The organism is Pedobacter sp. (assembly GCF_031119335.1).
In the GTDB taxonomy this organism is placed as follows: domain Bacteria; phylum Bacteroidota; class Bacteroidia; order Sphingobacteriales; family Sphingobacteriaceae; genus Pedobacter.
This window is the reverse complement of the sequence record NZ_JAVHXT010000001.1, coordinates 230685-284447: the sequence shown is the minus strand read 5'-3', so window position 1 is coordinate 284447 and position 53763 is coordinate 230685. Positions and strand designations below refer to the sequence as shown.

The following is a 53763-nucleotide window of genomic DNA, read 5'->3' as shown; positions in this document are numbered from 1 at the left end:
CAAGTAGCCTCTTTTATATCAAAAAATACAAAACAACTCCTTATGCGAACAAATTACGTTCAGTTACAGGTTCAGATTAACCAAACTTAGTGAGTATCAGCGATCTCACCCTGCGGCTATGCAAGTAGCCTCTTTTATATCAAAAAATACAAAACAACTCCTTATGCGAACAAATTTTGTTCTGTTGCATGCCAGCTAGATCACGCTAAGCTTAGTGAGTACCAATGATCTCACCCTAGGGTTGTGCAAGCAACCTCCTTAAATTTATTCTACAATTAATTGTATGCCTGCTTTTACAGCTTTGTAGCTTATCTTCTCTTTCAAACTATAGTAACTCCAGTTCTGCAATAAGAAATGATCTTCTTTGGCTAGCTCTTCCTTGGCCTGCTGATTAACCAATAGCAGCGTAGCCGCATTATGTTTAATGCAAAAATTAATCAGCATTCGGCTATACACATGCAGTTTATAATCTACATAGCGCTTTTCTTGTTGTTTATAGTCGTCCAAGCTTTTCATCTTCCTTTTTCTGCCGTGCCCACCCCTATTAAAGCTCGCCCCCTTCTTTACCCGATAGATAGCAGCTTGTATGGCCAAACGCCTATGCAAAAACTCTTCCTTACTGCCAATGGTATAGCTATATTTCCCAATCTTAACCACCACCGGATGTTCTATGGACAGCGAAGCTTCCGCAATAACCGTGGGATCTAACTCATGTTGCGCTTTCTCCATTTGAATGGTGGCCAATAGGAATACTTTGCCCTGTGTGATTTGCAAGTGACTGGCACGAAGCTGCAGTGCTCCAGTTCTTAATCGATCCATCACTATCTTTTTGTCAGAGCGGTCTCTGCCCAAGTAAGTTCTAAAAGGAATTTTAAAGAGCTTAAAACGATAATTCCTACCATCGGGCGTAAGCGTAAATTTAGTAATAGACCGTCCGCTAAATGGTATTGGAATATTCTTCTTATAGTTTCTAAGCGACTTCTCCCCCTTCCAATAAGCCGCTTTTTCCTTACTGAAGTACGATAGCAAACTATGGTTAAGGTTAGCCATCATGTTCATAGGTACCCGACCTTTGAAATGGCTAGCCAATACATGGTAGGTGGTACCCTCTTTTGATAACGTTAATATGCCATCTTCATCCTTCTTCTTGTCGCTTAACTTTAGCTTGATGTCTTCGGTGAGGTAGAAAAAATCTTTTACCTGCTCCTGTATAAACTGATGGCTTATGATCATATTAGCTGCCTTAAAGCAGATGTTTTGCCATTGATAGAGTTGAGCTTTGGCCTCTTTAACTACTTCAGCATCCTCGCTATCTATAAGGAGTTGAATTTTGCGGGTAATGATGATGGTTTTAGTTTCCATAAGTTTAGCTTGAATTTCATTTATAATAGATAATAACTCATTTTGCCATGCACACTGTCTTTCCTGCCCTCATGCCGGGCATTGGCACTCCATTTTTTGGTTCTGTTTATTTTTCCTTCTTAACCTTTGTCATCGCATTTACAAAAGTCCTTTGGATATCGCCTTGGGGTAAGTTCAGCTCCTTGGCGATTTCGGCAAAGCTGTAGCCCAAAGTATAGCGCATGCGCAAAATTTCGGACTGTTCTTCGCTTACATCGCCTTGGAACGTGAACTGGCTGTTCTTAACGGTACCCAGCTTCTTCGTATCGGAAAGGATGGCTTTCAGCTCCTTCAATATTTTTTCAACCTTTCGGGCTACCTGATGATCGGAGACCCCACCAACATGCCAGGCAATACGACCATAGTCGAAACCATATTTCATGCACAAACGCACAAACAATTGCTGGTCTAAATTAAGGCTGGGGATCACCCTTTCTACCTGCGCCCATTGCTCTTTAAGCTGTTCATCTGGTGCCTGCTCGTAAAGCGCTTGCTCTTCACTTTCCAATCTCGGATCAAAGCCTGCCATCCAATCTTGGTAATCATCTATCTCGTCTAAACGCAACATACTACGCTGAAATTGATGGTTAGCCGTCTTATAAAAAGCCCTGCAACCATCTGCAATCAACTTCCTCACAAATAGCTCCAACTGTTCTACCACTTCCATCTGCTTCCTCGCTAACCACAACCTTAAAAAAGCTTCATTTACTATGCAGTCGGCATTTATATCGTCTTTGATATATCTAAAGCACCAGTAATATAATTTAGGATACCATAATTGATAAAAGAACGTCAAACCCTTTTCGTTTCCTTCCCTAAACTGATCAAAATTGAGTGCATAATTTCTTTTCATAATAGGTTCATTTTTTTGCTGGTTAATTTTGATTAATTGTGTGCATTAAAATGCTCAACGAGTGCTTTCGCCTCATCTTACGGCGCCACAATGAGCCTAAATTTATTGTTGATTATCTATTTTGTTGGTTGGTTTGAGCATACTTCTCCCTTGAGGCTTTTAGCCTTATTTTTCCCGAAGCCTCCCCCCTGCCGTCATTGCTCTTCAAACCTAATGTCATCCTGCCTGTCCCGATATCATCGGGGAGCGTGTCGAAGGATCCAAGTTAATTAGCACTATCCTTCTGCATCATGCGTCATCCCGTGCTTGATACGGGATCTTAATGCAATAGGCAGACATTCCCCTTTAGGGGAGTTAGAGGAATTACACCGGATTCTTCGGCTTCAAAGCATAAAGCCGATCAAAAAGATAAAACGATACAGGTTTGGATGTACGTAAAGAAAGGCCAAAACATTGGCTGCACTGCCTACTGCGACGATAGGCTTTTGAAAATTGCGTTAATTGTTTTCTTTCCATGCTCGTATTTGATTATACGAGTCTTGGTGGCGAATAGCCCAAACAATATATGTGGGACTACATACCGTAACTACATTAAAGTTTCTGAGGCCTTACGTTGAAATGGATTTACAGCAGTCCCACATCTATTTCGATGTACAAATATATACATCTACATATAGATATGGGCATTAATCTGCTGTCTTGCTTCAACGGCCTCAGATTTTGTAGTTGCAAGACTCTTATTAATACCTAATTATTAAACGAATATAAAAATTAAAGTTTAGATATTATAAATTATTCTTTATATAATATAATTAAAAACATCAAAAATATAAAGTACAATCATCAATAACTAAGTTTATTGAAATGATTACTGTGAAAAAGAAATCGGAAATAACAAACTTGGGAAAATTTCTATTTAATAAATCAGCAAATAAAGCTGCGATTTATAGAAAAACAGGAATAAGTGAAACAAGATTAAGTTTGCTTTCTAATGACCCCTCAACTATACTTACCGCCCAAGAAAGCTATCTCATAGCTTTAGCAATGGAAGTAGAGCCTGGAGAACTTCAAAAGCAGATTTTTAAAGACGTTAAGCTAAACACTATTGCGGAACAAGAAGCATTAGCAGCTAAAAGTAAGAAATCAAAAATATAGTCCTTATAAAAAGAAGAGTGTATAAGCCGATAAGCTTTTTGGCTAAAACCCTAATTTATTTCTTGAGCACCTAAATGTTAGAAGACGCCATATAAACGTATTTGGATGGCGTCTTCGATTGGCAACATATTAAACTAATGCTTTGTTCCAATTTTGCGCTACAAAATCATTTAGCTCATTACGCATAATAATACCCCTAGCTTGAGGGAGCCTAATTAGTTTTTCAACTTTCTGAAAACTTTCTTTTGTTTTGGGCACGTTATAGTCATTTATAAATGCGTTGCAAAAATATACAACTTCATAACGTTCTTTTTTACTTACTCTCTCACGATCACGAATGGCCGTATAATTCGGATTGTCACCTTTAGTAGTGGTATTCTCATAATCATTGTTAATCAGATCATTTTCATCGAATTCATTCATAAAATATTAGTTTAAGTTTATAAAAAATGTTTCTCTTTGTAAGCTATGGAGATCTGGATAACTACTAAGAGCACATATATAGTTCTGAGAAATTTATTTAGGATTAAAATAATTATAATTATCTAAATTCAAATCATGAAACAGCATCATAACTTCTAAGGAAGATCAACATATGTAAGCCTGCACTCGTGCCCCATCAGTTCTAAAACATTTTCTGCTATATCTCTAAATGATACTTTGCTAAAAAATGGTATGTTCTTCTTCTGCTTCTTTCCAAGTACCACGGCGAATAATATCCTAAACTCTGAAGGTACATATGGCTCATTAATCACAACAGTCTTACACCCTTGAGTAGTAAAATGCTTCCGAAATTCATCACGGCTTTTCAAATCCTGTTTGAGAAGTTGTGCACTAAACGCTCCCTGTCTAAACAGGTGACTCAGAGAAGGCGAAGATTTACCCATTTTTACGTGGATAAATGTTTTTTCTTTTACATCGAATACATCACAAGCTTCGTTTCTGTCTTTTCCTAAACTGAAAGAGCTAGATTTCGGGCTCCCTAAATCAAATAAATAACTGTCTTTTATTGCTTTACTGATTTCTTCATTATAAATACTTTCCTTGATTTTGCTTTTTGATGGTCTAGGCAAACTATGTGCACTTAAAATCCTTTTCCCATAAAAATCTTCTACTTCATCGAAAAAAGAAGATTCTACAGCATACCAACTTCCTTCCGAAAGTATGTACTTTTTACCTTCGAGATCAGTTTCCCAAGACAGACACCTTTGAAGTGGCCAATCCTGTTCCTTCTTTTGTGTATCGCTTACTAGATTGACTTTGAACTTATCAAGATTTTCTAAAGAGATCTCTTTGATCGATGTCCCTACACTGTTCTTCCAATCCAGCATATCTGGCATTTCGAAAGTCTCTTTTTTATCGATTCGCTTACCATCGCCTGTGGAAAAAATAAAACCATTGAAATCGAAAATCATTTCATAATAAACTGGTGGTGAAAAAAACATGTCTTCGAATTTTCCGTATTTTAACGCTTTAACTAGCGTTTTTGTAAGCTTTTCAATTAGCGATTTATCCCTGACCATAGCAATATTATCAATCCATGGATAATCAGTTTTGTAGTGTGTTGAAGCAAAATGCTCTAATACCTTTTTTGCCAAGGATTTAAGCTTCATAAACCCTTCGACATTTTTTGACAATCTCAAACTATCCTTTCCTTCCAATGCATCCCCCAGCTCATGATTTTTCGGCAGCTTCCCAACTATCCCCCGCAGGATATCCTTCTGCTTATTAATGCCAAAATCCTCTGGAGTTGATCCTGTCACTGCTTGTTTCTTTGTTTTTTGCGAATTAGTTTCCGGAGTAGTGGTGTCTATCTGTCTAATTTCAGCCTTCGGAATGCAGTTGATGGCAGTCTTCAGACCGAAATTATATTCAATTTTAGTTAAATCGAGTAAATGTAAGCCCATTCCCAAAGGTATTGCGAGCAATCGGTTATCAATCTTTAGTACAATTACGGCATAAGAAGAGGAATTCTTAAAAGGCTTTGTACTAACTTCAAAATTTTCAGAAAGATAATTTGCCCAATCTGGAGTGCTATTTTGACTTGCTCGATAAAATAGGACGGCTTCGTCCTTTTCAACCATAATTAACCTATAGCTCTTCTTGAAGATCTGTTTAGGTTCTTTTATATTATCCTTGATAAGATAAATAGTAGGCTTTATTGATGTCATAAGATAATTAAAGAATATCTGGATTTTTTGAATTAGGATTGCACAACATTTACTTCTGGAACATATTCCAATTTCAACAAACTAATTTGATACTCTAAAAACTCTTTATTAAAATTTGCAGTATTGGCGTTGCTACTAAAGAGGTAACGTTCGTTCAAGCCTGTATTTGTTCTCAGCTCTATGTTACCATAACCCGCAATTGGTATTTGGTAATTGTTCTTGAAGCGTCTATCCGGCTGCCCATTCTTGTTTACCTTAGCCCAAGTTTTATCTACCACCACCGCATCTTTCGGCACGCATTCGTCTTCAATAAAGCGTGTAGTGCTATAGCGCAAGTCTAGTTCATTGTAGCCAACTATAGCAAAATGGTTTTTATTATTCCATACCACCACAAAGTTTGGGTAGAAATACAAATCGGCACCATTAGCATTCTGCCATAGCATAGCTGGCGTTGTAGACTTGATTTCTGGCAGGGATGCTAGCTTAAACTTTACTGGGCGGCGCACGATGTTATAAGCTGCCGAAGAACGGGTAGCAAACTGATCGTTGGCATGAGAAGAAGTAATATCCCAAACTTTTTCCATACGGCATAGTTTCCCAAACCCATTAACAACCTTTTCGTACTGTAGGCGCATTTCTTCATCAAAGTTAAAATCCAGCTCAACTGTACTAGCTCCTAATTGATGATCTATGGCTTGGATGGTTCTTTTTTGTTCAGCAATATCTACCTTCAACGCCAAAGTCCTTTCCTTCATAAAGAAACCGTACAATAAGAAATAGCTCAGTACCAAACTGGATTGTGATTTCTTCCACTGTAACAATACAGACAATCGATCTTTCGCAAGTTCTTTCCGTTGTTGATGGGCCATCAGAATAGTATCCTTGATACCCTGCATGTCGCTAGAGGTAATCTGATTGGCATCTAAGCTGAATATATTATCGAACACAGTTGGTGTATTGATCAAGTGATCTTCCTTCGGATAGCTATTGGGAACAGTATTTACAGCAGGAGTTACCGTTGCGTTTACTCTTGGATTGCCCGATATTCGCTGCCTATCGTAGATACCCGTGCCGGGAATACCGGTGTTAAGGTATGTTCCATTCGGCCCAATGTTTACACTTGCACCCCTTACGCCAATAGTGGTGCTTATTCCTTTTCTGCTAATATTTAGATGAATACCAGGGATGATCTTAATGCGTTTTCTAAATTTCCAAGCCATAAGATTTAGTTATTAAAGATTTTGAGATTTCATTAATAATTGAATTTTTTTATTGTGAACAGCCATTTGATGCTGTATTGCCATATCGTAATCCGAATCGCTATCGCTTCGTTTACTGATTAGAATTAGCAATTCCAAAAAGAGCAGGAACAAAAACCAAATGGCGTATACCACAATTGCAATTGAAGATTCTGAAAGCAACTGCATCATCATATTCAACTCATCTAAAAAACCTATTTTACTTCCGACTTCTACTTCCAATTCGTTACGTAGATCGAGCAGCACTGCCTCTTTCTTAGTTTTTTGCACAAGCAGTGCAGCCATTTGCGTATCTAGTGGTGCCAATTGTGCATACTTTGGATTTTGAATCGATTTTAGGTTGGTGGTCTGTACATTTTTCATCACCACTTTAGAAATAGTACCCTGAAGCGTATCCCTTGAAACAGTTGTAGTTGGAACTTGGCTCTTGCTAATTTCCACAATCTTAATTGTTGGATTGGCATTGATATCTGCCAATAAATTAGCTCGCTCTATTTCCTTTATATGTAAGGTAGTATCTAACTCTTTTAATTGCCTTATCAATTCGGCAGACCTTAGCGGCATAAGTTGATTAACCTTTTCTTGATTGCTTTGCATTTTTGCTTTCTCAATATCATCCTTAAAAATGATCTGATCGATTACCAAGGCACCAATAAAAGCCATGAGCACCGCAATGGTTCCCCTCACCCACGCCATACCGTTACTAGACTTTTGTACCATAAGTATTTGTCTTTCAATTTGCAACACAATAATGGTAGCTATTAGAGCTCCGAATAAACTTTCATAGGGACCTAACTTAATGTATCGATTACAAAAGGTGTAACCTACAAAAGCCCAAATAATACTAATAATGATTAACGCAGCGGTATATTTTTTCACCTTACGTACCGCAACCTCACTACAATTACTTAATAGATTAAAATCATAACCTGTGAGAAAGCAACCAAACTTAACCCACCACCTTTGAAATTTATTCATGGCTAAAAACGTTTAAGAATGGAGTGATGTGATATGGCCGATAGCCCATTTTTAAACCCTCGGGTATAACTAATGATCATGCCTTGGCTATCGCCTTTGTTATTGGCAGCATCGCTTTCAATTTCTAGCACTTTTACCATGTGGCTTTCGGCAATGGAGCGTTTCATTTTCAGTTCGTCCACAATATCTACCAGACCACTTCTCGAACGACTGTCTATATGAAAGTCTATTTCCCTAGTAAAATCCTCGTAAAATGTTTTTACTCTCCGAATTGTTCTTTCTAAATCATTTTTCAGCGCCAGTATATTTTGGTCCAAATGACTTATATCTGGGTTCATGAGCGCATCTTCATACCCCTTAGTTTCGTGGTTTCGATCGAGGAAATTGAAAAGCTGCTCGATATTACTTTCTATTTTAAAGGAGTTAGCATTAACATTTTTTTCTTCCACCTGCTCTTTTTCTATAAAAAGACGTTCGGGGATTTCTGTAGTAGTTTCTATTTTTGGGGCGGCTGCGCCCTCAAAATTTGGCTCATTCCCTGCTGAATTAAGCTTACTTTCATTTCTAAAAAATTTCCACATTTTGTTATAAATAAATGATTGGTACTTTGTATTTGTTATGGCCTTTTTGGTGGCATTTCTCGCATAGAGTGATCAACAGTTGATCTGGATAGTCCCAAGGAAATTTAAACTTCTTTTCTGCTTTCAAGTAGTGATATTGCCTATGGTGCACCTGAAGTTCTTCGCTAGATTTACATATTCGACAAATGCAATTGTCTTTTTGCAGTATTTCTTCGCGTTTGTTACGCCATCTTTTGTCAAAAAGCAGTCCGCCATAGCTACCATGAGTAGGCTCTTTTCGGTTTTCATCGGGTTCGCTCCGTATATCTTTTGAATTTGTGGGCTTAAATCGGCGATACATATTAATAATTTGCTAAATCTCTCGTCAACAAATATTAATTTTCTCTACAAGCTACTTTTACGGTTTTCCGTAAAAGCCAAAAATCAATCACATTTACACTCGCTTCTTTCTACATAGATTTTATTACCATTACTGTTGTTATAAAAACAACCGCCTTTGGGACCAATATAAAGTTGCTGTCCTGAAGAATTTTTGCCACATGCCCTATCGCCCTCGATTTCGGGTGCAGTACTACTTTTGGTACAAGCCAACAGAGCCAATCCCAAGCTTATGATATAGATGTATTTTTTCATAAAGCCAAAATAAGTACAGCAAAGATTGGAACCTTACGGAATACCGTAACATGACAGGTTGGGCTTAGATTAACTTCGCAATTCACAAAAATAAAAGACAATGAAATACCTTTTATCGCTCATGGGCATTTGCCTTTTGCCAATTTGCAGCTACGCACAAAGCGTAGCTGGCACCAAACTAAAAGAAGAAGCATTGGGCAGATGTACCGGATCAGCCTATTGTTCTGCTTGTCGCAATTGTTCACGCTGTGCACATTGTAGTAGTGGCGGTACTTGTGGCGTATGTGCACCATCTACAGCTTCATCTACTGATTATTATCCTAGCAGAAGCACTAGCAGTAAAAAGAAAACAAAATCTAGCAACTACAGCAATAAAAGAACTTCGAATCTTTCAGGAGTTGTAACTTCCAAAGTTATGGGACGAGATTATCTAGAAGTGAATGCAGGTGAGCTTAGCCTACGCAAAGGGCCTGGCGGTTCTTACGCTGTGGTAGAAAAATTGAAGCGTAAGCAACGTTTGTTATTCATTAGCAAACACGACCAATGGACAAAGGTTAAGGTAGTTAGTTCGGGAAATATAGGTTATTGTAGTACCGCCTACATTCGCTAAACTATATAATCTAGATCAAAAAAAGGCAGCATTACGAAATGCTGCCTTTTTAATTACTTCGAATCTCCAGGTCTGTGCTTGTGTGGCTTCAAATCCGGATGCTTAGGTTTTACTTCAGGAGTTACCCTCCTTCTCTTGTCTGGTGTGCCATCATCCTTTTTAGGTTTTGGACCTGGTTTAATTGCTTCAATTTTTTCCATGATGTTATCTTTTAGCATCAAATTTACTAGCAAGTAATTTGGCTCCTATACGTTTTTCCGTAAGAGTACAACATATTATAGTGAGCTAGCTTTTCCGTTTCTTTTTGCATCGATCTCATTCTTATAGATCAGATCACTCAAACGGCTTAATCTTCGTCCGTGGATTGGATGGGTTCCCTCTACTGTAAAGTAATCGAAATTCTTTTGGTGCTTCAGGTACCATAATTTACCAATGGAGCGCTCGGTAATGGTGTCGGGTTCGGTAATCAGCCTAAAATTATCCAACAAAAAGGTATCAAGTCCCAGCTTTTTGCTTTCCTTTGGCAGCTTCTCATTGCAGGCAATAGCAATATAACGATCGTTCTTCCAGTACATACATTGTTTTCCATTTGGAACGCCTACCACTAATTCTTTTACCACAAAGCCTAAAATTGTTGCCGAGAGCACCAGTAATGGCATCCTTACTTTATTGCCAACGCCATTCTTCAACCAGAAAAATCTGCCCTTTTTTCTATTATGATCATCTGCACCAAGTTCTCCTATAGACGCTTCACTATTTGGCTGCTTTTCTTCAAGGCTTGGTTTTTCCGTATCAGCTGTTTCTTCATCCTCAACAGGCGCCAACAACGTCGACATCACAGTCCCCCCCTCTTCATTAACCTGCTTTTCAATTTCCTCTACTAATTCATTTTCATTAACCAAATCTTCCAGCTCTTCAGTTTCTGCAGCATCTTTCTCTTCTGTTTCTTCTAAACTGTAATCCTTGCCAAATATATAAGGCCGTTCAAAATCAATCAATAGTGCTGCAAGGTGAACTTGCTTATCCTCTGGGTTGGGCGTTTTGCCTTCTAAGAATTTAATCACAGGCTTAAACTTGCCTATATCAATTCTATTAACCGCTTTGGCATAAGCTGCCACTTCATCTTGATGATTAAAGAACATCTCTAAAATCTGCTCATCTTTTCTGGCATCGTAATACTTACCTAGATATTGGATCAGATGGTCCCTAATGCCCGCCGGCGTAGGCTTCCGCAACCTGATCGGCAGTTCGCTAGCATTCTTTTTCGATAGGTAGTGATGTAGTACGGCTTGCTTATAAGTCGAGAACATAGCGTCGGATTTTGCACGAAATTATCTCGGAATATACGGAATTAATTACGGTTTTCCGGAATATTAGCGGAAAGAATGGAAAGACCGGAACCGTCTTGCCTACAAGTCTTTAGCACACCACAACTTTGTATTCGAAATCGCCAGCCAAAGTGTACACATACTTGGCAAACGAAATCTCTAGAGCCGCGAAAGGCGGAAATAGGAACTGAAGGGAAGCAGCCCTTTTTTCCGCCCAAGTAGCTCAAACCACCTTCCCAATAAGCGGCGCCGCTTAAACATGCAGCAAGCTATCGAATGGTTCGATAAGCCCTGCCATTGAGCAAAATTTAAAAATTAAAAAAATGTTTTTACCTCTTTTTATTGCCATATTATTGGGCTTGGCATCCCCTGCGCAACAAACTTGCGGAAACGGAAATACTACAGTACATGTTAACAACACCGACCCTGAAGGTACTCCAGGTGACCCAGAAAACGGTGGAGAAGACGGTGATGGCGGAGGCCATAATGGTGACAACGGTACGATCAGGCCTACAAAACCTTAATCAAATTCCGTTCAGGCATACATGCGAACGGTTTCTAAACCGTACATTTTTACAAGACCGTGCAAATATGCACGGTTTTGTTTATTTTGGTCGAAAACAGGAAAAATTGAAACGCCAACTCGACTACTATTTACTACTGGTCATCCTCGTCCTTAATTCCTGCGGGAGACCCCAGGAAAAAATTAGCGAAACAACAACCGACTTGACATCCGATTCGCTCATTGTCATTGCCGACCGCCTTTGGGACAAAGGAAAACTGGACAGCGCCTTTCTAGTCTTCGGACAGGCTCGAGAATTGGCTATCAAGTATAGAGACAGCTTTAACCTCGCCAATGCTCTGGCCAATATGGGCATTTTAGCTAATGATCAGGGAGATAGTTTCAATGGACAAGAATATTCCATAGAGGCACTACGCTACCTAAACCCTAATAACAAAAAACATCATCGTTGTATCCTGGCCAACCTAAACAACCTTGGTATCACTGCCTATGACCTTAAAAAATATGAAGATGCCATTGATTTCTATGGCCAGGCCATCCCATTCGTCAAAGACAGTTCACATCTCCATATAACCAAAAACAATCTGGCCAATGCCTATCGGCAAAAAGGTAATTATGCCATGGCCATCAAACTATACCAAGAGGTACTAGGTAAAACCTCCTCTGCACAACACAGGGCCAGAACGCTCACCAATCTTGCCAAGGCACAGTTGATGCAAAATCCTAGTTTCAACCCCGCAACCGACTACCTGCATGCGTTACAGCTACGAAAGAAAGTCGGCGACCAATGGGGCCAGAACTCCAGCTACTCTCATCTTACCGACTATTATCTTTTCCGTAGACCGGATTCGGCATTATATTACAGCCAGCTCATGTATCAGCTTGCGCTAGAACTGAAAAACCCGGACAACGAACTTGAAGCGATTGGAAAACTGGCAGAATTAGATCCTACTAAAAGACTGAGCTATTTTAAACGTTACCGTAAACTTGATGACAGTCTTTCTTCTGTTAGAAGTGCAGCCAAAAACCAATTTGCACTAATCCGCTACCAAACTGAAAAACATAAATCCGACAAACTGAAGCTCGAACAAGAAAACGAACACAAAAAAGTGCAGATCGAAAGAAGGAATGCGCTGTTAGCACTAGCAGTGGTGACCATTTTGGCCATAGGTGCCATCTCAGCCACCATCTACCGACATCGCAAACGCAGAATGGCCGAACAGGCGGAAAAGCAGATTAAGGAAAGTAAACTGAAAACCTCAAAAGAAATACATGACGTGGTAGCCAATGGTCTTTACCGTATGATGTCTGAAGTAGAATATAGCGAATCTATAGATAAGCCAAAACTCATTGGCCAGATTGAAAAGCTATACAATCAATCTAGACAAATATCACATGCCGTTTCTGCAAATCCAATGGATTTTATAGAACGGGTGGAGGAACTGATCCTTTCATTTTCGAACCACGACACTAAAATCCTAACGGTAGGTCTCGACGAAAAACTAAATACCGAACTAAACGTAACTGTTAAAGATGAAATAATATTGGCCATTCAAGAGCTATTAGTCAATATGCGCAAACACAGTAATGCCAACCAAGTGGTACTACGTTTTGCACTACAAGAAAAACAATTGGAAATACAATACCGCGACAACGGCATTGGTCTATTGGATGAAAAGAAAGATGGTACCGGTATCCGTAATACGGAAAGCCGTATTGCCGCACTAAAAGGACTTTTTATATTTGGCAACCATGGGAATGGAGGTGTGCAAGCCACAATCCGAATTCCATTAACCTAAGAAATAATATGCTCGAAAAAGTACTAGTGGCAGAAGACCACCAAAACAGCAGCAAAGCTGTAACAAAAATAATTGAAGAACTGGCTATACCATTGTGCCACTATGTGTATTACTGTGATGACGCCTTTACTCGTTTAAAGAATGAACTTAACTCTGGACGGCCGTATGACTTATTAGTTACTGATATTTCCTTTATCGAAGACCATAGAACACAGCAGCTGAAAAGTGGAGTAGAACTGATTATTGCAGCTAGAGAAATCCAGCCACAGCTCAAGGTCATTATCTTTTCGGGAGAAGATCGTACGGCAAAGATCCAGTCCTATTTCAAAGACCTAAAGGTAGACGGCTATGTGCAAAAAGGCCGTACAGACGCTATTGAACTTGAAAAAGCGGTAGAAGCTGTAGCCAAGGGACAAGTTTATATGCCACCAGGAATCAGGGAAAAGATTAATCCATCACATAGTCATCAGTTTACAAACTACGATGTTACCGTACTTTCTTTACTAGCAGAAGGAAAAAAATTACAGGAAATACCTGATCTCCTTGTTAAGCTTAATATTTCCCCTAGTGGAAAGAGTTCAATGGAAAAACGTCTCAATCACATTAAGACTGTACTCGACTTTAACAAGAACGAACAGTTAATTGCATTCTGCAAGGATATGGGCATTATTTAGCCCAATCCTTTTACCACAACACAGTTATTTAGCTGTTACGGTTTTCCGTATAATTTTAAGGTTTACTCCTTTTAGTTTTGGATTTATAAACAAACAGAGTGGCTTACCGCCATTATAACCCAACAGACGAAAAATGGAAAACCAAATTACCGCCACGCTGCAGAGCCGTTTTCTGAGGCTCTATCAAATGGCTTGTGCCGATGAGAACTTTGATACCCCTGAGATGAAACAGCTTTATCTGTTTGCAGAACAGCGTGGTGTAGAAACCAATCAACTTGAAAAAATTCTCACCGATCCATTGGCCAGAATTTCAATCCCCAGCACTAGAGAAGAAAGAATAGAATATCTATATGACCTTTCAGTAATGATTTGGGCTGACAAAGAAGTTACCGAGGACGAGTACAGCACGCTTCAAAAATTTTGTCGACGCTTTCAGTTTGAAGACTCCAATGTAGATGGTATCTGCGCTTTTCTGTTAGAATGTGCCCAACAAGAAATGTCTCTTCCCCAAGTGTTAACTAAAATCAAAGATTAAGCCATGGAAGCAATCAACAAGTTATTCTCCCTAAAGAAACAGCTACCTTCAACGCAACAAGATGCCGAAAATGAAAACGACGAAGTTCAAGTTCGTATCAGTTATTATCAGAGTGGTTATGGTGCCTCGCAAAAAGCTGCTGGAAAAGCGGTGACCTTAAAAGCTTGCCTGCAAAATGTATACAGCAGTTTCGAGGAACAATGTCGTAGGCTAAAGGAAGAGCAGCATAAGCTTAAACAACCCTATATCCAAGATAAAGCTAAACAAGAAGGAGAACTTAGAAATGCAGAGACGGCTCTTTCCATATACCAAGACAAACTGCAACAGCAAGATCTAAAAATAGAAGCTATAAAGCAAGATATTGAAACGGTACGTAGCAATCCAGAAAAACATGGTGTAACTGATACCAAGCAACCACATGCATTATTCTATATTGGTTTACTGTTATTGATCCCTATTACGATCTATTTGTTTGTTTTTTATATTTCTGCTACCTACTCGGCCCTATTTAAGGTCTTTTCAGACGATAGTCTCAGTACAGCAATTTTTGACTCACAAGCCCTCAATAATGCGTTTAGCGACAGTTGGCTAGAAGGTGTTTTAGTGGTTACCATTCCAACTGTTTTCCTTGGCCTTGGATACATCATTCATATGATGCAAAAAGGCAAGGGAATTAAAAACATCATGAGGTTAGCCGCCCTATTCCTCATCACCTTTTTATTTGATGGGTTATTGGCGTACCAAATCGAGAAAAAAATCTATGATTTCAACAAAACACCGACTACCCCGCCTTATAATCTTAAGGTAGCCATTGGAGAGGCAGAGTTTTGGATGATCATCTTCGCTGGATTTGTAGTATATATCATCTGGGGATTAGTTTTCGATTTTGTAATGAAAGAATATGAGAATATTGACAAAATCAAAGCTTTCATTAGGAACAAACAACAGGAACTACAACGTGTGGGAGAAACTCGTTTACAAATTTCAGGAGACATAGAAAACACCAAGCAACTGATTAGTACTATTAAAGGCAAAATCGAAGAACTACAGAATAAAATTGATGGATTCATTCTCAATGTAAAACAGTATCTACATTACCACAACCAATATGTTGAAGGCTGGTTTCAAGCTATTAATGGAGAATTAGCACTTCCTGACCCTAGAAAGAATGAAATGCTTACCGAATGCGCTATCGCCGCAGAGGAGCACCTTAAAGAACTCGACTTGTTAAAGCCTCAGCATCAACATTTAATTTATTCCAAAGTATCTTAATATGAAAAAATATTTTCACTTAGTTCTGCTTGCAGCTGCCCTCATCATCTTAACTCTCGCAAATAGCTGTAATTCAGAACCTCAAAAAGCTGCAAAACAAACGGCCATTTCAAATCAGAAGCATGCAAAAAATCTTAACTTAAGTATTTTTCTTGACCTTTCTGACAGGATAGACCCAAAGAAGTATCCGAGTGAAACAATGGAAATCTATCAGCGTGACTTAGGCTATATCAAAAGTCTGGCGGAAGCTTTTCAAAACCATGTGAACAAAACAAAGATCAGTAGTATGAATGAAACCATGCAGCTCTTCTTTGAACCTGAGCCCAAATCGAAAGAGATCAATGACCTCGCCAAAGAAATGAGATTTGTGTTTGACAAGTCTACAGCTACACCGGATAAAATAACTAGTATTACGCCCATTTACGCATCATCTGCTGAACAGATTTATCAAGTAGCTCTAAAAGAAAACAAGTTCATTGGAGCTGATATTTGGTCGTTCTTTAAAAACAAGGTGAAAGATCAATGTATATTGCCAGAGCATCACAATGTATTAGTTATCATAACCGACGGCTACATGTACCATCAAGAAAACAAATTGAAGGTAGATAATAAAACATCTTACCTCAATCCCGAACTAATCAGAACCGCCCAACTAAATCATTCCGACTTTGCCCAACGCATGGATGATGCAAAAATCGGTTTCATTCCAGCCACCAGTGGCCTTCAAGACTTAAAGGTTTTAGTGATCGGCATCAATCCGCAAAAGGGGAAGGATTTTGAAGAGGACATAATCAAAAAGTATTGGGCAGATTGGTTTATGCAAATGGGGATAACAGACTTCCAAATTAAGGGAATAGACCTACCCACCTACATGGATACCATCATCAAAAAAACACTCTCGAATAAATAAACAGTGGCACGTTCTTACTGAGCGTGCCTTTAAATCCTTTTAAAAAAATGCTTAAAACATATAATCGACAATCATTTTTTAATTTTCCTAAATTGTATGTCGCTATGCTCGCCGTTATTTTGGTCTCTTCTTGTAAGAAAAAAGAAGATCAACCTAATGAAGAGGTCTTTCCTAAATATAGCTATGAAGTAAATTGCAATTATTGCGACATTACATACACCGATGCTTCCAATAACACTAAAACATTGAAATCAAATATAGGAAACTGGAGCTACGAATTCCCTGCGAAAGTTAGCTTCGAACTGAAACTGAACGTTAAGACTACGCTTTCAGCCTATCAATCTATCTCGGCTTACATTCTAAAGGACGAAGAGGTAATTTATGGCAACCTAGGATACAATTCCGCTAGTATTTCATACCATACTATAAACGGTAACGGTAGTTCAAGTTTTGGTCAATATATAGGATCAGGTTCCAGTGGAGGAAATAGTGGTGGCGGTTCTTCCACTCCTACCTCTACTGTGTGCGGCGCTAAAAACAAATCAGGTGGATACTGTAAACGAGTGGTTGCCGGAGGAGGTAAATGTTGGCAGCATAAATAACCTAATTCAGGATATTTAACGTTAAAATGTGACTTTTTCGCCCATTTATTATTGATAAACCTTCGGTACAATGTCACTACCAACCATATGCCCACCTTATTGGTGTCAATTTTCTGATCAGATTGTTGCCCAAGTCGGAAAACAGGATAGAGCCATCTGATGCCGCGTAAATTGCAAAGGGATTGGTTAATCTCGCCCAATTCGCATTCTTCCAATCCCCATTTTCTTCACCCCATTTATATCCTGCTATAGTATTAATTTTCTCATCTGCCATGGTAATTTTAACCCTTTGGTTGCCAAAATCTGCGATATAGATATTCCCTTGGCTGCCTACACAAACACACTTACTCCTTGTCTTTTTTATCCGAAACTGGTCGGTTTTTCCTACCCTTGTTCGGTTTGTGTTCGGTACTTGTTCGGGAAGCCTTCGGTAAAATGGCCTTTTTACCGAAGAAGCACCGAAGCAGGTACGAAGCTGAACCCTAGAAATTATCTTTTTGTATTTGTCCTTTATTCCAAACCTCTGGTTCTTAACTCCTTTTCTACTTCCGCCATTAAAATCTTATCATTTTTTGAGTTTTTGATAATCAGATAGGCAATTAATAAAGGAAAGAACGTAAATAGACCAAAACCATTATTTAAGGCGCTGTAACAGAAAATACCGATAGTAAAGCCAACAATTGCCGCATTGATTATTTTACCATTTTTGAGTTCTTTATGCTTCTTTAAAAGCTCTTCATTGTTTAATTCTGTCAGTTCTTTTTTCATTAGTGTTTTTCATTAGGGAACGAAAAATTTTCGTCTTTATATCAGCTTAAAGCGAAAGATGTTTCGCCTGTACCGTAATTTAAGCTTTATAAATTGCCGTTTCTGCTTCTTTAATCAATTCGTTAATGCCATGAGTTGTATGGTCTAATTCCTTCGCCTTTTTGAACAGATCTATAGCTTCGACATGCTCACCTCTATCTAAATGATAGATACCCAAGTTACGATAGCCGTAGGCATTATTTTCATCGAGTGTAAAAGAGTGCTTGATATCTTCCAGCCCTTCTTCTTGTAGACCGGTTTTGATCTTCGATAGGCCTCGATTATTATAGGCATAGGCAAAGTCGTTATCTATTTCAATAGCTTTATCAAATAAGGGGATGGCTTCTTCAAATTTGTTGAGCAGGTTTAAGGTATAACCCTTGTTATTTAAAGCATATTTATGTTCGGGGTTTAGCAATAAAGCTTTCGTATTATATTCAATTGCGTTTTGATGCTCATTGATGTGAGCATATGCCAGTGCGACGTTAGAAAAATCATCAGCGTCCAAGGTGTCGGCTTTTGTAAATTCGTCGAGCCAAATACTTGCTAATTGGAACTTTCCTGTCTGCAGGAACGAGATAATGGCTAATCTATAAATATCAGTTTCTTTGATACCTTTTTCTAACATTTCATGAAATAAAGCCCCTGCTTCCTCATATTTTTCTTGGTTGTATAATTTAGCAGCTGTTTCGTAAGTAGCAGGTAACTTTTTAAAATAGTAGAGCTGCTTTAACCTATACCCATCATTGTGCGCAAAACTACCGTCGTAAAGCGCTATTGGCTTAGCAGAAGGCTTTAAGTTGACAAATAGATCGAAGATAGCTGAGCCGAGAAAGATGATGAGTATAATTTTGATACTACCATGTAAGTCAAACGCGAAAGTAAAGTAACATGCAATTGACGCTATAATTAAAGACGCAAGTGGGCCTGCTAAAATGAAGATGATACGTTGGCTATAGGACATATCCGCAGAAGAAGGGACACAAAGTCCGGCACGCCAAGTAAAGGGATTGTATTTAGACCAAAACTCTAACCGTCCAATATTAAAATGTAAACTCTTATTTGGATCGCCGTATGAACCTAGATAGATCGCTACCTTTCCTTTGGTCATTAGTAAAGCAGGTACAGCGTGCCCCAGCTCATGAAATAAAACGGTGAATGGCCTAATGATAGCTAAAATTAGCAAAAATGAGAGTAAAATGAGCGGAAAATATTCCATGATAATTGTGAGCGTTTTAGATTGTTGTTTGGCTTATGCTAATTTAAAGGAAAGATTGGGATTATGGAAATGGTTTTTTTGGGTTTATTGGTTCATTTGCTCATTAGTTCATTTGACAGCGTGGTTTAAACACTAACGCATTAAGATCCCCAATCGAGTTGAGGATGACGAACTAGGAATGGTTAATGGCTTATACGACGATGCAAGGTTTTACGTGTTTTGCACAAGCTTTTCTTAATTAAACCCGATTGCAACGGCAACTCCCGATTTTATCGGGACTATAGTGTAAAGCGGGACTAAAGTTGCTACAGGGTAGGGATATTGATTTCTTACTTAATATCACCGCTTTAAGATCCCCGCATACACGAGGATAAGGGAACTTAGGAACAGACTTTACAAATAACCTCACTACAACCACTGCCCTATCTCAACCAAAAAAAGCCCACCATTAACGCAGGTGGGCTTCAATTATCGGTTAGCACCGATTTATTATGGCGGGCTTAAAGCTTTATAAACTTCCGCGTTTTTTGACCGGTTTGCTGATAAAGCTTAATGAAATATAATACTACCGCATTAAGATCTCAGACTATACCAGATTTTGTTAGGCACAAGTCTAGCATGACGTTAATTAGTAAAGAATGCCAAAATATCGCCGGTGATTGCGCAGAGCGAAAAATATAACACCTAAAGCTTTTTGTGTGCGGTTTTTTACGTGATTTGCAATACAAAACCGCATTAACTTGCATTTTAAATTTATTATTCTTAGACTTACACTATCAATCAGTTATCTATGGAATAAAGTGTGCTCTTTTTTGCATGAATTTTTAATAAACCTAACACTAAAATATATTCAGTATGAGAAGAAAATTACCTTTTATTCTAAAAGCTATTGCTGTAGTTTTGGCAATATCAAGTAGCGCCATTGCACAAGTCAAAAGAACCAATGAAGACTTGATTAAATTGGCAGATAAACATTTAAGCTCGCCAATAAAAAAAAATGTCTATGGAAACGGTGATGTGTTTTTGCAAAGAGACATGAACGACTTTCTTTCAAATACCGACCGCAACCGGAAAGCCGCGATAGAAAAACAAAATCAATCAGCTAAAACCCAAGGTGTAGTTATTGAATATGATCATGGTGGAGAAGACCATGAACACCTTGCCGAAATTTTAAATCGTCCGCATCCGTCTGTAGCAACCACAGAAAAATATATCAATGACGCAGCAGCTGAATTTCGAGTACCGGCAATCATATTAAAAGCTGCCGCTCAAGTGCAAAGCAATTGGGCACAAACAGGACCATCTTTTTATGGCTCTTATGGAATGATGGGTCTGATAGAAACGGATCGTATCAAACAAATTACACTTGCTGCAAGTTTGACGAAGTCAAGTGTTGAAGATATAAAAAATGAAGCCAAAGCAAATATTAGAGCCGCAGCTGCGTTGTTAGCCCATTATCAAAAAGGCAAACCTAAATCGGATGATTTAGCGGATTGGTTTGAGGCAACGAGAGATTTGACGGGTTTAAGCAACGAAGAAATGAAGACTTCGCTAGCAACAAGTTTTTACAATGTGATCAAAAACGGAAGTAAAACGGTATCGCTTTGGAGAGAAATTATTCAAATTGACGCTAAACCAATAACTATTCCTGAATATAAAAACGCACCTGAAAAAACAAATAGAAGTGTTCAAGGTGTTCCTAGTACAACCACCGATTATCCAACTGCAATAAACAGACTTACAACTTGTAACTATGGTACAGGGCGAAACGGTTATAACATCGAATACTATTTTGTTCATTATATGGCAACCGGAACTTATGCTGGTGCAATAGCTTGGTTTAGTGATTGCACACGTACTTCACCATCGAGCGCTCATTATGCTATTCGAAATATTGATGGTGAAATATCGCAGGTAGTGAGAGAAAGCGACCGAGCTTATTCACAAGGTGTAACCGGTTATCCACAATGGAATGGTGCAGGTGTAAGTACAGAACATGAAGTTTTAGCTACCAACTTGGACATGTGGGATAGCGAACCGATGTTAGTCGCCGCAGCAAACCTAGCTATAGATGTTTGTAATAGAAATAACATTCCAAGAGTAAGGAGAGGAGTTAATGGGGATCGTGGCATATATGGTCATAATGATGTTGGCAATACCAATTGTCCTAATTTAACTGCTGCACGTTGGACAAATTTATTGAGCAGAATTGCCGGTGGCGTTGTAATTCCGTCAGTTTCATTACCAACGCTGTATTACGTAACAGGTGCGGGAGCTTCTGACGTAGTAAATGCAGCGTGGAAAGCCAACACCGAGCCTACATTAAAAGGATATCGCTTATATTATGCCTTAGACGACAATTTTAGCGGTTGGGCCTTAGCTGCTGATGAAACTACCTTAACAGCCGCCACAACAAGTGTCAGTTTAAACCCAAGTCAATTTTTAGTGGTGCCTACTACGCCTGCGGTTCATTTCAAACTTACTGCGGTGGTTCCCAATGGTGTTAATCCCGATGTTGAAAGTGTACCAAGTGATGTTTATAGTAGAACTATAAATACTACAACAGGGCCAAGGGTGCTTATTGTTGATGCATTTGATCGAGTTAATGACTATAAATCGAGATCGCATAATTTTTCTGCCATTTATTTTAATACGTTAAAAGACAACGCTACCATGCGAATTAATTCTGCTGCCGACGAGATGATAGACGCAGGAACTATTTCATTAAACGACTACGATATTGTGCTATGGTTTACCGGGGACGATTCTAGCGCTGACAAGGTTTTTAACGGAACAAATAAAGATAAAGTCAAATCTTTCTTAGATAATGGCGGAAAACTGCTCATTACCGGATCAGAAATTGCATACAATTTAGGGCGAACTACTACTGTAGCTGAGTACGATTTAAGTTTTATGAACAACTATTTGAAGGCATCGTATGTTAGTGACGGCGCTGTAGCCATAGACAATCCTGTGACGGGAATAACAGGTACTCCGTTTGAGGGCGTAACGCTAAACCTTGGTGAGAGTTATGTAGCAAGATTTCCGGATAATATTAACAGTGCTGGCGGTGGAACGCGAATTTTAAGTTATAATAACTCAACACGTTATGCTGGAGTTGCCTATAAAGGTACATTTGGATCTGGAACTACCCCTGGTGCACTTATTTATCTTGGATTTACATTAGAAACTGCACCTCAAGCACAGATTACGGCTTTTATGGCAAAAGCATTGGCTTATTTTGATGTGACTTTGCCAGTTACACTACATAACTATAATGTAACACTGCAAAACACAGGAGTTGTTAAGTTACAGTGGCAAACCACTTCTGAAACTGATAACAAAGAATTTATCATCTCCCGATCAGTGGATGGGCAGCAGTTTAATGTTGTTGATAAAGTTGTAAGTTTTGGAAATACAACAACCGGTTATAATTATGTTTCTTATGATAAAAAACCAGTTAATGGTATTAATTATTATCGATTAGAACAACAAGATTTGAACGGTAAAATAACAGATTTAGGGGTACGAGTGGTTAATGTGTCTTTAGCTGATAACAAAGTAGAGATTTATCCAAACCCAACGCAAGATATCGTTAACGTTGCGTTTGTGGCAGGTATCTATCATCAAATACAGTTGATAGATAGCAACGGCAAAATACTAAAACAGATCTCTTTAGATGGCTCAACAACCAAAACAGCTATCAGTTTAAACAATGTAGCTTCGGGCATCTACTTCCTAAAATTTAACGGTAATATACCTCTAGTGAAAAAGATTATAAAAAACTAGCCTTAATGATTTTTAAAAATACCGTAGGTGGTGTCCTACGGTATTTTGTTTAATTATGGCATTAAACATTTAGTAATACTCACTGACATAAAATTTTAAAATAACGTGAGTTCGGGATAAGAAAAATATGTTTTTGGCTAGCGATAGCCCCTCAAATCTTCGTTCAGCTAATTTTCGGTCTCTTATTTTATCACCATTTATCTATTATTGATTTTCAACGGTGTTCAAGAACGCTAATGCGGTTTTCGGGCTGCAGTAATAAGCCAAAGCACTTTCTTTGAAAGAAACCTGCGGAGCAAGCATGAAAACAATTAAAAACAAAGACTAAAGTGAATAAATAAGCAACCGAGAGTTTATCAGAAAAGCTGATGAGCTCCGTAAACTCCGGTTTTGTTACTTTTTGCGGTCAACCTGCGAAGCAAGCTTGAAGACAATTAAAAACAACAAAAAAATCTGAGAAAAAGTAAGAGCCCAGCGGCGGCGAGCAAAAAATCCTGCTCTTCGAGATTTGCAATCTCGAAGCATTATCCTAGGATTTGTAATCCGAATCTATGACGAAATTTTTAAGGAAAGTACAAAAGGATGTGTCCACACAATAGGATCATATCTTGGCAGCGAAGTATGACGATTAATTAAAGGCACGTTTGAAGTATATCAAAGGTAGGGTTCAAGTAGGGATAGAGTACTACGAGTGTACCATGTTATGCTTGCATAATAGTTTTTAAAATGTAGAAATAATTTACGTTTAAAGTAAGAGTTATGGACTAAGCAATCATCTCAACATACACAAGGATGATGTAGCACACCTATTTATTTGCCGATGCAAAACTTCGTAAAGATGTTTTCTAGCAGGTCATCCGTCGTAACGGTACCTGTGATCTCGCCTAGATAATGAAGTGCCTGCTTGATATCCATAGCTAAAAAATCTGAAGTAACTGGATTATAGATATTCTCTAGTACGCTATTTAAGGAGTTCTGCGTTTGTTTTAATGCTTCCACGTGGCGAATATTGGTCACTAAAGTTTCGCTAGTGTTAATGTTGCTTAAATTTACTTTCTCTAGCAGTGCGTGTTCTAAAAGATCCATCCCTACTTTTTCCTTCGCAGAAATAAGTAAAGCCTCGTGTCCATGATAGAAATCTTTTTGACTAGCATTTAACAGCTCTGTCTTATTAACGATAAATAAATACGGGATAGACTGCTTTTTTAAGCCTTCCAACTGCACTAAAACCTCGGCAGCATCTTCCTGCGCATCTACCATATAAATGATCAGCTTTGCCTGCTTCATTTTATCTAGCGTACGCTCCACCCCTTTTGCTTCAATTACGTCAGCAGTTTCACGGATACCTGCGGTATCAATAAACCTAAACACTACGCCATTGATATTGATTTCATCTTCTATGGTATCTCTAGTAGTACCTGCAATTTCACTAACAATGGCACGCTCTTCATTCAACAAGGCATTTAACAGGGTTGATTTACCAACATTGGGTTTACCCGCAATAACTACAGGCACACCATTTTTAATCACATTACCTACTTCGAACGAGTGGATTAACCTTTGTAGCACTTTGTTGATACGTTGCACCAAATCTCGCAACTGGTCACGATTCGCAAATTCTACATCTTCTTCGGCAAAATCGAGCTCTAACTCTATCATACTGGCAAAATGGATCAATTGCTCACGTAGATCCTTTAACTCATTAGAAAAACCACCACGCATTTGCTGCATCGCTACTTCGTGAGAGGCCTTACTATCCGAAGCAATTAAATCTGCCACTGCTTCTGCCTGACTTAAATCTAAACCGCCATTTAAAAAAGCACGCAAGGTAAATTCTCCAGGTTTGGCGGCCCTTGCGCCTTTGTTGATTAGCAAACTAATGATTTGCTGGATGATGTAATTGGAACCATGACAAGAAATCTCAACCACATTTTCTTTGGTGTAGGATTTTGGTCCAACAAATAACGATGCTACTACTTCATCTATCACCACTGGCCCATCTTTAATTAAACCAAAATGTAAAGTATGGGTAGCTTGCTTTTCTAAATCTTTTCCCGCAAAAACCTGATTGGTTAAGCTAATGGCTGCTGGCCCAGAAAGACGGATCACCCCAATGGCACCACTGCCAGGCGGCGTAGATAAAGCAATAATGGTATCGTTGTTTAACATGGTGCAAAAGTACGGTTTTCAGTTCACAGTTTTCATTTGCCAGTGTACAGTCTTCAGTTGGCATTTTTCAGTTAACCGATTAAACAATTCCACAGTTAACCAAATAAACTAAATAGCATCCAAACAATTTCCCTACTTTAGTGTTAGGGATTAAATTTTGCACCCATCTTCATATGAGAGAACTGCCTTTAACCGTAAAACGTTCCGTAGAATTATTAGGTTTAGTTTTATGTATTGCCATTTTTGCTATCGCGAGCGACATTATCATGCCAGTAATCATGGCATTTTTTATCAGTATTTTGTTGTTACCTGTTTATCGCTTTTTAAGGAGATTTAAATTCCCTGAAGCCTTAGCTATCATTCTTCCAATTTTATTGGTATTTATTTTTATAGCTGGGATTATTTGGTTTTTTTCTGCTCAAATTGGCGTGTTGGTTAACGATTTCCCTCAAATTAAGGAGAATGTTGCCAAGCATCTCCAATCGTTACAGGAATGGATTAGCAGCTTTACCGATTTTTCTATTAGCAAGCAGAAGAAATTTATCACCGAAAAAAGTGATGACCTATTGAATATGGCTGGAAAAGCGGCAAGCGGTGCAGCGGTTACGTTGAGTAGTATTTTTGTCTTTTTGGGCCTAATCCCAATCTATATCTATCTTATTCTTTTTTATAAAGATATTTTACTACGCTTCCTGTTCATGTGGTTTAAAACCGAACATCACCCTAAAGTAAAGGAAGCTGCTTACGAAGCAGAAGCGATTATTAAAAATTACTTGGTAGGTTTACTGATCCAGATTACCTACATGACAATTTTGCTAGGCTGTGCATTGATGTTATTCGGAATTAAACATGCCCTGTTGATCGGTGTTATCTTCGCCATATTAAACTTGATTCCGTATGTTGGTGCACTTATTGGAAATATTTTAGGTGTACTGATTACTTTAACCTCTTCGCCAGAATTAGGTCCTGTAATTACTGTTTTATTGGTGATTGCTGTAGTCCAGTTTTTCGACAATAATATTTTGATGCCTCGTATAGTAGGCTCTAAAGTCAAGATCAATGCACTTGTTTCTATTCTCGGGGTGGTAATCGGCGGAACCATTGCCGGTATATCTGGTATGTTCCTATCTATGCCAATTATTGCCGTGCTAAAAGTAATTTTCGATAGAAGTGATGGTTTTAAACACTGGGGAGTACTATTTGGCGACGAAAGACCTGCTAAAAGCCCCATGACGTTTGCCATCTATAGAAGAAAGGGCGATGTAAAAACTAAATCGGGTGTGATCAAGAAGAAGTAAGGGCAAACTTTAGTGTATAATTTAGGCTATCTGATTAAAGTTAAAGTGCCGGTAAGCAATTCACATGCGGCACTTAATTTTATTATGTAGTAATAAACACCAACAGGAAGAATTTTGCCGTTGCTTGTCCCATCAAAAGGAACTTTATATCCAAAATTTTCGAAGACTTTGCTACCTGATCTATTAAAGATTTGTATATGTGCCATCGGATAATTTTCTACTCCCTTTAAATTCCATACATCATTAATGCCATCATTATTTGGTGTAATGGTATTAGATATTGTCAAACCAGATAAGCCTACAGTTATTTTCACCTCTACTCTCTCACTTTCACAATCGCCAATGCGTTGTGCCACGAAATAACTTTTATCTCCATCGGCATTTATTTTAAAAATACCATTAGTAGAAATTTCTATAGCCGACATTGATTGCTTACTAGCGTAAAGCGCATAATTGGTGGCTGTAGAAGAGCCATTAACCCGTAAGGTAGCTTCGCTTGGGGCACATAGTTGTAACGGTGTTACCGTCGGTTCTGCTACCTGCCCAACCTGATTATCTACTGTAAAATTTGATACTAGTGGCGAGCAGTTTAGCGCATCAATAACTTGTAGGGTATAATTGCCTTTAGATAAATTACTGATATCTAAGGTATTACCTATTTGAGCACCAGCTTGATTAGTCCATCTATAAGTATACGGGGCTACACCACCATTAATTTGTAAGCCAGAGATACTTCCTAGCTTTTGATTACAATTATCATTTACTATGCGGTAATTACTGGCTGTTAATGTAAGTTCCGATTGTCTGTTAATAGTATAAGTAGCTAAGAATATTTCACAACCATTATCGTCTATTCCATATATACGATATGTTCCCGCATCTACATTTTCGAGTATATTGGTATTTCCTCCTACTGTTCTTCCTGTTGCGTCTTCCCAGCGATAGTTCTTTGGTAAACGTATAACATTTTGTAGTGTTACAGTTAACTTTCCATTATTTAATCCACAAGAGGCATCGGTGATGGTCTTCGTTGTACCTTGAAAATTGATCAGGTTTGGCTCGGCTGTTAGCGTAAGATCATAATTTTTGCTACAAAAAGGATTTGAAGCGGTAAGCTGGTAATTTCCTGGAGGCATTCCCTCTAAATTGGCTTGCCTACCTACTGTTTCACCTCTGCTATTTTTCCAAATGTAGGATGTAGCGCCTGTAATTTGTAGGTTCTTGATACTTCCGTTATTGCCTACACAAGTGGGGTTAAAGACTTGTTTTTGGGTGTCGCTGATGGTGATGCCGTTAGACTCTGTTATAGCGAAATCATAAACCTTACTTTCACACCCACTTTGATCTTTTACCGTTAAATAGTACTTACCTGCTATCACATTTCGCAATACACTTGAGGTATTAATAATCTGCCCATTATCATTTTTCCAGGAATAAGTGTAATTACCCGGATTAGACATCACTACGTTTTCTATAGCCCCATCATTTAAATTACAGGTAGAGTTTCTTACAATAACTGCTGCTTCATTAATCTTCGGCAAACCCTGAGACGGCACATCAAAAGGGCCGAAAATCTTTACACAGCCATCCATTGTTGTTACTTTTAAATGATAACTACCTTCTCCAACACCAATTAGATTAAGACTATTGCCAACTTCAACTTGATTTTCATTTAACCATAGTATTGAACTAAGTGTGAAATTAGAGCTATTACTAAATGAAAGATTTCTTATTGCACCATTTTGTTGACCACATGTTTGAGGTGCTATTGTCACAAATCTTGAATTTAGTATCGGAGTAGCTTCTTTAACTTCAAAATACGCTACAGGAGTTTTACAAGCATCCCCCATAAATGCAGTAAAACCATATATTCCGGGGATAACATTTTTAAGGTCTAATTCGGTTGAAACAATTTCATTTTGAGCATTCCTCCACTCCAATCTTGTAAAATTACTTACTTTTATTCCTGTAACACCACCATTTGCCTCGCCACATGAAGCATTTTTAATTCTAACATCGCTTTGCACAACAGACAAACCTACAAATGTAGAAGTTCTATTGTTAAGCGATGCCGATGCAGTAAACCCACTATTAATCGGTACTGTTGTAGACCAAAATCCATCTGCCCCCACTTGAACTGAAGCAAAAAAAGTTTTGGCCTCACATCTTGCACATTCTCCATCTAAAAAAACTTCTACCAAACTATTAGGAGTTGCAGAACCACTTACCAATCCATTTGCGTAAGACAAAATCTCTACTTTTGGAATAACAACTTTAGAATTTTGAGATGTGTAAATGAGACCATAAGAATTGCAATAAATTGAATTTTGGGTCAATAAAACATCCCCACATCCATCAGCATAAATACCACCTCCATTAGAAAAAATATTAGTCTGATTGGGAAGATCTCCTCCAATTTTCATGTTATAACAGTTTTCAAAAATCATGGAAACCCCTCCCTGGTTTTGCAAGTTTGGATTAACTAAACTTATTCCAAATTTGTTACCTTGAACAATTCCACCTTCTGATATGTTCCTAAAATTAAAGGCCGTTCTTAAAACGTAATAATTATCTACTAGTTCTATACGTTTAAAATCTCGAATTATATTTGTTCCAATTGAAACAACAGGGGTAATGATATCCTCTTTAAATTTATTGTTTTTTATCACACAAACATTCCCTATATGTGCCACTGTTTGCGTTGTAGGATCTACACCACTTATTGACATTCCATTAAAACAGTATCCTCCGTATTCATTCCCTTCTTCTCTGGTATCACCTCCAATGGTAACATCATCACACATTAAAATTCTATGAGACATCCCAAACGCAGTACCCCCAACCGTATTTCTCTCTGGATTAAAACCAAACCAATTTGAAGAAATTTTAACCTTTTTTACTCTCGAAAAATACATCTGAACGTCTGCATTCAAAAAAACGTTACCTTTTCCTGGTGCGCCGACAATTATATTTTCAGAAGATATAATAGAAATTGGCGATGCATATCGAGCATAATTCACAAACTGCTGAAAATAAAAACCATAAATCTCCACATCCTTTATTGAAGTCCCTTGAAAACCAATTACAGAAGCATTATCCGTATAAGGCACTGTAGTCAGTAAAGTTACTTTCGTAGTTGATGAACCAAGATAATTACTAGTTTGTGTTGTTGCATCAATAACTAGATTAGACGAAAGAATTAAACTAGAACCAATTGCTATTTTTGGTTCATTTTGAGAAATATTAAAGTGAATGTAATCTTTATCAACCACTCCATTTGCAGCAGCTTTAGCTAAGGCTTCCCTCAAAGTTCCCGCTCCAGCATCGGCATTTGAAGTTACTACGAAGATTTCTGCCTTAGTATCTAAACAGAAGAAGAGCAATAGTGTAACGAGAGCAAATTGAAAGGATAATCTAGACATAGATAAGCAAATCTACTAAGATTATCCTACTTCCAAAACACATCGTAGGCAAATCTTAATATCGTACCGAAAACTACGATTAAGAAAAAGATTCGGATGAACTTATTACCTTTTAGCAAAGCTAATTTAGCCCCTAAGAAAGAACCTAATATATTGAATATGGCCATTGGAATAGCATATTGAAACAGCACATGACCTGTAGAGCTGAAATAGACTAACGCGGCTAAATTTGTCCCTACGTTTACGATTTTAGCATGGGCACTTGCTCCGATAAAATCGAAACCTAAAATACCAACAAAGGCCAAAATTAAAAATGAGCCTGTACCTGGGCCAATCAAACCATCGTAAAAACCGATAATTAAACCAAACAGACAGGCCAATAGCAGTTGTCTTTTTGCTGTATGGTTCTTCTCTTGCTGTACGCCGAAGCTTTTATTGAAATACGTATATAGAGCAACTGCCACCAGTACAACTAAGATTACTGGCTTAATATGGTGGTTATCTATGGTGCTTACCAAATAAGCCCCAGAAAGTGATGCAATAAAAGCAGCAATGGTACAACCTGCTAAAATCAGTCCGTTAAATTTTACCTGTTTGGCATATTTAACTGCTGCTACCGCGGTACCAGCTAACGATGGTATTTTAACCGTACCCAATAAAGTAGCTACTGGATATTGAGGTAATATGAGCAAAGTTGCCGGTGTTTGCAACAAGCCTCCACCACCTACAATGGCATCGATAAAACCTGCGCCAAAAGCAGCTAGGCAAAGTAAAATAAGTTCTGTAGTCAATGTTTGGGATTTAAGAAAGGCAAATATAGGTTAATTGGTTAACTGTGCACAGTTCATTGGTTAATTGTTGACTACAAAATGTCTACTGAAAATCGCCAACTGAAACTGAAAACTACTTTTTAATGATTTCCCCAGATAAACTTCCAGTCTTTGCACCTTTGTCTATTGCCTTAACGCCATTTACAAATACATATTCCATTCCTTCTGATAATTGCTCTGGTTGAGCGAAAGTTGAATTCATTTTTACTTTTGCAGGATCGAAAAGAATGAGGTCTGCGTAATAACCTTCTTTAATTAATCCCCTATCTTTAATGCCAAATGTTTCGGCAGTTAATCCTGTAGCTCTATGTATGGCCCACGACATCGACATCACCTTACGTTTCAATACATAATCTTCGATAATTTTCGTGAAAGTAGCGTAGGTACGTGGATGTAAACCTCCGCCATCTGAGCCCGTCATTACCCAAGGCTGCTTCATAAAATTGATTACGTCTTCTTCATTCATCGAAAAATTAACACAAGAAACACCTATATCTTTCTTAAAAATTTCGATAACAGTATCTTCAACAGACATATTCCAAGCTTTGGCAATATCCTCAATAGATTTCCCAGTAATATCCGCCAGTTTTTTATTCTTCGACATCACTACCACTCTTTTATATACCAAAGGCGATTTTTGTTGTAAGCTTTTCTTGATACGAGCTAAGTCTGTTTCGTTTTCAAAGCGAGCCAAGGTTGCTTTTGAACCTCCTTCTTGCGCCCAATCGGGCATTAAGGTTGCTTTTAAACTGGTAGACGAAGCGATAAAAGGATATTGATTAGCAGTAACTTTCAAGCCTTTTGCTCTTGCTTCGTTAATTTTCGCAATCACTTCTGTTGATTTCCCCCAAACACTCTCACCTGCAATCTTTAAATGCGAAATATGGATGGGCAAGTTCAAATCGGCACCAATTTTTAAAGTTTCGTCTATGCTTTCTAACACCTTTGTGCTTTCGTTACGCATGTGCGTATCGTAAATGGCATTAAACTTTGCCGCCTCTTGATACAAGCTTACAATTTCATCAGTTTTAGAATACATCTGCGGCAGGTAAATCAAACCTGTACTAAAACCGATAGCTCCAGCCTGCATCCCCGAAGCAATTAACTGTTTCATTTGCACAATCTGTTCTGTTGTTGGCACAGCATTTTTATTGTTCAATACCGCTTGTCGTACTGGACCAAAGCCTACGTACAGTGCAAAGTTGGTACCGATACCAATTTGCTCATATTCTTTCATCTGTTCAGCAATTCTATAGGTTCCAAAACCATCGTTACCTGCAAAAACAGAGGTTACGCCTTGATAAATCCACGGTAGCATTTGGTTACGTTTTTTATCTTCAATCCACCTATCGGCATGGGTATGTGTATCAATAAAACCTGGCGCAAGGTATTTTCCCTTCGCATCTATAATTTCTTTAGCATTAATGGATGCCTTGCCTATGTAAGATATTCGTTTGCCTGTAATTCCAACATTAGTAAAAACAGAGTCTTTTCCGTCGCCTAGGAAAACACAGGCATTTTTAATAAAGATGTCGGCTTTTTGTTGCTGGGCAAATAAGCTAGCGCATAATAGTAAGCATATCAGCAATAATACAAGTAGCTTGTTCATTTTGGTGTGGTTAGGTTACTTTAATAGACTTTAAACTTAGCGAGATAGACCTTTTAAAACGAAAAAAAGTGCTTGTAAAATTAAAAAACAAGCACTTTGCGATATCTACGATTTTATTGTTATTGCTTTATCACGATGTTATCAAACAAAAGTTCCCCTTTTAAACAACGTTGAAAGCCAATTTCACTTCCAATTTTAGGTTCAATTGCTATTTTGTAAACTAACTTTCCGTCTATCATAACTTTTAAGAGCTTATCCTCTTGCATAATTTCGTAATTATGAAACGTATTTCGTTCGGCTTTAAACTTATTCAACAATGGATCATAAACTTCGTCTGACCATGCGTAGTAAGTCCACCCCCCTTTGCCCATTTCAAACTTGCTAAGCCTAACTTTATCGATCGCAAAATCAAGTTGATGCAAAGATTTAATACTTACACCATCAGCCTCATAAATCTTCCCCCATTGTATATCAAAGCTTGTAGTTACAAATTCTGAAGAAACTGCATTTGCGTCAAATTTGATAGAGAAATCACTGCTGGTGTCAAAATTAGGTATTGTTTTTTTATACCATAAACAACCATTCATTATTTTATTTTGAGTGGCCTTGCTTATAAACAATTTACCCTCTTCTTGCTTCACTTTAAATTCCTTAGTACTAACGAGTTTCCAATCGTTGTCATATCCCTCAAAATCATCTTTAAATATGATATTCTTTTGGGCATTAACACTAAATGCGAATAATAACAAAGCTATAAAAAGGGTGTTTTTCATAGCGTAAAAATTACATCCTTTCAGGCACCTTAATCCCTAAAATACCCATACCAGATTTAATCACATCGGCAGCAATTTTACAAAGATTTAAGCGGTGCTGTTTTGCCGCCGTATCTTCCTCTTTAATAATTGGTGGCGTTTCATGGTAAAACTTGTTAAACAACTTCGCCACTTCGTATAAATAGTTCGCAATAAACGCCGGACTATAAGCCTTCGCCGCTTCTGAAATTTCCGTTGGATATTTCGCCAACAACATCACCATTTCTAGTTCTGTTGGTGTGAGTTTAATATTACTATAATCGGCCACCGCATAATGGTAATCAGCTCTGCTCAATAAAGATTTGATACGGGCATGGGTGTACTGAATAAAAGGACCAGTATTTCCTTGGAAATCGATACTCTCCGCAGGGTCGAACAGCAAACGTTTTTTAGGTTCTACTTTCAGTAAGAAATACTTCAAAGCACCTAAACCAATGGTCGTATACAAATCTTCCTTATCAGCTTCAGAGAAATCGTTGGTTTTACCTAATTCTTCCGTCTTTTGCTTGGCGGTTTCTACCATTTCGTTCACTAGGTCATCAGCATCTACCACAGTTCCCTCACGACTTTTCATCTTCCCGCTAGGTAAATCTACCATGCCATAAGATAAGTGATACAAACCCTTCGCCCAGCTTTTGCCTAACTTCTCTAAGATTAAGAACAACACCTTAAAGTGGTAATCTTGTTCGTTACCCACCACATAAATCGACTTATCCATCCCGAAATCGTCGTATTTCATTTGGGCAGTACCTAAATCTTGCGTAATATATACCGAAGTACCATCGGCACGTAAAACCAATTTCTGGTCTAAACCATCGGCAGTCAAGTCAATCCAAACCGAACCGTCTTCTTTTTTAAAGAAAACACCTTTGGCCAAACCTTCTTCAACCGTATCTTTTCCAAGCAAATAAGTATTGCTTTCGTAATAGTATTTATCGAAATCTACGCCTAGTTTTTTGTAGGTCACGTCGAAACCTTCGTAAACCCAGCCGTTCATTTTCTCCCACAAACCAACCACTTCTGTATCGCCTTGCTCCCATTGCTGAAGCATCTTTGCAACTGACACAAATGAGCTGTTATTAACTAAAGTTACAAACTCTTGTATATTATCGAAGTTCTCTTCTGACTGAAATCTATTAATTATATTTTGAACCGTAGATGCAAAAATATCAAATCCACGTTTTAATGCCTGAGGGTCATTTTGGTCTAAAGCAGTTTGCAAGACACCAATTGCACCTCCAAATTTATCTTTTTGAAACTGCGAAAGTGTTGTTCCAATTTCATGGTAAGTTGAAATTATATTTTGAAGTTCTTCCTTTTCTTTTTTATCGTATAAAACATAGTATTTACCTACCAAGTGGTCGCCTTTTAAGCCCGAACTTTCAGGAGTTTCGCCATTGCCCCAGTTTTGCCAAGCCAACATCGATTTACAGATATGGATACCCCTATCGTTAACCAAATTCACCTTGATTACCTCGTAACCATCGGCTTTTAGCAATTCAGAAACCGAGTAACCCAATAAATTATTACGTACGTGCCCTAAGTGCAAAGGTTTGTTGGTATTTGGCGATGAATATTCTACCATCACTTTTTCGCCACGTGGCTTTATCGATAAAAAATCTGGCTGCAATAAGGTGTTATTAAACAAATCAATCCAATAGCTTTCGGCAATAACCAAGTTTAAGAAACCTTTTACTACGTTAAAACCTGTAACTTCTGCTACATTTTGCTGTAAAAACGAGCCGATATCATTCGCTGTTTCTTCTGGAGATTTTTTAGAAAACCGCACAATTGGAAACACCACAATGGTTACTTGTCCTTCAAATTCTTTACGTGTTTCTTGTATATTGATTACATTTTCGGCAATTTCCTGCCCATATAATTCTTTAACGGCCTCAACTGCGCCAGCGATGATAAAATTCATAGTGCCAAAAATAGCGATTATAGCTGAAAGCTTAAAGACTAAAGCTAAAAGGTTTTGGAGTATTTAAACTATAATTTTATGATTAGAAAAGCAGATACAGTTCTACTATCATTTTGCAGTCCCGCTATCCGTTTTATCCCGATAAATCGGGATGCTCACTCCTATCGGGTTTAGGTGGCAAGTGTAGTACTTTAAACTTTGCGTTCTTTGCGTAACTCTTATTTGTTTTGCGTTAAAAATTCAACCGCAAAGGTTTTGGAAGTTTTCGCGAAGAACGCAAAGATGAGTTTTGGAGGTTGGTACATAATATCAAAGTCTTGAATTATTTAAACCCGATAGAAACGACAGCCCCGAGAGAGCGTTTGCGAACGAAGGCTACAGGGTATAGCGGGGCCGTACGCTAATAGCAGCACCACTATTGCTTTTCAAAAAACTAAACATCCAATTAATAAACAAGTAAACATATGAACTATTGAACCAACTTGTGCCTTTCAAAAAAAAGAATAGTTTTGTAGCAACACCAAAATGATATGAACATGCGGAACAAAGCGTTTGAGAGCGTTTTTAAAATAGGCGTTACTACCGAAATTGGAAGATTGAGAAAATTATTGGTGCACAGTCCTGATAGCGGATTGGGCAAAGTGGTACCTTCTAAAGCGCAAGATTGGCTTTTTGAGGATATTGTACATTTAGATACGATCCGTAAAGACGAATATGATTACTATACCAAACTGTTAATGTATTTCCTTGATCCTGAAAAAATTAAAGGAAAACTGGCAGAAATAGATAGCGAAGCTACAAATAGAGGCTTTTACAAGCCAAACCACCCAAATTTCCATAACTCAGAAAATGTGGTGGAACTGCAAAATTTATTGGCAGATATTTTGGCCGACGAGTACATCCGCAAGAAACTAACGGCAGCCGTTTGCGCTATTGAAGGCTGTACGTACAAACTACAGTTAAAACTTACCGCTACCGAACCTAAGGAACTGGCAGAGATTTTTATTTCGGGCACTATGGCCGATGATACCATGATTTTTGCGCCAGTACCGAACCTGATTTTCACCCGCGATGTTGGTACTACCATTAACAGCCATATTTTACTGAACAAGCCTGCTAAAAAGGCCCGTGTTCGTGAAACGATGTTGATGCGTTATATTTTCTTTAACCACCCGTTTTTTGAAGCTTACCAAAACAACATTATTGAAATACCAGACCCTACCATGCACTTTTTGCGTCCTGGTGATGAACCTGAGTTTCGAACTACTTTAGAAGGTGGCGATGTAATGATGGTTGCACCAAACCATGTACTCATTGGCGTAAGCGAACGTACTTCGGAAGAAGGTGCTAATGAAGCCATTAAACTGCTATTTGAAAATAACGTGGTAGAGAAAGTAACAGTAGTAAAAATTCCAGCTAAGCGTGACTACATGCACCTAGATACGGTTTTTACTCAGGTAAAACGTGATACTTGGGTGATTTTGCACAGTATTGCGCATAGTCCGGCTTACGATGCTACCGAGCCTATCCACTTTTTAAAAGAACCTGAAAAATTGGAAGCTACTACCGCTATCCAGTTTCACAAAAATAAACCAGGACAGCCAAAGGTCTTTGAACATGTAGAGGCTTTGCTAGATGATATCAGTAGAAACGATTTAGGCAGTACCACGCCTACTAAAGTAATTTACAGTGGCGGTAATACTTTTCCCTACGATAGCCGCGAGCAATGGACCGACTCTTGTAACCTTTTGGCACTAAAAGAAGGCGTAGTTTTAGGCTACGACCGTAATGATAAAACCGTAGAGGCTTTTAAAGCAAATGGGTTTAATGTGGTAAAAGTTCAAGATTTAATACAAGATTTAGAAAGTGGAAAGGTAGATGTAGAAACTTTAACCGACACTTTAGTTTTAATGCCATCGGCTGAGTTATCTAGGGCTAGAGGTGGTTTTCATTGTATGAGCTTACCTTTGTTAAGGGATGAAATTGGTTAATTGTTTAATCGTTTGAATTGGTTAACTAATGCCAAACGGGATTGCAGACTTTAACTCAACATAAAACGGTTGCTAAAGTTACCAATTATTGGTAACTTTAGTTAAAGAAATTAAAAAATCATGGGGAATAACACTTCTGTATCGTTAGGCAACTATTTTGAAGAATTTGTTGAAAATAGTATCGCAAAAGGCCGTTATAAAAATGCTAGCGAGATGATACGTGCTGGCTTAAGACTTTTAGAAGAGGAAGAAAACAAAACAATTGTTTTGAAAAAAGCTATTCAAGAAGGTTTAAATAGCGGAATTGCCCATAATTTCGATCCAATAGAACATTTAGCCGCTCTAAAAGCAAAAAGCAAAAATGGCTAATTATTTACTGACTAATAAAGCCGTTGAGGACTTGACTGATATTTGGCACTACACTTACCATACTTGGTCTGAAAAGCAAGCGGATAAATATTATGAACTCCTGATTTACACTTTTAACCAAATTGCAGAAAAGCCAGAAATAGGGAAAAAGTATGATGATATCGGTGAAGCAATATTGGGCGTAAATATTGGTAAACATATTATATTTTACCATCAAACGAAACTAGACAACATCGAAATTGTAAGAATTTTACACGAGCAGATGGACTATAAAAATAGGCTCAAAGAAAAATAAGAATGCAAACAACTTCACACCTACTCATGATACGCCCGGTTGATTTTAAATTCAACGAGCAAACTGCCGATGACAATAAATTTCAGATGGCTAGCGAACAGGAAAATGTTCAACAAAAAGCCTTAGCTGAGTTTGATGGCTTTGTAAATATACTTAGAGAAAATGGTGTAGATGTAACCATAATTAGCGACACATTAGATTCCGAAACGCCCGATTCGATATTCCCGAACAATTGGGTTTCTTTTCATGAAGATGGTAGTGTTTTTCTTTATCCGATGCACTCGCCAAACCGCAGACAGGAACGCAGAAAAGATATTATTGATTATTTAGCAAAGACTTTTGAAGTAAGCCACCAAACAGATTTAAGCTTTTTCGAACTACAAGAACGCTTTTTGGAAGGCACCGGCAGTATGGTTTTAGACAGAACAAACAAAATTGCCTATGCTTGCTTAAGTGTGCGCACCGATAAAGAAGTGTTAGAAAATTTTGCGATGCTAAGTGGCTACGGAGTGGTCGCATTTCAGGCTGTAGATGAAGGCGGCTTCCCTATTTACCATACCAATGTGATGATGTGCATTGGAGAAAAATTTACTGTAGTTTGTTTGGATAGCATTAAATATACGGAAGACAAAATAGCCGTTTTAGAAAGCTTTAAAGCCACCAATAAAACCGTTATCGATATTTCGTTTGAGCAGATGAACCACTTTGCTGGTAATATGTTAGAAGTGCAAAATAAAGATGGCGAAAGCCTATTGGTAATGTCGGAGCAGGCGTTAAAAGCTTTGCATGGCACACAGATTACAGCGTTATCTGCATTTTCTAAGATTGTAACGGCTCCAATTTATACTATTGAGCAAAATGGTGGCGGTAGTGCAAGGTGTATGTTGGCAGAAATACATTTGCCGTTGAAACGATAGCTTAACAGGTCGTCATTACGAGTTTACGACCACGAAGTAGCTGCGAAGCAAACCAATCATACAACTATGATTATCATTCGCTTTAGGATTTTTCATTTGTTGGCTCATTGTTTTTTTAGTAACATTCAGGCTCGTTTTGCGGGTGCTTCGTCGTCATTATAGCAATGAGGCAGGATGATTCAAATCATACTTTTATATGCGAAACAGAAATATTTTCGTAATAAAAATATGCATCATGAAAAAAATTCTATTTGCTCTTGTAGCCGCAATCCTATTCACGGCTTGTACCAACAACCAGCCCGAAAACACAACCGAAACATCAGACAATGCTAGCGCTTCAGAAAATAGCGTCGGACAATCGGCCGTTGTTGACGACGTCTCCAATCCCAACATTGTTCAAGTAGCGGCAAAAAGTCCAGACTTTACTACTTTAGTTACTGCTGTTAAAGCTGCTGGATTGACTGATGCGCTTAGCAACGCAGGTCCGTTCACGGTTTTTGCGCCAACAAATACAGCCTTCGACAAGTTGCCAAAAGGCACTGTAGAAGATTTATTAAAACCAGAAAAAAAAGATGATTTAAGTAATATACTTGGCTACCACACCTATGTTGGTGTATTAGATGGTGTTCTACTTCAAGATGGCTTGGAATATGACATGGTTTTTGGTGGCAAGGTAAAAATTACCCAAAAGGATGGAAAAAATTATGTAAACGGTAGCGAGATTATTTCTACAGTAAAGGCATCTAACGGCGTGATACATGTAATTAGCGATGTGTTACTTCCAAAGTAACCAAGGTTCTTTGTGCCACAGACCTTTTCTTACAGCTTTGTCAATCTTCTCAGCACCAAGTCTATAAAGATTAACAAAGTTTTTAGCACATCACTTCGTTCATCAAACCCGATTGAAGTGAAAAGCTCCCGATTTTATCGGGACTTATAACAAAAAGCGGGACTTTCGTAACCAAAACGGTACTGCAATTGCTTTTCAAAACTAAAAAAACGAAGAGGTAAATTATATGATGTTAACGAGTGAAAAAATCACATCAATTTTAGTTTTACCCAAAAAGTCTACAAAACAAACACAAAACACCACAACAAAAAGATAAACAAGCAGTTATAAACACACAAAAACTCTCCATCTCTTTACAAAAAGTAAAAACTAAACCTCTTTTTAAGAGTTAATATAAAAATGTTATTTAGTCTACATTTTTATCGATTTAAAATTACATTTTTGCAAAAATTTTTAGACAATGCAGAGTTACGAAGAATTTCTTGATCTGAGTGTTGGTTTCCCGCAAGAGGGCTATAGCATTATAGATGATGAATTATATTTCCACGATTTAAACTTGATGGAAATGATTGAAACCTATGGTACGCCATTGCGTTTCACTTACTTACCCATGGTAAGCAAGAAAATTCAGCAGGCAAAATTGTTGTTTCAGCAGGCAATTATCAAGAATAATTACCGTGGCGACTACAAATACTGCTATTGTACAAAAAGTTCGCACTTTAAACACATTGTTGAAGAGGCTTTAAAGAACGATATCCACTTGGAGACTTCGTCGGCTTTTGATATGCCAATGATTGAGGCTTTGGAGAAAAAGGGCAACCTGACTAAAGAAACAACCATTATCTGCAACGGTTTTAAAACCTTCCAATACAAACAATATATTATCGATATGTTGCATGATGGCTATAAAAACATCATTCCGGTATTAGATAACAAAGAAGAGTTTAACCTTTACGACGATGAAATTGAGATGGATACACCTTGTAACTTGGGTATCCGTATTGCAGCTGAAGAGCAGCCAGATTCGCAATTCTATACTTCTCGTTTAGGTGTACGTATGGAAGATGTAATTGATTTCTACAACAGTAAAGTGGCTGCAAACCCAAATTTTAGGGTGAAATTATTGCACTTTTTTATTAATTCTGGTATTTCTGACACGCCATATTACTGGAATGAATTAGAGAAATATGTGACCTTGTATTGCAAGTTCAAGAAAATCAATCCAGAACTAGATACTTTAGATATTGGTGGTGGTATGCCGTTTAAAGATAGTTTGGTGTTCGATTTCGATTACGAGTACATGGTAAACGAGATTGTAAAACGTATCAAGGAAATTTGTGCAGAGCACGATGTTGTTGAACCAGATATCATTACTGAATTTGGTAAATACACGGTTGCTGAAGCTTCAGGAATTTTATACAAAGTGTTGGGCCGTAAACAACAAAATGACCGTGAAAAATGGTTGATGTTGGATGGTTCTTTCATCACCAATTTGCCTGATGTTTGGGCGCTGAACCAAAAATATGTATTATTACCTATCAACAATTGGGATGCTGAATACGAACGCGTAAACTTGGGTGGTATTACTTGCGATGGGCAAGATTACTACAACCAAGAGGCACACATGAACAGTGTGTTTATGCCTAAAACACGTAAAGTGCAATATCTAGGCTTCTTTAATACGGGTGCTTATCAGGAAGTTTTAAGTGGTTATGGTGGTATCCATCACTGTTTATTGCCTAGTCCAAAGCATGTAATTATCCGCAGAAACCGCGATGAGACTTTTAACTTCGAAGTTTTTGGCGAAGAGCAAAATAGTAAGCAGGTGCTTAAAATTCTAGGTTACGTTTAATCCCAACATCGTCAAAGGGTTTTGTTAAGCATAGATTAATCCTTTCCATTTTCGGAAGGGATTTTTTTGTTTTAATTAACCACCTTAGACACCTAAGTTAACTTGAGATTAGCTTCATTGTAATTCCCTAGGTATTGAACTCTCCTCACTTCATTGCGAGGCACGAAGCAATCTTAGAGCTATGGTTATTGCTTAGCGACAGTTGTAGGATTGCTTCGTACCTCGCAATGACGAAATTCGCCTTATCTTCTTAAATCTGCGGAAACATCAGCGAAAATCTGCGGGAGAATTAACAAAAATTTACTAATTTGGATATACACCTATCCTATCCACTATGCTAAAAGACCTTAAGCTAAACAATGTCTTTGTGATTGATATTGAAACCGTTCCACAGAAGGAAAAGTTTGAAGAGCTACCACCACACCTACAAGAACTTTGGGAACAAAAAAGCCGCTACCAACGTAAAGACGGACAGACGGCGGTGGAATTTTACGATAGAGCTGGCATTTGGGCAGAGTTCGGAAAGGTTGTTTGTATCAGCGTTGGTATCTATCATTTAGAGCGAAAGCAAATTCATTTGCGAGTGTGTTCATTTGCCCACCACGATGAAACTATTTTACTGAAACAATTCATCAACCTCATAAATAAGCACACTAAAAACTTACAACTCTGTGCACACAATGGTAAGGAATTTGATTTTCCGTACTTATGCAGAAGAATGCTGATTAACGGCTTGCCAATCCCCGCACCATTACAAATAGCTGGCAAGAAACCTTGGGAAATTCATCATTTAGATACTATGGAACTTTGGAAATTCGGTGATTATAAAAACTACACTTCTTTAAATTTACTAGCTGCGATATTTGATTTGCCCACTCCTAAAAATGATATCGATGGCAGTCAGGTTAAGGAAATCTATTACCAACAAAAAGATTTAACTCGAATTGCTAAATATTGCCAGAATGATGTAATTACTACTGCACAATTGTTGTTACGCTTTAAAGGATTGCCAATAATTACGCAAGAAAATATTACTTTAGTGAAGTAATGATAAAATGAAACACATAGGCACATAAGTTTCAAAATCGATAGCATTTTTCAAATTCATCAATTTTTAATGAATTTCAATTTAAAAAACGTAATGCTATGTGTCTATATGGTTAAATCCGCTTGATAAATGCTTAAAGTAAAAGACCTTGCCGTAAAATTTTATAACCAAGAAGACAAAGTTTGGCTAGAAACTGTTCACAAAGTAAGTTTTAATCTCGGAAGAGGTAAAGTTTTGGGCATTGTTGGCGAATCTGGCTCAGGCAAATCGGTGACTTCATTCTCTATTATGCGTTTGCACGACAGTAAGCACACCCAGATAGATGGAGAAATTAACCTAGACACTATCGACTTACTCAGTTTAAGCGACCAAGAAATCAGGAAATATCGTGGCAACAAAATCGCCATGATTTTTCAGGAACCAATGACTTCACTAAACCCAGTTTTTACCTGTGGCGAACAAGTTAGGGAAGCCATTATGTTGCACCAACAGGTGGATAAACAAACTGCCAAGGCGCAAACCATCGCTTTGTTTAAGGAAGTGCAACTGCCTCGTCCTGAGAATATTTTTGAAAGCTACCCGCACCAACTTTCTGGCGGGCAAAAGCAACGGGTAATGATTGCCATGGCTTTAAGCTGTAACCCCGAATTATTAATTGCCGATGAACCAACAACGGCATTAGATGTAACTGTTCAAAAAACTATTTTACAGTTGTTATCGCGTCTAAAAACCGAACGTAATATGGCCATGATCTTCATTTCCCATGATTTGGGATTGATGAGTGAAATTGCCGATGAACTTTTGGTAATGTACAAAGGCGATATCGTAGAACAAGGAAAAGCAGAACAACTATTCGAAAACCCGCAACATCCGTATACAAAAGGTTTATTAGCTTGTAGGCCATCGCCAAAAAGATTACTCAAAAAGTTGCCTACCGTAGCCGACTTTCTTAACGAAGATAAGGAGGTAGGTTTGCAGCATCTTTTAGCTAAAAACGCTTTTACACAGGAAGAAGTAAACCAACGAAGAGCAAAACTCTACAACCAGGCTCCTATATTAAAAGTCGAGAACTTATGCACCTGGTACCCGATCAAAAAAGGTTTGTTTGGTAAAACACATGATTATGTAAAAGCAGTTGACCAGGTTTCTTTTGAAGTTTTCCCTGGAGAAACCTTAGGCTTGGTTGGCGAATCGGGCTGTGGAAAAACCACTTTAGGAAGAACAATTTTACGTTTAGTAGAACCTACTTCTGGTCAGTTAATTTTTGATGGTAGGGATATCACCCACTTAAACAAAAAAGAACTCAGGAAATTACGCAGAGACGTTCAAATTATTTTCCAAGATCCCTACTCTTCATTAAACCCGAAAATCACCGTTGGGCAATCAATTATGGAGCCTCTAGTGGTACATAACATCCATGCCAATGACGCGGAACGAAAAGCGCACGTAATAGAACTTTTAGAAAAGGTAAACCTAGGTGCAGAACACTTCAACCGTTATCCGCACGAGTTTTCTGGCGGACAGAGGCAGCGTATCGTAATTGCACGTGCTTTGGCGCTTCAACCAAAATTCATCATCTGCGACGAATCCGTTTCGGCATTAGATGTTTCGGTACAAGCACAGGTTTTAAACCTGTTAAGAGATTTGCAGGAAGAATTTGGATTGACCTACATTTTTATATCCCATGATTTGGCCGTGGTAAAACACATCTCCGATAGGATGATTATCATGAATAAGGGAAAAATAGAAGAACAAGGTTTCCCTGAGGAAATCTATGAAAAACCAAAAGCAGCTTATACCCAAAAATTAATAGACGCCATACCAGGAAATTTCTAACAACAAAAACGGGGAATTGATTACTCAAAAAAAGAGTAATCACACCTTAAAAATCCCCAATTCCACAACTTATAGTTTTACAAAAACACCTCAAACACTATTGTAAGACCATTTTTCGCATTTACTCCTTTTTGGTATAATTTTTCGATATAGAAAATAAATTAAACTAAAAAAAGATGTTAAGAAACAAGTATTTATTAGTTGCAGCGCTTTTGTTATCAGCAACTATTTACTCTTGTAAAAAAGAAACACAAGAAGTTGTGCAAGAAGATGAAGCTGCGAAAATCATTAAAATTGATAACACTACCTCTTCAAACCGCGTAGATTTAACTAACGAAGGTGTAACCTTGAACTTTCAAGCTGAAACCGAGACCAACGCATTCGGAAAAACTACCGAGGCAACTGCTACAGCATTTCCTTTTCAATTAGTTTATAAAGGAAAAATTGAGCCTCAATTGGGTGTAAATAACAATCCTTTAAGTGCTTTAGAAGTTTCTGCTTATGGCAACAACTACGCTATTGCCTATCAAACTCCAGGCGCTGCTTATGGCGGCGGTGTAGATGTTATCCAAATCCAATCTGGCGTCCCTCAGTTAGTTTCTTCGGTTAGTACTCCAGATGCAGACATTACTTGTATCAACAACGGTGGCGGTCGTTTGTATCTAGGTATGGATTTAAAAACTTACGAAAGCTACAAATATCCAGCTCCTGCTGTAGTTGGCATCGTGAAAACCAATGGAGGCAGTTTATCAGAGCCTCAAGCAGTAGGTTTAGAAGGTTATTCAACAAAAGACGTAAAATACAACGAATATAACGGTAAATTATATGCTGCCTCTTCTTCAAATGGTGGTATCAGCGTAATTTCTTTCAACGGGCAAAAAGCTAGCAGAACAGCCTTTCAACCCTACGGAGGATCGAGATCTATCGCTATTTCTAACCGCGATATCATCGCTACCAACGGTTACAGCTATGCTACTTTTGATGCAAATACTGCTGCAGAAACTAATTACAAACATTGGCCAATTCCTAGTAACAGCGTTGGCATTGGATCTGTAGCTTCTCTAACTAATGGAAACTTCTTATTCGGTAACAACTACTATTTAATTCACGTAGACAAAACTACCAATGCATTGTTAGATCAGGTAGATGTTGGTGGATGGGTAAATTCGATTTCTATCGTAGCAGATAAAATATACGTTTCTACTGGCAACAGCTTAGTAGTAGCACAAATTGAAAACAATAAAATCAAAGTAATTGCTAAAACACACTTCCAAAGTACATTTGGTGGCAATTTTAATGTAATTAGCTCTAGAATTGCAGGCAGCTATGTATTTGTAGCTTGCGGAAGTAGAGGAACTTATGTTTTCAATCTTAAAAAATCTTAACAGATAATTGGTAATTTTTTTTGAAGGAGTCTCGAATTTATTCGGGGCTCTTTTTGCGTTTAGGCATTGATGATAAAAGCATTTATTTGCCTTAAAAAACACATTCCTATGCCAACATTTGTTATCTTCGGTACAATTGCAAAACAATTATGGCAAAAAATAAGAACGCACAATTCAAACTAGTTCTCACTCAGTTAATAAGCGATGTTTTTGACAAAAACAAGAACATTGCACTTAACCATAAGCAGGTAGCTAGCCGTTTAAACTTAGATGATAAGGCATCTATAGATACAATACTTGAAGTTCTCATTGAACAGACCGAAAAAGGTTTATTTGTTAGACCAGAACGAGGTAAGTTCAAAATGAAGGACCTAAAAACCTTTGTAACTGGTACGGTTGATATGACCGCAGACGGCTCTGCATTTATTGTGCCTGATGATGAGTTTGAGAAGGATATTTTTGTTGCGCCACGAAAGTTAAAAAACGCATTACATGGCGACAAGGTGAAGGTTTATGTTTTCGCCAAGAAAAAAAGCGGTAGAAAGAACGAGGGCGAGATTGTAGAAATCATTAAAAGAGCAAAAACAGATTTTATAGGCGTAGCCAAAGTATCTGAACGTTTTGCCTTTGTAATTCCTGATGACCGAAAAATGTTGCATGATATTTTTGTACCGCTCGGCGATTTAAACGGCGCTAAAAATGGTCAGAAAGTGCAGGTGGCATTGGAAGATTGGCCAGAAGGCGCAAAAAATCCAATCGGAAAAATTATACATATTTTAGGCGAGCAGGGTGAAAACGACACCGAAATGAATGCCATTTTAGCCGAATATGGTTTTCCGTTGAGTTTTCCATCTGAAGTTGAAAAAGAAGCCAACGCCATTCCAGAGCAAATTAGCGAAGAAGATATCAAAGGACGTAGGGATTTTAGAGATACTGTTACTTTCACTATTGATCCAATAGACGCTAAAGATTTTGATGATGCTATTTCCTTCAAAAAACTGGACAATGGTCATTACGAAATTGGTGTCCACATTGCAGATGTTTCCCATTACGTAACCCCAAATAGCAGCTTAGATAAAGAAGCAGAACATAGAGCCACTTCCGTTTATTTAGTTGATAGAGTGATCCCAATGTTGCCAGAGCGATTAAGTAATGGTGTTTGTTCACTTCGCCCTAATGAAGATAAGTTGTGTTTTGCAGCTGTTTTTGAAATGGATGATGACGCAAATATCCACAATCAATGGTTTGGTCGTACGGTAATCCACTCAAACAGACGTTTTACCTACGAAGAAGCGCAGGAAGTAATAGAAAACAAAGCCGGCGATTATACAGAAGAAATCCTAAAGCTTAATGAGATAGCTTACGTATTAAGAGATGCTAAGTTTAAAAACGGCGCTATCAGCTTCGAGAGTACTGAAGTTAAATTCAAATTGGATGATTTCGGTAAGCCAATTGGCGTATATGTGAAAGAACGTAAAGACGCACACAAGCTCATCGAAGATTTCATGCTTTTAGCTAACAAAAAGGTAGCTGAATTTATTGCGAAAAAAGGAAAAGGCAAGCAGAAATACACGTTTGTTTATCGTTCGCACGATTCGCCAAACATGGAAAATTTGACCAGTTTCGCCACTTTTGCTTCTCGCTTTGGTTATAAAATCGATACCAAATCTGATAAGGCCATTGCCAAGTCCCTAAATTATTTAATGGCAGATGTAGAGGGCAAAAAAGAACAGAATATCCTTACTTCTTTGGCCATCCGTTCTATGGCAAAAGCAATATATACTACGAAGAAAACAAGCCATTACGGCTTAGCATTCGATTACTATACACACTTCACCTCTCCTATCCGTCGTTACCCCGATGTAATGGTACATCGCCTTCTAGCGCTTTACCTTGATGGTGGCAAATCGGCCAATGCCGAGGAATATGAAGCAGCAAGTGTACACTCCTCTGCAATGGAAAAACGTGCTGCAGATGCAGAAAGAGCTTCGGTGAAATATAAACAGGCAGAATATTTAGAAAACAATATTGGTTCTGTTTACACCGGCATAATTTCTGGCGTTACCGAATGGGGAATGTATGTAGAAATTGAAGAGAATAAGTGTGAAGGAATGATACGTCTACGTGATATCAGTGATGATTTTTATGTACTTGATGAAAAAAATTACTGTATTATTGGGCAGCGTAAAAAACGTAAATATCAACTTGGAGATGAAGTGCAGATTAAGGTGAAGAAGGTTGATTTATCTAAACGTCAGATAGATTTTTCATTGGTACAGGATTAAGCCCCTCCGTAATCTCACCAAACAGATGGACTTACGCAACAACCTTCCAAAGAACGAACTCTCTACCTACAGGGGAGAGATCCCAATTCATCCTAGCGTGTGGACACAAATATTAGCAAATGCCATTTTCCTCCCCCTGCCCCCTCGGAGAGGGGGATATGCAAAATGCTTAAGCGCTACGTGTCCCCCTTTGGAGGGGGATTCAAGGGGGAGGAATGAGATGTATCCACACGATAGGATTTATTGGGAGAGAGGGGCTAATTTAACAACAATAAAACAACACAACAATTCAACATCTATAATGCGCCATTACTTTCTATTTCTTTTACTGATGACATGCACAGTTGCAAAGGCTCAAACCATACAAGGTAAAATTGTAGATGAAACTACGGGAGAAGCAATTCCGTTTGTCTCTATTGGCATTGTAGGTACGAACATTAGTACTGTTACTAATGATGCAGGTGAGTTTATACTTAAAGGTCTTAATCTACCTGCTAAATTAAGGTATAGTCACGTCAGCTATTTGTTGCTAGAAAACGAAATAAACGCTGCCAATAATTTATTCGTTAAACTAAAACCTGCCGCTATTAATCTTAAAACAGTCGTAGTCGATCCTTATCGTGGACAAAGATTGGTGAAAGCAGCATTGGAAAAAGCTACTCAATTTCAAAAGGAAAGTTTCCATGGCAACGCTTTTTACAGACAATTGACCTCTATTAATGGCAAACCAAGCCAGATTTACGAGCTATTTTATGATCTTGAATTTAATGTTTCTAAAGTTAAAGGTTGGTTAGCGAAACAGAGCAGATTTGCCGAACTTAACGAAGGCGTTTCCTTCTCTATGAGCAATCAATCGTACCTAACTTTTGCGCTAGCTGGCTATTTATTCGAAGATCGAAAATCGGGAAAGTTTGTCACACTAAAAAGCCTCAAAGATTTTGAAATCACCATCGAAAAATATATAGAACAAAAAGAGCAGGATATTGCTGTAGTGTCTTGTAAATACAAAGGTAGCAAGAAGCATTTCTACATTAACTCTACCTATTACATTGGTGTAGAAGATACTAATGTTTACCGATTGGAAAACAGCATTTTCAACTTACCCATGACCATTAATGTGACCTCCAAAATACCACCTGCAGGCACCACAATAGCAACATTTAATGGCGCCAAAACCGATATTCCTATTTTAGAAAGCATATCCTCAAAATTATATCTTAACTTAAATATTAGAGGCAGAGCGCTAAATCCTGTTATTAGCTCTATGCTAACGGTATTCCAGTTAGATAAAAATTTGAAAACTCAAAAATTTACTGAATTAAATAGAAAAGTACAAGACAAAGCCATAATCGAATCGATTGCTTATCAACCAGATTTTTGGAAAGATAATCCTATTGTAAAGCAAACCGCTTTAGAAGATTCTTTCATTAAAATGATGGAAAGCAAATCTGCATTTGGCACTATGATAGATCCATAATAATGCATAACCCTACAGAATTACAAAAATTGATCGAAAATGCTATCCCAAAAATAGCATACCCTGCAAATCCAGCGAATTTATACGAGCCTATAAAATACATTATGAGTTTAGGTGGTAAAAGAATTAGACCTGTAATGGTTTTAATGGCTACCGAACTTTTTACCGACGAAGTTACCAAAGCACTTGATGTAGCCTTGGCTATTGAAACTTTCCACAACTTCACTTTAGTTCATGATGATATTATGGACAATGCTCCTTTACGCAGAGGCAAGCAAACCGTACACGAAAAGTGGGGCGTTAACAATGCCATTTTAAGTGGCGATGTGATGATGGTAGAGTCTAATAAACACCTTTCTAAAGTTGATATCGGCGTTTTAAAACCTGTGCTAGATACCTTTAATCAAACTGCACAAGGGGTTTGCGAAGGGCAGCAATTAGATATGGAATTTGAAACCAGAGATGATGTAAGTATTGAAGAATACATTGAAATGATTAGGCTTAAAACTGCCGTACTACTAGGCGGTGCTATGAAATTAGGCGCCATTGTTGGCGGGGCCGATGAGAAAAACGCGGAATTACTTTATCAATTCGGAGAAAACTTGGGTGTGGCTTTTCAACTGCAAGATGATATTTTAGATGTGTATGGAGATCCAGAAAAATTTGGAAAGCAGGTTGGTGGAGATATCATCGCCAACAAAAAAACATTTCTACATTTAAAGGCAAAAGCACTAATTGAGCCTACAGAAACTGATATCCTTTTAGGCGAACACGAAAGTGCTACCCAAAAGGTTGAGGCTGTAACTGCTCTTTACAACAACTACAACATCAAGGAATTGGCTCAAACACAAATGAAACAGTACCTTGCTAAAGCATACCAGGGGCTTGATATGCTAGAAGTTGTAGAGAACAGAAAAACTTACTTGCGTGAGTTGACTAAGCAAATTATGGAGCGAGAAAATTAGCATATAAATTTTCTTCTGGCAAAGATTAGTCATTAAAAAATGATTATAATTGAGTTATGAAGAAAACTGTCTATTTTTTATCGATCTCACTTTTATTCTGCTTCACGACAAACGCTCAAAATAGCTTTAAAAGTGCATGGGAAAGCTTCCTCAAAAATGATACAGAAGCTGCCAAAAAAGAATTTGAGGAGCTGAGCAAACGGCCCGAGTTCGCAAACGATGCCTATTTATCTTTGAGCTTGCTCGCCGAATTGGAGCAAAAAAATGATGATGCATTTAACTATTTCCAGAAATTTTACCTGAACAGCAAAAATGCAGAACCTTATCTTTCTGCATTGTGGCGTAGCCCAGCGGTAAACAGTAGCTACAGTAAAATTACACCTGCTGCATTAGCATTAATGAATGAAATCGTGAAAAACAAAGCTTACGATGGTTCACTTAACGCAATGGCATATTCGGTAATTGGAAAACATTACAAAAGCGTTAAAAAACTAGCTGATGCCGAAAAAGCATTTGCTCAAATAGGCAGCGTAGACAATTGGTTAGTTACAAGTACTTTCGAAAACATCTCAACTAGCGGTTTCGATAAAATACATGCTCCGCTAAACAATCCACAAATGGATGCAGTATTCATAGGCAAAAAGAACATCAATTTTGGATGGAGAAAAGTGCCGCACCTTAAACGTGATAAATGGTTCGATTTTACTTTCTATGACGATGCTTACAATGCAATCGTATTTGCACAAAGCTTCGTTAATGCCCCAACCGATATAGAAGGTCAGCTTAGAATTGGTGTTTCTGGCTCGGTAAAAGTTTGGGTAAACGACCAGCTGATTATTACCGAAGCAGAAGAACGCAACAACGACTTAGACGCTTACATTTCTACTGTAAAACTTAACAAAGGGAACAACAGAATTTTAGTACAAATTGGAGAGAGTTACGCAAATAACTCAAATTTCCTGATAAGAATAACTGATGCTAACGGTTATCCAATTCCGGGTATCACCAACTTAGATGAATATCAGCCCTACCAAAAAGAGGGTAGCTTCAAAGCAGTGGGCATTACACCAAAATCGTATGCATATTTCAAAAACCTTGTCGCTTCAGATACTTCTAACTATCTAAATCAATTATTATTAGCTAAATTATATCTAAGAGATGATTTTGTATTTGAACCGAGAATTATCTTAGAAAAATTAAAGCAAAAGTTCCCTGAAAGCACTTTTATAAACACCTTGATGATTGCCTTGCATTCGAAGGAAGATAACCGTACTGGCGTAGAAACTCTACAAGAACAAATCAAAACTGCAGACCCTAAAAGTACACAAGCCCTAAAATTAGCTTACAGCGAATTTTACAACCAAGAAAACTATGATAAAGCAGAAGAAATAGCAAGCGAATTAGAAAAGAGATTTGGAGAAGATGAAGACGTAATTGCAAAAAAAATAGCTTTATCTGGAAAAAGAAATGAGCAAGACAAAATTATTGGATTAGTAGAAAAAGCCTATAAAAGATGGCCACAAAACAGAAACTTCTCATACATCAAATATATATTAGAGAAAGAAATCAAAAAAAGTTCTCAGGCCGAGGGCATACTTACCAAGTATCTAAATGAAAATGAAGATTACGAATACGCTACTATTTTAGCCAACACTTATTTTAACAAGGGAAATAGCAAAGGCGGTTTCGACATCTATTTAGAAAAGCTTAAACTAGATCCGGGGAGTACTGGTATCTATAGTGATTTAAGCAGTAAATACTATACGCTACAAAAGTATGACAAGGCAGAAGAATACATTAATAAGGCCATTGCATTAGCCCCCTACATTGCTTCGTACTACAAAACCTTAGGTACAATTCACGAAGCTCGCAAAGAAAATACCAAGGCAGAAGAAGCTTATAAAAAATCGCTCAGCATTAACCCAAATAATTACGAAGCGATTGAGCAGTTACGCAGATTGAAGAAAAACAAAGATGTATTCAGCTATTTTGAGCAACCAAATGTAGCAGCGCAAATTAAAAGTGCACCCAAAGCAGCCGATTATCCAGATGACCATTCTATTATTCTGAATGAAGAAGTACAAACTGTGGTTTATGAAAATGGCGGCTCAGAAGAAAAACATTTCTTAACATCCAAAGTATTCACAGCTAAAGGCTTGGAAACTTACAAACAGTACAATATCTCTTACAACAGCGACCAAACTTTAATTGTAGAAGCAGCCGAAACTATTAAGTCAAATGGTACTAAAACCCCAGCAGAGCAAAATGATAACCAACTAGTATTTACCAATTTAGAAGTTGGAGACGTGATTAATATACGTTACAAGCTAAGAAATTATAATGTTGGCAGTCTTACTTCACACTTTTGGACATCCTTTTACTTTTCTCACGGTAGCCGATATATCAACCATAAGTATTCGCTATTAATAAGTAAGAATAAAAAATTTAACCATAAATTTTCACTTGAAGATATACCAGCTAAAAAAGTAGATGCCGACGAATTTGATCTTTACAAATGGGAAGCAACTAATACAGCAGGTATGATCTACGAAGACAAAATGCCGCCGCTTGACGATGTTGCTAATATCTTATACATCTCTACCATACCAGATTGGCAATTTGTTTCTAATTGGTATAATAACTTAGCAACCGCAAAGGCAAGAAGTAGCTATGAAATTAGAACATTAACAGACGAACTATTTGCAGGGCAGAAGCCTACAGAACTGCAGAAAGTTAAAAAGATTTTCCAATACATTACCCAAAATATTTCTTACAGCTCTGTATCATTTAGGCAAAGTGGAATTGTTCCACAGTCGCCGGCTACAGTAATAAATTCACGAATTGGCGATTGTAAAGATGTTTCTACGTTATTTGTTGCCATGTGTAAACAAGTAGGTGTAGATGCAGAGCTAGTACTGGTAAAAACTAGAGATAACGGACAGAACACCTTATTACTACCTAGTATCGATTTTAACCATTGCATTGCCAAGGCTAACATTGGAGGTACTGAACATTATATAGAACTTACCTCTAACGTTTTACCTTTTTCTTCATTCAGTAACGACGATTTAGGCGCTTCTATTTTACCAATTAACGCAACTAGTAACCAACTCATTAAATTGCGACCAAAAAACCGAGTACAAAATCGGATGAGCTACATTACTAAAGTAGCTATCAAAGGAGCCGATATGCATTTAACAGAAACTAATTTCTGCACAGGTTCTATGGCCAGCTACATTCGTTATAGCTTTAAAGATCTTTCTCCGAAAGACCAATTGAAGAAAATGAAAGACGAAATAAGTGGAAAATACCCTGATAACGAAGCCATTTCTTTAAGTTTCGAGAATTTAGATCCTAAAACTTCGGTTTCAGACACCTTAAGAGCATCTT

General features: G+C 37.9%; 43 protein-coding genes (1 of these 43 cut by a window edge). 24 read left to right on the top strand and 19 right to left on the bottom strand.

Going from position 1 to position 53763, the window contains the following annotated elements:
- Positions 1-264: 264 nt before the first annotated feature.
- Complete coding sequence (locus REI64_RS01235) at positions 265-1362, bottom strand: hypothetical protein (RefSeq protein ID WP_308848260.1); 1098 nt, start codon at positions 1360-1362, stop codon at positions 265-267.
- A gap of 106 nt (positions 1363-1468) precedes the next feature.
- Positions 1469-2254 (bottom strand): sigma factor-like helix-turn-helix DNA-binding protein, encoded by a 786-nt coding sequence (locus tag REI64_RS01230; protein ID WP_308848259.1) that lies wholly within the window; start codon positions 2252-2254, stop codon positions 1469-1471.
- Between the two features lie 864 nt (positions 2255-3118).
- Between REI64_RS01230 and REI64_RS01225 the strand changes: the two genes are divergently transcribed.
- Positions 3119-3409 (top strand): hypothetical protein, encoded by a 291-nt coding sequence (locus REI64_RS01225; protein ID WP_308848258.1) that lies wholly within the window; start codon positions 3119-3121, stop codon positions 3407-3409.
- Between the two features lie 129 nt (positions 3410-3538).
- Here the strand turns inward: REI64_RS01225 and REI64_RS01220 are convergent, their stop codons facing one another.
- From REI64_RS01220 to REI64_RS01195, 6 genes are all read right to left on the bottom strand, one after another.
- Positions 3539-3832 carry a hypothetical protein gene (locus tag REI64_RS01220; protein ID WP_308848257.1) on the bottom strand — a complete coding sequence of 98 codons (294 nt, stop codon included), beginning with the start codon at positions 3830-3832 and terminating at the stop codon, positions 3539-3541.
- Between the two features lie 155 nt (positions 3833-3987).
- Positions 3988-5580, bottom strand: coding sequence for a DUF6119 family protein (locus REI64_RS01215; RefSeq protein ID WP_308848256.1), 1593 nt, complete (start codon positions 5578-5580; stop codon positions 3988-3990).
- A 32-nt stretch (positions 5581-5612) separates the two neighbouring features.
- A complete protein-coding gene (locus tag REI64_RS01210) occupies positions 5613-6800 on the bottom strand; it encodes a DUF4236 domain-containing protein (RefSeq protein ID WP_308848255.1) in 1188 nt (395 codons plus the stop codon).
- Positions 6801-6812: 12 nt separating this feature from the next.
- Positions 6813-7817 (bottom strand): DUF4407 domain-containing protein, encoded by a 1005-nt coding sequence (locus REI64_RS01205; protein WP_308848254.1) that lies wholly within the window; start codon positions 7815-7817, stop codon positions 6813-6815.
- A gap of 2 nt (positions 7818-7819) precedes the next feature.
- Positions 7820-8398, bottom strand: coding sequence for a hypothetical protein (locus tag REI64_RS01200; RefSeq protein WP_308848253.1), 579 nt, complete (start codon positions 8396-8398; stop codon positions 7820-7822).
- A gap of 423 nt (positions 8399-8821) precedes the next feature.
- Positions 8822-9031, bottom strand: a complete 210-nt coding sequence (locus REI64_RS01195) for a hypothetical protein (protein WP_308848252.1) — start codon at positions 9029-9031, stop codon at positions 8822-8824.
- A 100-nt stretch (positions 9032-9131) separates the two neighbouring features.
- Between REI64_RS01195 and REI64_RS01190 the strand changes: the two genes are divergently transcribed.
- The gene (locus tag REI64_RS01190; RefSeq protein ID WP_308848251.1) at positions 9132-9641 is read left to right on the top strand and encodes an SH3 domain-containing protein; all 510 of its coding nucleotides are present in this window, start codon (positions 9132-9134) and stop codon (positions 9639-9641) included.
- A gap of 53 nt (positions 9642-9694) precedes the next feature.
- Here REI64_RS01190 and REI64_RS01185 read toward each other — a convergent pair whose 3' ends face one another.
- A complete protein-coding gene (locus REI64_RS01185) occupies positions 9695-9841 on the bottom strand; it encodes a hypothetical protein (RefSeq protein ID WP_308848250.1) in 147 nt (48 codons plus the stop codon).
- Positions 9842-9916: 75 nt separating this feature from the next.
- A complete protein-coding gene (locus REI64_RS01180; RefSeq protein ID WP_308848249.1) occupies positions 9917-10951 on the bottom strand; it encodes a hypothetical protein in 1035 nt (344 codons plus the stop codon).
- Positions 10952-11292: 341 nt separating this feature from the next.
- Between REI64_RS01180 and REI64_RS01175 the strand changes: the two genes are divergently transcribed.
- From REI64_RS01175 to REI64_RS01145, 7 genes are all read left to right on the top strand, one after another.
- Positions 11293-11493 carry a hypothetical protein gene (locus REI64_RS01175; protein WP_308848248.1) on the top strand — a complete coding sequence of 67 codons (201 nt, stop codon included), beginning with the start codon at positions 11293-11295 and terminating at the stop codon, positions 11491-11493.
- Between the two features lie 67 nt (positions 11494-11560).
- Complete coding sequence (locus REI64_RS01170) at positions 11561-13291, top strand: tetratricopeptide repeat protein (protein WP_308848247.1); 1731 nt, start codon at positions 11561-11563, stop codon at positions 13289-13291.
- 8 nt (positions 13292-13299) lie between these two features.
- Positions 13300-13965 carry a response regulator gene (locus REI64_RS01165; RefSeq protein ID WP_308848246.1) on the top strand — a complete coding sequence of 222 codons (666 nt, stop codon included), beginning with the start codon at positions 13300-13302 and terminating at the stop codon, positions 13963-13965.
- 133 nt (positions 13966-14098) lie between these two features.
- Positions 14099-14500: a hypothetical protein gene (locus REI64_RS01160; RefSeq protein ID WP_308848245.1), complete on the top strand. Its 402-nt coding sequence runs from the start codon at positions 14099-14101 to the stop codon at positions 14498-14500.
- 3 nt (positions 14501-14503) lie between these two features.
- Positions 14504-15772 carry a hypothetical protein gene (locus tag REI64_RS01155; protein WP_308848244.1) on the top strand — a complete coding sequence of 423 codons (1269 nt, stop codon included), beginning with the start codon at positions 14504-14506 and terminating at the stop codon, positions 15770-15772.
- Position 15773: 1 nt separating this feature from the next.
- Positions 15774-16682 (top strand): hypothetical protein, encoded by a 909-nt coding sequence (locus REI64_RS01150; RefSeq protein WP_308848243.1) that lies wholly within the window; start codon positions 15774-15776, stop codon positions 16680-16682.
- A 104-nt stretch (positions 16683-16786) separates the two neighbouring features.
- Entirely contained in the window at positions 16787-17284 is a 498-nt protein-coding gene (locus REI64_RS01145; protein WP_308848242.1) for a hypothetical protein, read from the top strand.
- Positions 17285-17360: 76 nt separating this feature from the next.
- Here the strand turns inward: REI64_RS01145 and REI64_RS18285 are convergent, their stop codons facing one another.
- From REI64_RS18285 to REI64_RS01135, 3 genes are all read right to left on the bottom strand, one after another.
- Positions 17361-17648 carry a hypothetical protein gene (locus REI64_RS18285; protein ID WP_375141987.1) on the bottom strand — a complete coding sequence of 96 codons (288 nt, stop codon included), beginning with the start codon at positions 17646-17648 and terminating at the stop codon, positions 17361-17363.
- 146 nt (positions 17649-17794) lie between these two features.
- Positions 17795-18052 (bottom strand): hypothetical protein, encoded by a 258-nt coding sequence (locus tag REI64_RS01140; RefSeq protein WP_308848241.1) that lies wholly within the window; start codon positions 18050-18052, stop codon positions 17795-17797.
- A gap of 79 nt (positions 18053-18131) precedes the next feature.
- Positions 18132-19310, bottom strand: coding sequence for a tetratricopeptide repeat protein (locus REI64_RS01135; protein ID WP_308848240.1), 1179 nt, complete (start codon positions 19308-19310; stop codon positions 18132-18134).
- 855 nt (positions 19311-20165) lie between these two features.
- On the opposite strand from REI64_RS01135, the gene REI64_RS01130 reads away from it, so the two are divergent.
- Entirely contained in the window at positions 20166-23099 is a 2934-nt protein-coding gene (locus REI64_RS01130) for an N-acetylmuramoyl-L-alanine amidase (protein ID WP_308848239.1), read from the top strand.
- Between the two features lie 810 nt (positions 23100-23909).
- Here the strand turns inward: REI64_RS01130 and mnmE are convergent.
- Positions 23910-25268, bottom strand: coding sequence for a tRNA uridine-5-carboxymethylaminomethyl(34) synthesis GTPase MnmE (mnmE, locus tag REI64_RS01125; RefSeq protein WP_308848238.1), 1359 nt, complete (start codon positions 25266-25268; stop codon positions 23910-23912).
- A gap of 173 nt (positions 25269-25441) precedes the next feature.
- On the opposite strand from mnmE, the gene REI64_RS01120 reads away from it, so the two are divergent.
- A complete protein-coding gene (locus REI64_RS01120) occupies positions 25442-26566 on the top strand; it encodes an AI-2E family transporter (protein ID WP_308848237.1) in 1125 nt (374 codons plus the stop codon).
- Positions 26567-26592: 26 nt separating this feature from the next.
- Here the strand turns inward: REI64_RS01120 and REI64_RS01115 are convergent, their stop codons facing one another.
- The 5 genes from REI64_RS01115 to argS form a co-directional block, all read right to left on the bottom strand.
- On the bottom strand, positions 26593-29988 hold the full coding sequence (locus REI64_RS01115; protein WP_308848236.1) for a gliding motility-associated C-terminal domain-containing protein: 3396 nt from the start codon (positions 29986-29988) through the stop codon (positions 26593-26595).
- Between the two features lie 26 nt (positions 29989-30014).
- Positions 30015-30779: a TSUP family transporter gene (locus REI64_RS01110; protein ID WP_308848235.1), complete on the bottom strand. Its 765-nt coding sequence runs from the start codon at positions 30777-30779 to the stop codon at positions 30015-30017.
- 112 nt (positions 30780-30891) lie between these two features.
- Positions 30892-32427 carry a D-aminoacylase gene (locus REI64_RS01105; RefSeq protein ID WP_308848234.1) on the bottom strand — a complete coding sequence of 512 codons (1536 nt, stop codon included), beginning with the start codon at positions 32425-32427 and terminating at the stop codon, positions 30892-30894.
- A gap of 119 nt (positions 32428-32546) precedes the next feature.
- On the bottom strand, positions 32547-33200 hold the full coding sequence (locus REI64_RS01100) for a hypothetical protein (protein ID WP_308848233.1): 654 nt from the start codon (positions 33198-33200) through the stop codon (positions 32547-32549).
- A gap of 10 nt (positions 33201-33210) precedes the next feature.
- Complete coding sequence (argS, locus tag REI64_RS01095; protein ID WP_308848232.1) at positions 33211-35163, bottom strand: arginine--tRNA ligase; 1953 nt, start codon at positions 35161-35163, stop codon at positions 33211-33213.
- A gap of 530 nt (positions 35164-35693) precedes the next feature.
- On the opposite strand from argS, the gene REI64_RS01090 reads away from it, so the two are divergent.
- The 13 genes from REI64_RS01090 to REI64_RS01030 all read left to right on the top strand — a co-directional run.
- On the top strand, positions 35694-37154 hold the full coding sequence (locus REI64_RS01090) for an arginine deiminase family protein (protein ID WP_308848231.1): 1461 nt from the start codon (positions 35694-35696) through the stop codon (positions 37152-37154).
- Between the two features lie 120 nt (positions 37155-37274).
- Positions 37275-37523, top strand: coding sequence for a type II toxin-antitoxin system ParD family antitoxin (locus REI64_RS01085; RefSeq protein ID WP_308848230.1), 249 nt, complete (start codon positions 37275-37277; stop codon positions 37521-37523).
- Positions 37516-37818, top strand: a complete 303-nt coding sequence (locus REI64_RS01080; protein ID WP_308848229.1) for a type II toxin-antitoxin system RelE/ParE family toxin — start codon at positions 37516-37518, stop codon at positions 37816-37818. Before REI64_RS01085 ends, REI64_RS01080 begins: the two co-directional genes overlap by 8 nt.
- 2 nt (positions 37819-37820) lie before the next feature.
- Positions 37821-38735, top strand: a complete 915-nt coding sequence (gene ctlX, locus REI64_RS01075; protein ID WP_308848228.1) for a citrulline utilization hydrolase CtlX — start codon at positions 37821-37823, stop codon at positions 38733-38735.
- 235 nt (positions 38736-38970) lie between these two features.
- Positions 38971-39525 (top strand): fasciclin domain-containing protein, encoded by a 555-nt coding sequence (locus REI64_RS01070; RefSeq protein ID WP_308848227.1) that lies wholly within the window; start codon positions 38971-38973, stop codon positions 39523-39525.
- 460 nt (positions 39526-39985) lie between these two features.
- Positions 39986-41377 carry an arginine decarboxylase gene (locus tag REI64_RS01065; protein WP_308848226.1) on the top strand — a complete coding sequence of 464 codons (1392 nt, stop codon included), beginning with the start codon at positions 39986-39988 and terminating at the stop codon, positions 41375-41377.
- A 334-nt stretch (positions 41378-41711) separates the two neighbouring features.
- Complete coding sequence (locus REI64_RS01060; RefSeq protein WP_308848225.1) at positions 41712-42425, top strand: 3'-5' exonuclease; 714 nt, start codon at positions 41712-41714, stop codon at positions 42423-42425.
- 129 nt (positions 42426-42554) lie between these two features.
- A complete protein-coding gene (locus REI64_RS01055) occupies positions 42555-44261 on the top strand; it encodes an ABC transporter ATP-binding protein (protein WP_308848224.1) in 1707 nt (568 codons plus the stop codon).
- 176 nt (positions 44262-44437) lie between these two features.
- Complete coding sequence (locus REI64_RS01050; RefSeq protein WP_308848223.1) at positions 44438-45646, top strand: hypothetical protein; 1209 nt, start codon at positions 44438-44440, stop codon at positions 45644-45646.
- 149 nt (positions 45647-45795) lie between these two features.
- Positions 45796-47931 carry a ribonuclease R gene (gene rnr / locus REI64_RS01045; RefSeq protein WP_308848222.1) on the top strand — a complete coding sequence of 712 codons (2136 nt, stop codon included), beginning with the start codon at positions 45796-45798 and terminating at the stop codon, positions 47929-47931.
- A gap of 331 nt (positions 47932-48262) precedes the next feature.
- Positions 48263-49408: a carboxypeptidase-like regulatory domain-containing protein gene (locus REI64_RS01040; protein WP_308848221.1), complete on the top strand. Its 1146-nt coding sequence runs from the start codon at positions 48263-48265 to the stop codon at positions 49406-49408.
- A 2-nt stretch (positions 49409-49410) separates the two neighbouring features.
- Positions 49411-50373 (top strand): polyprenyl synthetase family protein, encoded by a 963-nt coding sequence (locus tag REI64_RS01035; protein ID WP_308848220.1) that lies wholly within the window; start codon positions 49411-49413, stop codon positions 50371-50373.
- A 56-nt stretch (positions 50374-50429) separates the two neighbouring features.
- A protein-coding gene (locus REI64_RS01030) for a transglutaminase domain-containing protein (RefSeq protein ID WP_308848219.1) crosses the window boundary here: on the top strand, positions 50430-53763 show its 5' portion. The gene runs 398 nt beyond the window's last position; 3334 of the gene's 3732 nt are visible here — the first part of the coding sequence; its start codon is at positions 50430-50432; its stop codon lies off the right edge, out of view.

Bases quoted from the DNA above. Each gene is read 5' to 3' on its own strand.
- REI64_RS01060 (WP_308848225.1), top strand. From the start codon at position 41,712: ATGCTAAAAGACCTTAAGCTAAACAATGTCTTTGTGATTGATATTGAA.
- REI64_RS01210 (WP_308848255.1), bottom strand. From the start codon at position 6,800: ATGGCTTGGAAATTTAGAAAACGCATTAAGATCATCCCTGGTATTCAT.
- REI64_RS01115 (WP_308848236.1), bottom strand. From the start codon at position 29,988: ATGTCTAGATTATCCTTTCAATTTGCTCTCGTTACACTATTGCTCTTC.
- REI64_RS01070 (WP_308848227.1), top strand. From the start codon at position 38,971: ATGAAAAAAATTCTATTTGCTCTTGTAGCCGCAATCCTATTCACGGCT.
- REI64_RS01230 (WP_308848259.1), bottom strand. From the start codon at position 2,254: ATGAAAAGAAATTATGCACTCAATTTTGATCAGTTTAGGGAAGGAAAC.
- mnmE (WP_308848238.1), bottom strand. From the start codon at position 25,268: ATGTTAAACAACGATACCATTATTGCTTTATCTACGCCGCCTGGCAGT.
- REI64_RS01050 (WP_308848223.1), top strand. From the start codon at position 44,438: ATGTTAAGAAACAAGTATTTATTAGTTGCAGCGCTTTTGTTATCAGCA.
- REI64_RS01205 (WP_308848254.1), bottom strand. From the start codon at position 7,817: ATGAATAAATTTCAAAGGTGGTGGGTTAAGTTTGGTTGCTTTCTCACA.
- REI64_RS01120 (WP_308848237.1), top strand. From the start codon at position 25,442: ATGAGAGAACTGCCTTTAACCGTAAAACGTTCCGTAGAATTATTAGGT.
- REI64_RS01200 (WP_308848253.1), bottom strand. From the start codon at position 8,398: ATGTGGAAATTTTTTAGAAATGAAAGTAAGCTTAATTCAGCAGGGAAT.
- REI64_RS01085 (WP_308848230.1), top strand. From the start codon at position 37,275: ATGGGGAATAACACTTCTGTATCGTTAGGCAACTATTTTGAAGAATTT.
- REI64_RS01165 (WP_308848246.1), top strand. From the start codon at position 13,300: ATGCTCGAAAAAGTACTAGTGGCAGAAGACCACCAAAACAGCAGCAAA.
- REI64_RS01065 (WP_308848226.1), top strand. From the start codon at position 39,986: ATGCAGAGTTACGAAGAATTTCTTGATCTGAGTGTTGGTTTCCCGCAA.
- REI64_RS01195 (WP_308848252.1), bottom strand. From the start codon at position 9,031: ATGAAAAAATACATCTATATCATAAGCTTGGGATTGGCTCTGTTGGCT.
- rnr (WP_308848222.1), top strand. From the start codon at position 45,796: ATGGCAAAAAATAAGAACGCACAATTCAAACTAGTTCTCACTCAGTTA.
- REI64_RS01180 (WP_308848249.1), bottom strand. From the start codon at position 10,951: ATGTTCTCGACTTATAAGCAAGCCGTACTACATCACTACCTATCGAAA.
- REI64_RS01235 (WP_308848260.1), bottom strand. From the start codon at position 1,362: ATGGAAACTAAAACCATCATCATTACCCGCAAAATTCAACTCCTTATA.
- REI64_RS01040 (WP_308848221.1), top strand. From the start codon at position 48,263: ATGACATGCACAGTTGCAAAGGCTCAAACCATACAAGGTAAAATTGTA.
- REI64_RS01170 (WP_308848247.1), top strand. From the start codon at position 11,561: ATGCACGGTTTTGTTTATTTTGGTCGAAAACAGGAAAAATTGAAACGC.
- REI64_RS01175 (WP_308848248.1), top strand. From the start codon at position 11,293: ATGTTTTTACCTCTTTTTATTGCCATATTATTGGGCTTGGCATCCCCT.
- REI64_RS01130 (WP_308848239.1), top strand. From the start codon at position 20,166: ATGAGAAGAAAATTACCTTTTATTCTAAAAGCTATTGCTGTAGTTTTG.
- REI64_RS01220 (WP_308848257.1), bottom strand. From the start codon at position 3,832: ATGAATGAATTCGATGAAAATGATCTGATTAACAATGATTATGAGAAT.
- ctlX (WP_308848228.1), top strand. From the start codon at position 37,821: ATGCAAACAACTTCACACCTACTCATGATACGCCCGGTTGATTTTAAA.
- REI64_RS01155 (WP_308848244.1), top strand. From the start codon at position 14,504: ATGGAAGCAATCAACAAGTTATTCTCCCTAAAGAAACAGCTACCTTCA.
- REI64_RS01135 (WP_308848240.1), bottom strand. From the start codon at position 19,310: ATGGAATATTTTCCGCTCATTTTACTCTCATTTTTGCTAATTTTAGCT.
- REI64_RS01080 (WP_308848229.1), top strand. From the start codon at position 37,516: ATGGCTAATTATTTACTGACTAATAAAGCCGTTGAGGACTTGACTGAT.
- argS (WP_308848232.1), bottom strand. From the start codon at position 35,163: ATGAATTTTATCATCGCTGGCGCAGTTGAGGCCGTTAAAGAATTATAT.
- REI64_RS01145 (WP_308848242.1), top strand. From the start codon at position 16,787: ATGCTCGCCGTTATTTTGGTCTCTTCTTGTAAGAAAAAAGAAGATCAA.
- REI64_RS01140 (WP_308848241.1), bottom strand. From the start codon at position 18,052: ATGAAAAAAGAACTGACAGAATTAAACAATGAAGAGCTTTTAAAGAAG.
- REI64_RS01225 (WP_308848258.1), top strand. From the start codon at position 3,119: ATGATTACTGTGAAAAAGAAATCGGAAATAACAAACTTGGGAAAATTT.
- REI64_RS01035 (WP_308848220.1), top strand. From the start codon at position 49,411: ATGCATAACCCTACAGAATTACAAAAATTGATCGAAAATGCTATCCCA.
- REI64_RS01055 (WP_308848224.1), top strand. From the start codon at position 42,555: ATGCTTAAAGTAAAAGACCTTGCCGTAAAATTTTATAACCAAGAAGAC.
- REI64_RS01150 (WP_308848243.1), top strand. From the start codon at position 15,774: ATGAAAAAATATTTTCACTTAGTTCTGCTTGCAGCTGCCCTCATCATC.
- REI64_RS01185 (WP_308848250.1), bottom strand. From the start codon at position 9,841: ATGGAAAAAATTGAAGCAATTAAACCAGGTCCAAAACCTAAAAAGGAT.
- REI64_RS01090 (WP_308848231.1), top strand. From the start codon at position 35,694: ATGAACATGCGGAACAAAGCGTTTGAGAGCGTTTTTAAAATAGGCGTT.
- REI64_RS01105 (WP_308848234.1), bottom strand. From the start codon at position 32,427: ATGAACAAGCTACTTGTATTATTGCTGATATGCTTACTATTATGCGCT.
- REI64_RS01215 (WP_308848256.1), bottom strand. From the start codon at position 5,580: ATGACATCAATAAAGCCTACTATTTATCTTATCAAGGATAATATAAAA.
- REI64_RS01160 (WP_308848245.1), top strand. From the start codon at position 14,099: ATGGAAAACCAAATTACCGCCACGCTGCAGAGCCGTTTTCTGAGGCTC.
- REI64_RS01190 (WP_308848251.1), top strand. From the start codon at position 9,132: ATGAAATACCTTTTATCGCTCATGGGCATTTGCCTTTTGCCAATTTGC.
- REI64_RS01100 (WP_308848233.1), bottom strand. From the start codon at position 33,200: ATGAAAAACACCCTTTTTATAGCTTTGTTATTATTCGCATTTAGTGTT.